Here is a 57,671-nt window from a genome sequence, read left to right as displayed (position 1 = left end):
TCGAGATACTCTTTTCATTAATTCGCGTGACCATTACACCGCTTCTGTCTTTGGGTCCGGCGGTAAAAGGGTAATTGCGGACAAGCAGGAAATCGCTGCTCTCTGCTGCCGGAGGAGAGGCATTCCATTTGCCGGTCTTGCCGCTGTCGGTGAAGGACTTGATCCAGCCCATGGAAGGCGCTGATTCCAGCGGGTAATAGTCGGAAGCAGAGAGGAGCTTGCCGCTTTTCTCCGAATACAGATAGATCGCCTTCATATTAAAATTGGCTGCGAGATTGTTGCCCAGCTGATCCTGGAGCATAGAGAGGCCCAGCAAATGCTGTGCGGAATCCGGACCGGAGTCCTCAAAAAAAGACCGGGTATCATTACTCCGCAGCAGATTGATGGTGGTCAAATCGATTTCCTGAAGTGTGCTGTCTACCCGTTTGCTGATCTGGCTCAGCACATTCTGATTCGAACCAATCACCTGCCTTTCTAACTGGCGGATAGAGCTAATATAGCTGATCGCCACTGTCATCAGGATAATCAGGATGAATAATGCGGTATACATGAGCTGTACTTTGGCTGAAATTCTTCTCTTCACTTGCTATCGCTCCTTAACCGGCGGATGTTCACTTCATTATATGACATAATGCAGCGGTAAGCGGGTGTCACTTTCCATTATGATGTAGCGTTATCTACAAATATCCGCCGCATAGCGGGAGATGAGAGTTCATTGTAGGTTCTGCAACTATTCAGTCTGCCGGATAGCCCGCTATAGTTAGGTGGAGGCCAGGCGCCAGGCTTCACCGTCTAAGCAAACATGATCTGCCCAACATCACAAGTCCATTGGAGGTCAAAAGAATGTACAGAAACAGAAAGCTCACCCCCGCGCTTCTCGCGGTGCTGCTGCTAGGAACGGCGGCGTTGTCCGCATGCGGTAACGGTAATGGAAACGCCGGCACGTCCGCAGGGCCATCCCCAGCCGCTGCCTCACAGGCGCCAAGCGCAGATCCCTATGCATCGCTGCCCAAGGAAATATCCGGCTCCATTTATGACAGGGGGCAGGTGGCAACGGGAGAAGGTTCTTATGAAGAGAACCGCTGGACAAAGTATATCAATGAGAATTCCGGAGTGAAGGTCAATTGGGTGCCGATTCCGCGCAATCAGGAGGCGGATAAATTCAATGTTCTGATTGCTTCCGATCAGGCGCCAGATATGATGACTACCTTCAACCGCGATTTTATTGTCCGCTGGGCCGATGAAGGAGCCATTCAGCCGCTGGATGAGTATATCGACAAGTACAGCACCAGCTACAAAAAATATCTGCAGGAGCATCCCGAGCTGAAGCCGTACCTGACGCTGGATGACGGTAAAATCTATGCCATCGCCAGCATGCGGCCTGCCCGTGCCAATACCGCTATCTTCATCCGGCAGGACTGGCTGGATAAACTCGGACTGGCTATGCCGACTTCGGTGGATGAGCTGGTGGAGGTCGCCAAAGCCTTCCGTGACAATGACCCTGACGGCAACGGTGCGGCTGATACCATTCCAATGGCGATGTCAACGGCCTATACGGCGATTACCGACGACTGGTATATGGCGCGCAGTGCGGCCTGGTTCGTGGAGGACGGAAAGCTCACCCAGAGCTTCTTCACCGAACGGTATAAAGATGCGCTTGCTTTCCGCCAGCTTGCTTACCATGAGAGTCTCGTTGACAAGGAATTTGCGACAGATAAGGAATTTTCGCGGCAGAAGCAGCTGTGGACCACGGGTCGCTCCGGCATCTATTTCAGTAACCTGAACATGGACAATACCATTACCGAGCTGCGGAAAAATAATCCGGAGGCCACACTGGCCGCAGTTCCGCCTCTGTCCACGAAATACGGAACGAATGGCTATGAGGTCGAAGTCCCTAACCATCTGCTGACCGCTTTTAACAAAAACATGAAAAATCCGCAGGCCGCGATGGAATTTATCGACTGGATGCTGGATTCAGGCTGGGAGCCGCTGACCTATGGAACTGAAGGCGTACATTATCAGCTGAAGGACAGCATTCCGGTCACAACCGATTTTGACAAATGGAAGACGGAGGTCGGCTATGCTTCGGAATACCGGCTGGTTCAGCAGGAGCAGCAGACACCGGATTATTTGGTCACCCGGGCAGGGGACAGCAAGGATGATCAGGATATGGCTGCCCTCAAAAGTACGATTATTAAGAACAGTGAGACCTATACCTTCCGCAAGGATCTGCCATATATCCCGCCAGTTGCGGAATACGCCTCCATCGCCGGCCAGTTTGAAACCAAATGGAAGGAAATCAACACCCGTATGGCGATGAGCAATCAGACACCGGATGAAGCGGTCGAAGAGCTGCGCCAAGCCTGGAACAGCCTGGACGGAGACAGTGTAACCGCCAAGGTTCAGGCCTGGTACGACGCGAACAAAGATAAGCTGAAGTAAACCATACGGTTCTTGGATATAAGGGAGCTGCGGAATGTACCCTATTCCAGGCTCCCGAAATTTATAGAGGAGTGAGAAAGAGCTATATGCCAAAAACACTGCACCAGCCCTCCGGTCCGGCGGCCATACGCTCCAAAGGCCTGAAAAAGCCGGGGCGGGGCCTGTTATTTTATCTCTACCGGGACCGTTATCTGTACTTATTCCTTATTCCGGCCATGTCCTATTTCTTCCTGTTCAAATTTGTCACCCTGTACGGCGAGCTGATCGCCTTCAAGGATTTCCGTCTGCTGGACGGGGTTTGGGGCAGTCCCTGGGTGGGGCTTAAGCATTTCCATACTTTGTTTGGAAGCGCTGATTTCTGGAATGTGCTGCGCAATACCCTGCTGCTGAATTTGTACAATCTTGTTTTTGCCTTCCCGGCTCCGATCCTGCTGGCCCTGCTGCTGAATGAGCTGCGGGTGAACTGGTTCAAGCGGGCTGTGCAGAACATGCTGTATTTGCCATTTTTCATCTCATGGGTAGTTCTGGCGGGGATCATTGTCTCTTTGCTGTCACCTTCCACCGGAGTAGTGAACGCGGCCCTGCGCCTGTTCGGGATCGATCCGGTTTACTTCATGACCAGCACCTTATGGTGGCCTGTGGTGTTCATTGTCTCCACCATCTGGCAAAGCGCGGGCTGGGGTACGATTATCTATATGGCCGCCATCTCATCTATTGACCCCGGCTTATATGAAGCGGCCAAAATCGACGGAGCCACCAAGCTGCGCCAGATCTGGCATATTACGCTGCCGGGTATCCGCGGGACCATTGGTGTCCTGCTGGTTCTGCAGATGGGGAAGATGATGGATGTGGGCTTCGAGCATATCTTTAATCTGCAGAATGCCGCTGTCTTCAGTGTATCCGATGTCATCAGCACGTTCGTGTACCGCACAGGGCTGCAGAACGCGCAATACAGTCTGGCAACGGCTGTGGGATTATTTCAGGCGCTGATTGGGCTGATTCTGGTGCTGACGGTCAACAAAATTGTGAAAAAGCTGGGAGAAGGCGGATTATGGTAAACCGACTGAAAAGTATGCCGCTGTATTTGTTTCTGGCCCTGTGTGCGTTCATAACGGTGTTTCCGATTCTGAATATTCTGGCGATGTCGCTGAGCAGCAGCCGGGCGATCATCTCGGGCGAAGTGGTATTGTGGCCGGTGGAAATTACCGTTCAGGCCTATAAACAGCTGTTTATCGACGGGCAGCTGCTCATCGCCCTCAAGAATACAGTGATCATCACAGCCGTAGGTACTGTACTCCAGATGATTGCAACCACGCTGGCCGCATACACGCTTTCGAAGCGGAGATTGAAAGGACGGCAGATTTTTACGTTTATGGTGATGTTCAGCATGCTGTTCGGCACCGGGCTGATCCCGCTGTTCCTGCTGGTTAAGCAACTGCACCTGATCAATACCTTCTGGGCGATCTGGCTGCCCGGGCTGGTAAGTGCTTACAATCTGTTTGTGATGAAATCATTTTTTGAAGGCCTGCCGGCCGAGCTGGAAGAATCAGCGACGATTGACGGCGCAACGGATCTGACGGTGTTCTTCAAGCTGACGCTGCCTTTATCCAAGCCTATCTTGGCTGCGATTTCGCTGTTCTATGCGGTTGCTCTGTGGAACACCTATTCCAATGCCTTGTATTTCATCAGCAAATCGCAGCTGCTGCCTGTAACAGTCAAGCTGTACCAGATGCTGCAGACGCCGATTGATTCCCTGCTTGCAGGCGGGGATTCCTCCCAATACATCCAGCCGGAGGGGCTGAAGGCCGCGGCGATCATCATAACGGTGCTGCCAATCCTCTGCGTTTATCCTTTTTTGCAAAAGCATTTTATCAAAGGGGTTCTGCTGGGCTCGGTGAAGGGCTGAAGTGCAGAATTCAATTTCCGGAGGGAACACATGAAGGTGACTACAAACTATACACTCGGTTCATTTGCGTTTGATTTACGGAAAAGTCTGGCCCCACCGGAACATCTATGGGTGTGCAGCGGCTATAGTACAGTTGCGCCTTCCGCGCGAACGGTCTGCGGCGTTCAAGGCTGCTATTCACCGCCTTTTGCCGCTAAGGATCTGGGCGTAAAACTTCATATAACAGCGGACGGACATCCTGTCCGGGATAACGGAGACTTAGGCAAGGGGGACTGTGGCGTACTGTATGCGAAGGGCGTATGGCAGCCCGATCAGATCAAAAGACAAGGAACATACCATCATCTGGTGGACGGAAACCTGTTATCACTGGCGGTGTCCAGTGAATTGACGCCTCTGACGGATACCCATGGCTTCCTCCTGACTCAGCGGATCAAGAACCGCAGTCTTAAAACGGTAACGGTTGCTGTTCTACCGGAGCTGGTGCCGGGAAGCCCGGCCATGGTTCCGCTGGACGATTGGGACTATGGAGCACCGCTGACCTCTGCCGGTCCTGCGCTGCAGATTGAGGAAGGAATCTGGGAGAACGAACAGATCCGTATTACCCTGCTTCGGGAAGGGGATCAGGAGCTGAGCCTTGGAGAAGGGGAGGAGGCCGTGTTCCGGATGGCTGCGGTTCTGACTCCTGCCGGACAAGAGTTCCGTTGGGAAGAAGGGCAGACCCTGAAAGAGCTGGGGGGGCGGACAACCGTAGTCTGGGAACGCCGGCTTGAGGAAGCCTGCCGTGAATTGCCGGTGCTGCAATCGGATATTCCGGGTCTGGAAGACTATTACCGCCGCTCATTGATCAGCGGGATGGTCTGTCTGTGGGAGAACCCGGAATTCGCCATTCAGCCTTTTCCCGCCGTCTCCGGCCTGGAAGGTGCAGGAATCTGCTGTTATCCATGGGATGCGGGGGGATACGGTGCAAGAACGCTGGCGCTGATGCTGGGGAAGGACAAAGCAGCAGGGCTCGCGGGACTAATGGCGGCCAGCGGTATTGAACGGCACTCCCGGTTTGCTCCCAGCGGACAAGGGGCCCATGTGCCCTACTCGTATAGCTTATGGTCCTTTCTGAACTTTGCCTGGTCTATCTTTGTACTGCACGGAGAAGGGGCAGAACTGTTCCCGACCATGCGGACACTGGCCTTATATGACGATAGCCGGTTGCCGGAGTGGAATGAGCTGCTGGATTACGGCCTTCAGCCGAACCTGCTGGAAATGCGGGGTGCAGGCTATGAACATATCGTAGCCAGTCCGAATGCCGAGCGGGCCTGGAGTTATGACCGCTTAGCCGATCTGGCGCAGCATCTGGATCTGGCGGCGGATCAGCCCGCACAGGAATGGCGGGACAAGGCGGAGCGTATCCGCCAGTCGATCCGCACCCATCTGTGGGATGAGGACAAGGCCTGGTTCAAGGCCATTTATCCCGAAGGCCATGCGGAATGGATCTATTCGATTCAATATTATGACGCGCTGCGCTTCGGTGCCTGCACCGAGGAGATGAAGCAGGGAATGTTCGCACAGGTTAGGGATGGGGCATTTCTCGGCAAATACGGCGTAAGCAGTATCTCGGCCGAAGATGAGCTGCATTATGAGCAGAATGATCCGGACTGGTCGGGAGGCGGGGCGTATACCGGGGATGGGCCGATGCTGGCGCTGACATTGTGGGAATCCGGACGCGATGAGCTGGCCTGGGATACACTGAAGCGCCACTTCTGGATGGGGCAGCATCTGCCGTATTATCCGCAGGAGCATTACTGTGACCGCCCGGCTGTACCCGTGCATAAGCGGGCGAATGTGGTCGCAGGCTTGGCCGGCGCGGAAGCAATACTGTTTGGCCTGGCCGGTCTCGATCCCCGCCTGGACGGCAGCTTATGGATTCATCCCCGCCCGCCCGCTGAAGGAAAGGTCTCTCTTTCCGGTTTCGCTTTCCGGGGGCATATCATTGATGTGCGGATGAGCCCGGAATGGTGCGAAATCATCTGCAATGACAAGGTAATCTACAGCGGTGTCCCCAGCCTCCGTGAGGTTGTTCAGTCCCCCGGAAGCCTGAGGAATTGAAGAGAGAGAAGGGAGCGGACGCTATGAAGGGAAACTGGAATTTCGAGCTTGTGGTGGTAGGAGCAGGAGTCGGCGGGATCAGCGCAGCCCTGGCTGCTGCGAGGTTGTTCCGGCGGGTGCTGCTGATTGAGGCGGGCCCTGAAGTCGGCGGCACCGGCGTCTTCTCCAGCGTCTCGCTGATCTGCAATTTCCGCGACAGTATGGGACGCCCGGTTACAAGCGGCATTCACCGCGAGCTGTTCCCGGCGGCGTATACCCATTACAACGAACAGCGGGTGCCGACCTATGATGAGCAGTCTCTGAAGTCCACCTATCAGCAGCTCCTGGAAGCTGAGCCAACGCTAACTGTGTGGACCGGGTGCTCGGTGAATGAGGTTGATGTGGAGAAGGGTCGGATTCAGCGACTTCACCTTCAGGGCAATCAGGCTGGAACGGTTGCCGCAGAGGTATTTCTGGATGCCACGGCGGACGGTAATCTGTCCGCAATGGCAGGGATGCAGTACGAAATCGGCCGTGAAGGTGACGGCAAGCTGCAATCAGCCACCGCCACCTTTCGTGTGAGCGGCTTCGATCCCTTGAAGCTGAAGAATCCGGATATCCAGACCTGGCCGGCGATCCATTCCCTGCGGCTTGAGCTGCTGCCGTATTATCAGGAGCTTAAGGACAAGGGGGAGACCGCTAATCCAAGGCAGAGCATCACCTGCTTTCCTTATCCGGACGGCAAGTCGCTGCTCTTCAACTCCACCTCTGTGCTGGGAGTGGACCCTACCCGTCCCGATTCAGTAAGCCGGGGCATGGAGGAGGGTACCCGGCAAGCCAATGAACTGTTCGGGGCCATCTGCAGACATCCGGCATTCCGGCAAGCCAAGCTGGATTATATCGCGCCGCGACTCGGTGTCAGGGAAGGCCGGCGGATCACTGGTGAGTATGTCCTGACAGCCGACGATTGTCTGAACACCCGGCATTTCGGGGATATGATTGCAGCATGCGCTTATTCACTGGACATACACAATCCGGATGGGGGAGCAACCAGACTCGAGAGCATTCCCGGGGACGGTTATTACCATATTCCCTATCGTTCCCTGATCCCTGTGGGCTGCTCCAATCTCCTGCTCGCCTCCCGCTGCATCAGCGGAACCCATGAGGCGCACAGCTCTTACCGGATCATGGCGTCGGTCAGCGCCATCGGTGAAGCGGCGGGGGTTGCTGCCTCGCTGGCCGTGATTCAGGGGAAGGCGGATGTAAGGGAGGTGATGCCTGCACATATCCGTTATGTGCTGCAGCTGCGGGGGCAATTCACAGAAGGTGAAGTGGAGCGGATTCCGCTTCCGGCCAGTCCGCAGCAGGAACAGCCTGGATCATTGGAACCGAACTTCAAGTCAAGTCATGACTGACCATCCAGAAGGGAGGAATAAGCAACGATGAATAGGAGAAGCAGCAAGCAAGCCGTATGGGCGTTGATCATCCTGCTGGTATTCTCCATGGCGGCAGAGGGGTTCCCCTCTGCTGTCTACGGAGAACAATTGAGAGCGAATGCATCACCTGGGGGAATCATACCGCCGGATGCTCCGGGCACTCGCGCCAGCGTAACTGAGTCCGTCTATGAAGAACCGGCTTCCCCGGTCATTACAGACTGGGAAGACTTCCGCAGCAGCTTCGGTAAACATACGCACGCTTTGGCTCTGGAAGCGGAGGACATCGTCATTGACGGGGCAGTGGACGAATGGGATCGCTACGCAGAGATCCGGCTTCCGGAGGCTGCCGGGCAGGTGCTGGTCGAAGGCTGGGGAGGACCTGCAGATGTATCCGCCAGCGTCTATCTCGCTTATGACCAGAGCTACTTCTACTGGGCGGCGAAGGTGACGGATAATGTGCATGCTCCTGTCTCCGACAGCACCATGTGGAGAGGGGACAGCATCCAGTTCGCCTTCAGTCCCGGCGGCAGCTACGGGCCGGAATACGCCATCAATTATATGGACGGGCAGGCGCATGTCTGGCAGTTCAGCGAAGGCGGAGCCGCAGCAGGAGCGGAAGTGATCACAGCTGCAGCCAGACGGACCGGACAGGAGACCTTCTATGAGGTACGAATGCCGTGGTCTGCTATCTCCACGGGTATGCCGGAGAACGGGGAGCTTCCGTTCACGCTGCTGTTCAACGACAATGACGGCGTGGGCCGCCGGGGCTGGCTGGAATGGACACCGGGTATCGGCAAAGCCAAAAGTCCGGCCGACCATGCAGTGGTTCATCTGGTCCCTTCCGCCGACCCTTGGAGCTTCTGGGTGGAAGGTCCCCGGGAGATCAATGTGAATACGACTGTTTCTTATTCGGTGTACGCTGTGAACACGACCAGTGAACCGCATAACCTCCATCTGTCATCCAGCCTGCCGGGTGTTGAAGCGGATTTCACGCTGCCTGCCGGCTCGGCCGCCGGATGGAGCCTGCCGTTCACCACGGCGGACCCCGGAGAGCAGCTGCTTGAATTCACGCTTGCGCAGCAAGGGAGTACTGCCGGCAAGCGGCAGGAGCTGAAGGTGACTGCGGTGCTCGATCCCGCAGAGATTGAGGCCATGCTGGATAGTGTGAATGCACAACTGCCCGGTCTGGAGCAGTTGCTGCTGCAATGTGATGCACAAGGACTGTCCACAGATTATGAGCGGATTGATTATACCGTAATCAAGGACTTCATTGGTTACGGCAAGGAGGATATCGTGCAGGGGCGGCTCGGCAGAGCGCAGTATGTCGCGGCTGAGCTGGAGACGATGCTTGCAGGCAGCAAGCAGCAGCTGGAAGGGTATCTGGATGGCAGCCTGACCCCGCAGTCCGCACCCCGGTATGTCTCCGGACGCCCGGAGATTTCCGGATATTCCTTCGTAGGTGACACCATCGTGAGGAGTACGGGCGTCACCGAAGAACGGCCAATCTTCTTCACGGGCTACGGTCACTTCAACCAGGTGAAGCGGGATATTCCGAAGCTTCAGGATCTCGGAGCTAACGTAATCCAGATTGAGCTGGGGCCAAGGGATGTCATTCTGGACAAACAAGATTTCGTAAACCGCTACACCGTCAACCGCTCCGGTGCGGTGTCTGCTACAGCAGCAATTACAGAAGGGATAAGCCATTCCGGCAATCATTCCCTGAAGATTGCCAATGCATCGCCACGGCAGTCGAATGTATTCATCAATGTCGCCCAGACCATAGCAGTAGAGCCGGAGACTACCTATGAATTCAAGGTATGGGTGAAGGGTGACAATGCCAGGAACGTCTGGTTCCCGGGCGGAACGGGCTGGAAGCAGCGTCAGCCGTTGCCTGGCGGAACCTATGACTGGACAGAAGTAACATTCGAATATACCACAGCGAAGGGGGAGGTATCCTACCCGCTGGTTATTTTATCCGAGAATACAGGTACGGTCTGGGTGGATGACTTAAGCGTCGTCAAGGCTGGGAGCACGGTGAATCTGATTCAGAATCCCGGCTTTGAGGATCTGGGCGGTTATTCCCCAGACAAGGAGTACGTTGTCTCCACCCGCAAAATCCAATCGGAGCTGTTACCGGCGCTGCAGCGGGCTGAGGATTATGATGTTGCGGTCAATCTCCTGATTTCCCCGCATTATTTTCCGGACTGGGTGCTCGCAAAGTGGCCGGAGCTGAAGGTGGAGAATAACGGCTCTATCAAATTCTCCCTGTTTCAGCCGATGGCCCAATCCATTATAGAGGATTATCTGCGGGCCTTGATTCCTGCTATCAAGGATTATGATTCGCTGCAGAGTCTTACGCTCACCAACGAATCGGTCTATACGGCCAATAAGGATGCCTATGCACTGCCTGCCTGGCACGAGTATCTTGAAGGAATCTATAACGGCGATATCGGGCAGCTGAACGGCGTCTATCAAACGGCCTATAGCTCTTTTACCGGTGTGCCTATGCCTGAGAATATTACAGCTTCTCCGGCGTCTTATGACTATGTGCTGTTCAACCAGGATTACTTCGCCGGCTGGCATGAATGGATGGCCGGAATTATCCATGAGCTTGCTCCAGAGTTGCCTGTGCAGGCGAAAATTATGGGTGATCCCCGGGGCAGCCTGTCCTGGGGCGTGGATATCGAGCGCTTCTCGGAGTTCAGCCAGATCAACGGCAATGACAACTGGAATTATATCAACGAAGGCCCGAAGGGCTTCATGGAAGAACTCAGCTTCTATGATTTGCAGGCCTCCTTCAAAGAAGCCCCGGTCTTTAATTCGGAGCATCATCTAATCGCAGACGGGGACAAAATGTATACGCCGGAACAGGCAAAGCATGTCCGCTCCGTACTGTGGCAGAGTGCGATTCACGGCCGGGGCGGATCGGCCATCTGGGTCTGGGAGCGGACATACAATGAAACGGCCAGTACCGAGGGCAGCATTCTGCACCGGCCGGATGTTATAGCACAGGCGGGGCGGACCAATCTGGACCTGAACCGTCTGGCCGGGCAGGTAACCGCCTTCCAGAATGAACAACCGCAGGCGGCGATTCTGTATTCTACCGCTTCTGGTGTCTTCTCGGGTGAATACTCGGCAGTCTCGCTCCGAGCTTATGAAGCATTGTCTTACAGCGGCTACAAGGCCGGATATGTATCTGAAAAGCAGGTGGATAATGGCGGGCTGGACGATTATAAGCTGCTGATTGTGCCAAACGCTTCAAGAGTCAATCCGGAGACGCTGAGCGGGATTAGACAATTTATGGAGCAGGGCGGACGGGTGCTGCTGATCGGCTCCCACGCTTTGGAGCTTACGCCGCACGGCGCGGCGCTCTCTGCCGCAGACAGAAGTTATGTGTTCGCCCATGCGGACAAAATATCCGCAACGGACTGGACCGCAGGCCAAATCAGAGATTACTTGTTACCGGTCCTGCAGACTGTAAATCCGGGACAGCTGCTGCTGCTTGATCCGGCAGACAATGCTCCCGTATACAATGTCGAGTGGAGAACCGTTGAATATGGGGGACATACACTCATGAATGTGGTTAACTATGGCCCGGAACCCGTGGTGGTCAAAGCAGTCCGCAATGGATTAACGGCAAACGGCTTCATGGATCTGATTACAGATCAAAGCACTGCGGGCCAGACTATAGAGCTTCAGCCGCTGACCCCCTATTTGTTCAGTCTGGACTTTCCGGCTGAGACAGATAACTGAGGGTAGTGCACGGCTGCGCTGCAAAAACTGAAACTCAATATAAGAACTAACTTTAGGAGGCACACGTAATTGGATAAGAAGCGTTATGTACAGGTAGGCATTGGCGGCAGGGCGCAATTTTTCTATGAAGCTATTGCGAAAGAGTACAGGGATTCAGCAGAGCTTACCGCTTTTTGCGATGTGAATCAGACACGTATGGATTACGCCAACAAGCTGCTGTCGGAGACACACGGGTATCCGCAGGTGAACACCTACCTGGCTGAGCAGTTTGACACCATGATCGAGACAGAGAAACCGGATATTGTCATTGTCACCAGTGTCGACCGGACCCATCACAGATATATTATCCGCGCGCTTGAGCTTGGCTGTGATGTGATCACAGAGAAGCCCATGACCGTTGATGTGGAGAAATGCAAGGAGATTTACGAAGCGGTGGAGCGTACCGGACGCAAGGTCAGGGTCACCTTCAATTACCGCTATGCCCCCCATCATACGAAAGCCCGCGAGCTGATTGCCTCCGGGGTTATCGGGGAGGTGCATTCTATTCATTTCGAATGGCTGCTGAATACTGAGCATGGGGCGGATTATTTCCGCCGCTGGCACCGGGACAAGCGCAACAGCGGGGGACTGCTTGTACACAAATCTACCCATCACTTCGATCTGGTCAACTTCTGGATCGGTGCGGAGCCGGAAACGGTGTTTGCCTTCGGCGACCTGCGATTCTATGGCCGGGAGAATGCCGAGAACCGCGGCGTAACTTCATTCTATCAGCGTGCCACCGGAAATCCGGCTGCCAAGGATGATCCCTTTGCCCTGCAGATGGATGAGAATCCCTTTCTGAAGGAGATGTACCTGGATGCGGAGGCAGAGGACGGCTATCAGCGGGATCAAAGCGTGTTCGGCGACGGAATCAGTATTGAGGACACCATGGGGGTAATGGTCCGGTACAGCAATAAGGCGATTCTTACGTATTCATTGAACGCCTACATGCCTTGGGAGGGTTACCGGATAGCTTTTAACGGCTCCAAGGGCCGAATCGAAATGAGCATCGTGGAAAAATCCTATGTCAATGCCGGCGGCGACCGTGCCCTGGAGGGAGCTGTGGAGGGCAAGCATATTGTGGTGCATCCTATGTTTGGAGCGCCCTATGAAGTCCAGGTGGATGAAGGAACGGGAGGACACGGCGGCGGCGATCCTGTGCTGCTGAACGATCTGTTCGGAACCCCGGACGAGGATATTTACCACCGTGCAGCCGACCACCGGGACGGAGCCCGCTCCATCATGACCGGAATCGCCGCCAATCAGGCCATGCGGACCGGACTACCGGTCCGGATCAAGGATCTGATTACCATCTAATTTGTTGAAGTAGGCTGGCGTAGGCTGCTTCGTTGGGAAGGGCAGGTTTTGAATACAGTTGTGTGTTTACAAGAGGCATCCCCATCAGTTAATGATGTATGGGGATGCCTCTACTTATGACAGCAGCTTCCCTAAGCAGAATATAAATTACCTTTTCCATAAAATCCTGCACATAATACAACATTCCCCTCATCCTATCTGTCCAAATTCAAAATTGTTGTATAAAAAGCAGGATTTCACCCTTTTCAAGCGGATTAGCAGGTTTATTCTTGTATTTCATACAACAATCTTCCCGAATACCAGGCTATTAATAACTCAAAGTTGCAAAACGTACAACAATGATGCCTAAAGGGCTTACTACCGATGGGGACAGCTATTCATTCTGGAAAAAGAAGCAGAAACAGTCTATCATAAAAACATAGATTTCAGAAATGACAGCCAATTAAGGAAATACAAGGAGATACGATGAATAATTCGATACATATTCTTGTAGCCGAGGATGATAGCGATATCAGCCGGCTGCTGTGCAGTATTATACGGAAAAGCGGTTATGTACCCCAGCCAGCCTTCTCCGGAACCGAAGCGTTACTCTATCTGCAGCAACGGGAATGGAGTATGGTATTGCTGGATTTAATGCTGCCCGGAATGACCGGGGAGGAGCTGCTGGATTGGATCCGTTCACGGGGAGATGTGCCGGTCCTTATCATTTCGGCTAAAGGTGAACAGCATACCAAAGTATCCGCGCTGCGCGGAGGTGCAGACGACTTCATTACGAAGCCCTTTGATCTCGAGGAGGTGTCCGCACGAATCGATTTGCATCTGCGCAGGTATGCACAAATTGCGGCTCCGCCTGTATCGCGCATCATGCAGCATAAAGGACTCCTGCTTGAATCCGACTCTAGAACGGTGACTGCAGAAGGGATGAAGGTTGCACTGACCGCCAGGGAATACAAAATTCTAAGCTTGCTCCTGTCGGCACCCCAAAAAGTATTCACCAAAGCAAATCTATACGAAAGCGTATGGGATGAGCCCTACCATGGTGATGACAATACGGTCAACGTACATATGAGCAATTTGCGGAACAAACTTGTGAAGGCTGCACCGGGAAGCGAATATATCGAGACCGTATGGGGCATGGGCTATCGGCTAAAGCCTTAAGACATTCTTAAGATTCGGCTTTAGAATCTTTTAAGTTATTGTTTCTATACTTGGTCTAAGACAGAAGGAGGCCAAGAGATTATGAATGAAGTTATTTTGCAAACGAATCAACTCTCTAAGAAGTTCCAAGGCGGTGTAGCACTGGATAAAGTAAATTTAACGATCCGCAAAGGTGCTATCTATGGCTTTATCGGGCAGAATGGAGCAGGAAAATCAACACTGATGCGCATTATAACCGGTCTTGCTTTTCCAACCGGAGGAACGGTTGAATTATTCGGCGCAGGCGATGAGAAGTCGTTGACCCGGGCGCGCAAGCGAATGGGGTTAATTATTGAGAGCCCCGCATTGTTCCCGCACATGACTGCCGGAGAGAATCTGGAGGTGAACCGGCTCCTCCGGGGCATTCCCGGTAAAGATAGCGTCGTACGTATGCTGGAGCTGGTCGGGCTACAGGATACAGGCAGGAAGAAAGTAAAGAATTTCTCGCTTGGCATGAAGCAGCGGCTGGGCCTGGCAATCGCCATGCTGAGCGATCCCGAATTTCTGATTCTGGATGAGCCCACCAACGGGCTGGATCCGATGAGCGTCATCGAAATGCGCGAGCTGCTCAAACAGCTTAACCATGAACGGGGATTAACGATTCTGATCTCCAGCCACGTTCTGAGTGAACTGCATCTGCTCGCCAGCCACTATGGCATCATTCATCAGGGAAAGCTGCTGGAACAGCTTACCGCCCGGGAATTAAATGATAAATGCCAGCAATATTTGTTCATTAAATCGGATAATCCGGACAAAGCGGTAACGGTCATTCAGAACGAGCTGAATACCCATGATTTCGAAGTGATGCCGGATGGGGCCATTAAGCTGTTCGGCCGTTTCGGGCAACCCGCGGAAATATCTTCGGCGTTATTCTCTGCAGGTGTACAGATTGAGCAGTTCATGCCCATGGGAGAAGATCTGGAGAGCTACTTCATGAAGCGGATCGGAGGTGCCGGCAATGTATAATCTGATTAGATCCGAGTTGTTCAAGCTGCGCAAGGACCGATCCTTCCGCGTGTTGCTGCTTATAACCGCCGCACTTTCACTGGCCTACCCGCTGCTCTACTATTTTGATAATAAGTCCAGTGGAGCGCCGCAGTTCACGGGAGCAGAATTCCTGATTACATTTATTGCAAGCAATGCATATGTGATCAAATTGGGCGTAGCAGCCCTGGCAGGATTCTTCATCGCCAATGAATATTCAACAGGTGTAATGAAGTCGATCGCATCATCAGGCCACACCAGAGGCAGGCTATTCGCTGCCAAGCTGATTGGATTCTCTATCGGAACCATGGCTATTTCTCTGGTATTCCCGGTCATAAGCACAGCAGAGGTCTCGCTGCTTGCAGGTTTCGGCCACCTGCCGGAGGGTGTAGATTCGTCCTTCATATTACGGGTTCTTGGACTAACGCTGCTGTATACTTCAGGCTACGCGGCAATCGGAGCCCTGTTCACTGCCCTATTCACCGACAGCGGCAAATCAATCGGCTTCTCGATTATTTTCTTTCTATTGATTGATTCCGTTCTGGGCGGCCTGGTTGAATACATTCCTTCCTTAACCAAGGTATATGAATATTCGATCTTCAAGCTTATGGGGGATATCGGCAAGCCCAGAATGGATAGCCATGATCTGCCGGCGCTCCTGCTTGTGCCCATACTGACGATCGCCGTATCCGGGCTGCTCGGTATTCTTGTGTACCGCAGAAAGGAAATCAAATAGATATGAAAGGGGCGGAAGAGTCTTGCTTATCCTGACGCTTATACTGGCTGCGGCGGCAGCTCTTCTGCTTGCCTATCTGCTGCTGCTCAGGCGGGAGCTAAAGCGTATGACACAGCAATTGTACCTTTACAACAAGGGAACTACCGGTAAAAAAATTGAAGTCACCTTATTCGACAACCGGCTGGAAGCGCTAGCGAGTCAAATTAACCGCCAGTCCGGACTTGTCGTCGAGGCAGAAGCACGCAGAAGACGGAGCGAGCAGGAGCTGCGGCAGGCAGTTGCGAACATTTCCCATGACATCCGTACTCCGCTGACCTCCATATCAGGTTATGTTCAACTGCTTGGAGCGGAGCCGGTTACGGATGAGGAGAAGCAGGAATACCTCTCGATCATTCATAACCGGACGAAGCGTCTGCAGGCGTTGTTGAATGATTTCTTCGAGCTGTCCCTCATTGAGTCCCCCGATTATCAGCTCAAGACGGAGCGAATCGGAATGACTGTACTCCTTTCAGAAATACTGGTTGGTTTCTACGACCGTTTCAATGAACAGAACATTATACCGGATATCCGGCTGCCAGAGGAAGACGTGGTTATCTATGCCGATGAATCAGCTATACGCAGGGTGGTTGAGAATTTACTCATCAATACTGTCAAACATGCAAGCGGAGAGGTGAATATTTGCCTCCAAAAGAGGGACGGGTTTGCCGAGTTGAGGATCGTTAACGAGGCGAAGGCATTATCAAGTGACGAGGTAAGGTTGATATTCGACCGTTTCTACACAGTCGACCGCACACGTTCTGCCCAAGGATCCGGACTAGGACTCTCGATTGCCAAAAGTCTTATGGACAAGATGGACGGAACGCTGACAGCCGAGATGCACCAGGATCATTTGATGATGACTTGCCGTTGGAAGATCAAATAGCTCTCATGCAGTGCTTGATATACGAAGCCCCGAACCCTGTCAGTTATCTGCGGCAATGGAATTCCTTGCCTGAATGTTAACTGTAACTTTTACAGCGCTCTGATATTAAGCGAATAAAAGCTCTGTAACATAGGGGGTAGGACCAGCAGGAAGACAAGCTGGCAGCTGCAAGCTATAAGTGAAGGGAGGATGCTTACTTGAAGCATAACCCCATTATTGCTTCGATCACCGAGGAGTCACAGATTGATCAGGCGGTTGTCTGCGGTGTGAAGCGTGTGAATCTGATGACCGGGAACATCAACAACCTGGGGCAGATTGTGAAGCCGCTGCAGCATGCAGGCAAGCAGGTATTCGTCCATGTGGAGATGGTCGGCGGAATTGGCAGAGATGCGGCGGCGATTCAGTATTTGGCCGAAGCCTTCCGGATCGACGGGATCATTACCACCAAGAGCAATGCCATCGCCACAGCCAGAGCGCACGGGCTCGCCAGTATCCAGCGGTTCTTCGCCATTGATACGGCAGCGATAGAAACCGCGCTTCGGATGATCAAGACCTGTAATCCCGATGAGGTCGAGCTCATGCCCGGACTGATGCCGAGAATCATCAAGGATATGAAGCAGCGCATTAAGCAGCCGCTGATCGTAGGCGGACTGATCCGGGAAAAGCAGGAAATCAGCAGTGCGCTGGACAGCGGCGCCGATTATGTCTCCATTGGGGACGCGGCCCTGTGGCAGTGGAAGCGTGAAATAAGTGAATAACGTACCCCGGGGTGGAGACGATGAGAAAACCCAGCGGTCAGTTATTAGCATTCGATGGAGCCTTACGAGGCTGTAATCGGAGGCTTAATTTCTGGAGCTGGTTTTTTTGTGCGGAAATTCCGGCGCGGAGAACCAGTGAACCTGAATGAAAAGGAGCAAGCGCTGATGGACATCGCTTCATATGAAGCCTACTGCTTTGATTTGGATGGGACCGTGCTGATTGGCGATCAGCTGCTTGCGGGTGTGGTGGACACGGTTGCGGAGCTGCGGCGAAGAGGCCGGAGAGTTCTTTTTCTGACCAACAGCTCGGTCCATACTCCCCGGGATTGCCAGCGCAGACTGGAGCAAATGGGGCTGGCCTGCGGGGAAGAGGAAATCTTGACTGCACTCTATGTCAGCGGCAGCTACTTCGCACGGGAAGAGCCGGAAGCCAGGGTGTATCTGGTTGGAGAAGCGGTGATGCGAAGGCAAATGGAGGAGTTCGGAGTGGCCGTAACCGGGGACCCTGAGGCAGCAACCCATGTGCTGGTAGGCATGGACCGCGAATTCAATTATGAGAAGCTGGTGCTCGGAATGAGAGCGGCAAGAGGGGGCGCCAGGCTGGTGGCGGTCAATCCCGATCCGGCCTGCCCGGTGCCCGGAGGTTATATCCCGGATACCTGGGCGATTGTCAAAGCGCTGGAAACTGCGGCAGGGACAGAGGCTGAGCTGATTATTGGCAAGCCTTCTCCCTATTATGCGCAGGAGGCGCTTCGCCTGCTGGCTTGTCCCCCGGAGCAATGCCTGATGGTGGGTGACCGGCTGGAGACAGACATTCTAATGGGTAACGGCAGCGGCATGCAGACGGCCCTAGTCCTTACCGGAGTTAGTACAAGAGCAGATATCACGCGACAGCAGATTCTTCCGGGTTATGTTCTGAACTCCCTGGCTGATCTGTTCAACAAGCAAGCCGAACCCCAATAACAGGAGGATGAGAAACTATGCAGGATTGTAAAATACTCGCCCACCGCGGCGCAAGCGCCTATGCCCCGGAGAATACACTGGAAGCCTTCAGGCTCGCGGTGCAGCAGCATGCCGACGGTCTGGAAATCGACATTCACCTGACCAAAGACGGGGAGATCGTGGTGATTCATGATGATACGATCGACCGCACCTCTAATGGCAAAGGAGATATTATGTCCTACACGCTGGCTGAGCTGAAGGCCTTCCGCTTCAATAAGGGCTTCGAGGAGCAATACCCGGAAGCGCAGATTCCTTCCCTCCGTGAAGTGCTGGAATTGGTGAAGGGACATGACTTATATCTGAATATTGAAGTGAAGGATATCCTCTCGAAGTCGGAGCTGTATAACGGACTCGGGACAGAGGCGGCGAAGCTGGTGGAGGAGTATGGCCTCAGTGGACAAGTGATCTTCTCTTCCTTCAATCATACCTCTATGGTAAGGCTCAAGGAATCTTGCCCGGAGATGCGGACAGCGCTGCTCTATATTGCAGGATTGTACGAGGGCGGGAAATATGCGCAAATGACCGGAGCCGATGCTCTGCATCCCTTGTACATCGGGGTTAACCGCGAACTGGTAGAAGAAGCGCACGCAGCAGGTGTTCAGGTCAACGCCTGGACAGTAAATGATCCGGAGCATATCCGCATGATGCTGGAGGCCGGTGTAGACGCGATCATCACTGACCGTCCGGATGTCTGCTATCAGCTTAGAGAGGTACGCGCATGAAGCAGACCCAGATACTGGCTCACCGGGGAGCAAGCGCCTATGCACCGGAGAATACGATGGCCTCATTCGGGCTGGCTCTCGACATGGGGGCGCACGGCATTGAACTGGACGTGCAGCTGACCCGGGACGGGAAGCTGGTGGTGATCCACGATCTGTCCATTGACCGGACTTCGGACGGGACCGGTCTGGTCGGAGAACTGACGCTCGAAGAGCTGCGGCAGTATGATTTCTCGTATGCTTTTGCCGGGAAATACGGAACGGACGGAAGCCGCCTGCCGGAGCTTGGCGAGGTGATGGAGTTCGCCATGAAGCACGGGCTGTACATCAACATCGAGACCAAGGATTATTCCCGGCCTTACGGTGAAGTGAATATGCGGACAGCGGAGCTGGTGCGCCGTTATGGCTACACAGAGAATACGCTGATCTCTTCGATTAATCACAATGCCGTGGCCCGGCTGAAGCGCGATTACCCGGAGCTCAAGACGGCGATTGCGTTCATGGAGAGCTTCTACCGGCTGGAGGAATATGCGGCGAATTGCCGGGCGGATGTACTGCATCCGTATTACCCTGGCGTAGATGAAGCCTTCATGGAGCTGGCGGACCGCAGCCGGTTCGAGGTTAATCCCTGGACGGTGGACGATGAGGCGGAGATGATCCGCTTGCGGAATCTGGGGGTTACGCGGATTATGACCAATAAACCGGACCTTGCGCGGGAGTGCCTGAAGAACTGATAGACGAATGGAAGCAGGCGGAAGAATCCGGCTGGAGGAGGAGAATATGAGCGGCATCGTTCTGGAGAAGGTAACCAAGAAATACGGAGACAAGCTGATTATTGAGGATTTGAATCTGACGATTGAGAGCGGCAGCTTCACGGTGCTGGTCGGCCCTTCCGGGTGCGGCAAGTCTACGACGCTAAGGATGATTGCCGGACTGGAGAATTCCACGGAGGGCTCGATTCACATCGGCGGGGTAAGCATGAACCAGGTAGAGCCGGGCAAACGGAATCTGGCGATGGTATTTCAGAATTATGCCTTGTACCCGACCATGACGGTCGAGAAGAACATTGAATACGGGCTGAAGAATAACAAAGTGCCGAAGGAGGAACGCAAGCGGCTAATTACTGAAATTGCGGAGACCGTCGGACTGACCAGGCATTTGCACAAAAAGCCGGAGTTTCTCTCCGGCGGTGAACGCCAGCGGGTCGCTTTAGCCCGGGCTATGGTGAAGAAGCCTGCTGTGTTCCTGATGGACGAGCCGCTGTCCAATCTGGATGCCAAGCTGAGGCAGCAGATGCGCGCGGAGCTGATCGAGCTGCATAAGAAGCTGGGTGCGACCTTTGTCTACGTAACCCATGATCAGGTGGAGGCAATGAGCATGGGCACCCGGATCGTGCTGATGGATGGAGGGAAGGTCATGCAGGAGGATAACCCGCACAACCTGTATTACGATCCGGCCAACCTGTTCTCCAGCCGTTTCATTGGCACCCCTCCGATGAATATTCTCGCACTCGACCGCTGCGGGGATGAGATCCGTAAGCTGGCTCCGCAGCAGGCCCGGTATCTCGGCTTCCGGCCGGAGAAGGCGAAGTTTGCCCTGGAGCCGGGAATGGAGCCGGACAATACCGTTAGCCTGACGGGCACGCTCAGCGGCCGGGAGCTGCTCGGGTCGGAGATTATCTACAAAGTGCAGCTGGAGAACGGGCTGATCATTTCGGTGAAATGCTTCGACCGTCCGGAACGCGAGCTGGAAGCCGTGAAGCTCTACGTGAAGAAGGAGCATCTGGCATTCTTCGACGCGCAGGAGCAGCGGGTCCGGGGAGCTGCACAGTCCGGAAATAGCACTGCCGGAAGCATTGGTGATTCGGCATGAAGCGGCTGCGCCCGTCCGTGAAGGTGCTTCCCTATCTGCTGGTTGCTCCGGCGGTGATCATCCTGACCGTATTTTATCTCTATCCGATTCTGTACAACATCTATTTGAGCTTCTTCACCTGGAATATGCGCGGGCCGATGAAGTTCGCCGGACTCAGCAACTACGCAGAGCTGTTCAGCGGCCGGGATTTCCTCCATACCCTGCTCAATACGCTGCTGTACATGGTGATGGACGTTGGGCTGGTGATGGTGCTGGCGATGGGGCTGGCGCTCTTTTTACAGAAAAACACGCCGCTGAACCACTTCATCCAGACGCTGAGCTTCACGCCCAATATCATCTCGCTGGTATCCGTATCGCTGATCTGGATGTGGCTGATGAACACGGATACGGGGCTGTTCAATTATCTGCTGTCTGTGCTGGGAGCAGCGCCGGTGGGCTGGCTGACCGATAAGGATGTGGCCCTGTTCTCGCTGGTGCTGGTCTCGGTCTGGAAATCCGTCGGGTTCAATGCACTGATCATTTGCTCCGCCTTGGGCTCCATTCCGGGGTATCTCTATGAGGCTGCGGCTCTGGACAATGCGTCCAAGCGTTCCGTTTTCTTTCAAATTACGCTCAAGATGATCTCACCGACCTTGTTCTTCCTGATCCTGATGAATATCATTGGCTCCTTCCAGGTGTTCGAGACGATCAATATCATGACACAGGGTGGTCCATCCAACGCAACGAACACGCTGATCTTCAGCATTTATAAGCAGAGCTTCGAATATTACCGGGTCGGTTATGCTTCCGCGATGGCGGTCGTGCTGATGGGTATCGTGGGGCTGATTACGATTTTCTACTTCAAAGCACTGAATAATCGGGTTCATTACCGCTAAAGGGGTGAAACAATGAGAGTTTGGCTCCGGCTGCCGGGCGCAGGACTACGGATCATAACATCGGTGCTGCTGATCGTGATCTTCCTGATGCCGTTCTATTGGATGATCCTCACCGCGTTCAAGACGCTGGGCGAGGTGCTTCGGATGCCGCCGAAATTCTGGGTGGATTCTCTGCAATGGCAGAATTTCCGGGATGCTTTTACGAGGATTAACTTTCTGCATTATACCCGGAATTCCCTGATCATTACGCTCGGGACGATGCTCGGCCAGCTGGTCGTTGTTGTGCCGGCAGCCTATGCATTCGCAAGATATCAATTCAAGGGTAAAAATGCGCTGTTCGGCATCGTGCTCGTCACCATGATGATTCCGGGCCAGCTGATCTTTCTGCCAATCTTCGTGATGTTTGCGAAGTCCGGGCTGCTGAACACGTATGTATCACTCATCGTGCCCTTCATTGCCAGCGGTACAGCCATCTTCATGCTGCGGCAGACCTTCATGCAGGTGCCGGATTCCCAGTTGGAGGCAGCCCGTCTGGATAATGCCAGTGAGTTCAAAATCATCTACACGATCATGATGCCTGCCGCTGTGCCCACCTTGTCCACACTCGCGCTGCTGACGTTCATCGGGACGTGGAACAGTTACTTTTTCCCGCTCGTATGGACCACAACGGATGCTGTCCGGACCTTGCCGCTTGGAATTCAGAAGCTTCAGGATGTGGAGGGGCTCAGCCCGCAGATCGTGATGGCCGGGAATATGATGCTGATCGTGCCGATTCTGCTCGTCTTCCTGATTGCACGCAAGCAAATTATCAAAGCGTTCACCTACATGGGAGTGAAGTAGCGGGAGTAAACCTGCGGCCTTGCATGTTGAATACCAAATACAGCAGTTCATGGAGGAGAAACGAATAATGAAGGTATGGGGAAAAAGAGTAACTCCGCTGCTCGCCACTGTTGCACTGACCGCCGTTCTTGCAGGCTGTGCCACCACCGAAGCTGAATCCAGTGTAGCGGCCTATGAGAAAGGTGATTCCGTCCTCGAGCTGAATTTCTGGACTTCTGCCGTGGAGGATGTGAACCAGAATCTGGTGGACCAGTTCAACGAGACCAAGGGAGCCGAGCTGAATATCCATGTGAATGCTGAATATCAGGGGGATTACTGGGAAATGCAGCAGAAGATCAACGCTGCAGCCATAGCGGGTACGCTGCCGAATGTTTTTATTGATGAAGTGGCGATGACTAAGGGCTTTGCCGACAGTGACATTATTGCCAATCTCGAACCGTTCATGGAAACGGACAAGTTCGACACCTCGGATTTCAAAATCGGCGACCTCGGCAACCTGTATCTGGGCGAGGATCTGTATGCCTTTCCCCATATGCGGAGTGTTCCCGTGATGTATGTAAACAAGACGCTCGCCGCTAAAGAAGGGCTGGATCCGAACGGACCGGCGACCTTTGCCGAACTGGAGGCCTATCTGCAGACCGCATATGATGCTACCGGCCAGCCGCCGATGTACCTGTTCAACTATGACTTCTGGGTGATGGAGGCGCTGCTGCATTCGTACTCGGATACCAATGTGGTCAATGAGGATGAGACGAAATCCAACATCAACAGCGAAGGCGCAGTGAAGCTGATCACCTTCATTGAAGATCTGGAATCCAAGGGTCTGATCAAAGTACTTGGGGTCACGGATAAGGATGCCTACTATGCCTCCATTGCCAATCCGGGCACTGCGCTGATCTTCTCCAGTGTCGGCGGCTACAAAACGTTCGCCGGCATGGCCGCAGAGAGTGGAATTGATCTCGGCGTATCCATGATTCCTGCCGGAGAAGACGGCAAACGGGGCGTCCCGGTCGGCGGATCGAATACGTATCTGGCGAATACGGGAACGGATAATGAGAAGGCAGCCGCTTTCGAATTCATGAAATGGCTGTCGGATACCGAGCAGGCGGCGTATGCTTCTGCCAATACCGGATATCTTCCGACCCGTCTTACTTCCCTGGACACAGACTTGATGAAAGAGACCATAGCTGCTTTCCCTGGCTACAAGGTCGCTTCCGAAGAGCTGGAATTCAGCAAAATGCGACCGATGACCGGTACGTACCATGAGATTGAAGATCTGATGGGCACACGCATCAACGATATCTGGCTGGAGAACCTGCCAATACAGGAAAGCCTGGACACCCTCGCTAAAGAGGTGGATGACATCCTGAACCGCTGATTATAGATGATGTTTAAAGCAAGCAGAGCAGTGAGTCTCCGGTAACGGGAGAATCGCTGCTCTGCTTTTTGGGCTCACTGCGGCTGGTTTCTGCGCGTGTTGGGCAAATTCACCTAAGCTATTCATTCATAGACGAATATGGGCTATACTGAAGTTTCTGTTAATCTATATCCGCAAAAATATATGTAATCGCTGAGTTCCGTAATGGAAGCGGGGAAACCAAGTTTTCTGGGGTGAATCTCGAGGAATCGAGTAGGGCTACTCTTCAAGCCCGAATCCGGCAGCTAACTCCGTAAGCGACATGAGAGGATGCACAGGTAATGCCGTATATTGACGTCAATGGAACTACCCTCTATTACGAGGTGTCGGGCAGTGGTCTGCCCATTGTTTTTATTCATGATTATTCGACTTCACATCATCTGTTCGAGCCTCAGGCGGAGTATTTCAGCAAGCGGGCGAAAGTGATCTTGTTTGACCTAAGAGGGAATGGGCAATCCGGTAAAATGGATGTGGAGATCAGCCGGATTGTAGACACGCAGTGTGAAGATCTGAAGGGATTATTGGATGGACTGTCCGTAGAACGGGCCGTCATCGTAGCTTGTTCCAGCGGTGCTGTGCTTGCCCAGAAATTCGCCTATCTGAATCCTGAACGGGTAATTAATCTGGTGTTGGTGGACAATTACATCCTAGGAGATTGTACGTCTAAAGGCAGCAAAGTGCTGGAGCTCTTTCAAATCTGCGCATGGGCCGCCCATTATCTTCCGGCTGAAATGTTCATCCGTTCTTTGCGCATTACATATAACAAATGGCTGTCTGCGTATCATATTCTGAGAAGAGAGCTTGTCCATGAACGGACAACAGAATTGATTAAACAGCGTCTGGCACTAAGACATACGGACAGCTACGGGTTTGCACTAAGGCTGCAGGTTCCCGTTCTTTGTGTATCAGGCAATCAGAATGAGCGGGTTCTGGAGCAGGTGAGACAAACAGCGGCCAAATATCCGCTCGCCACGCTGGCAATACTGGAAGATGCCATGTATCCCAGCCATTTATGTCAGCCGCAGCACTTCAACCGGCTACTGCTTGATTACCTGAAAGACCAGCAATGCTTCCAGCGGAAAATTTATTAACGGCACCTGTAGAAAATCTTTGACAAGTATAACAGGTACCGTTATAATAAATTCAACAGGTACCGTTACATTGATTGACAGGTACCGTAAATATATCCCTGGGAGGATTCATAATGAATATGAATGCTGAATTGTACGACAAGCTCGCCAAGCTGCAATGGCTGTTGCAGAGACAGCATCTGAAGAACCACGCCGCTGTTGGCCCTATGGCAGATACGTCACGGGGACAAGGCAGGATCATGGCGTTTCTCCGGATGAAGGACGGAATCAGCACGAAGGATTTATCCTATATGCTGGACATTCGTGTATCCTCGCTCAATGAATTGCTGGCCAAACTGGAGAAGGCCGAATATATCACCCGTCAGCCTTCCGAGACAGATAAACGCATCATGCTGATTTATCTGACGGCGAAAGGGCGGGAGGAAGAGGGCCAGGAGGTTGAGGGCGGCAGCATATTTTCAGTCCTGTCTCCAGAAGAACAGGCAGCCTTCGGTGAATACCTGGTCCGCGTCATTACAGCCTTAGAAGAAGAACTAGGAACAGATGCAGACCGTGATGTAATGGCTATGTGGATGGAGGCCGCTAAGGAGCGCATAGGATCAGAGGAATTCGACAAGCTGATGGCTATGCGCGGACAAATGAGCAGTATGTGGGGAAATATGGATGACGGACGCTTTAGCGGAAGATTCCCCGGATTTGGCCGGGAAGGTCAAGGCGGCGGCATGAACGGCTTCGGCTGGCCTTCCAGAGATGGTAGAGACGGCTCGAAGGACAACTCCAGTGATTCGGATGACAAGTAAGTAAAGCATTTCCTATTAGCAGCAGCGGCGCTGTCTTTCCCGAAGAACTGAAGGCAAAGGCAGCGCAATAAAGATTTTACCAAATACAGTCTGAAACTGACGATTAGTCAACACCCGCTCACGAGACCCGTATTGTCATTTGTTACGGGTTTGTTTGGTGCGGCGCAAAGTTCGTAATCAATTTATAGTTAGAATTCTAACTAATGTAGAGACTAACATACACGAAGAAAGTGGTGAATCGCATGGATACAGAAAACCTCCATTACTTTGAGAAAGCACCGGTTGCAAAAGCCGTAGCGCACTTCGCAATACCCATGATGCTTGGAACGTCAATGAGTGTCATCTATTCCATTTTAAACGCCTTTTTCATAGGCACCCTTAATAATACTGCCATGTTAACTGCACTTGCCTTAACCTTACCGTTATTCGCGGTCATTATGGCGCTGGGTAACCTGATTGGAGTCGGCAGCAGTGCCTTCATTTCCCGTCTGTTGGGAGAGAAAAATACGGCTGATGTTAAGCATGTGTCTGCATTCGCCTTTTACAGCAGCCTGGTTCTCGGTCTTATCGCGATGGCCGTCGGCCTGCCGCTCATTAATTCTATCGTACATGGCCTGGGGGCAACGCCTGACTCCTTCGGATTTACCAAGGACTACGTTACCATTATGCTTATTGGCTCACCCTTCGTCGTATTGTTCTTCACACTGGAGAATATTGTGCGCTCGGAGGGAGCCGCGATAACATCTATGATTGGTATGCTGCTTAGTGTGGCCGTGAATATAATTCTCGATGCGCTGGTCATCTTCGTCTTCCACTGGGATGTAATCGGTGTTGCGTCTGCCACGGTCATTTCTAACATAGTTGCGAGTGCTTATTACGCCTATCATATAGGATTTAAGAGTCAATTCTTAACGGTCTCACTGAAACAATTCAAGGCTACCAAGGTCATTCTGGGCAATGTATTCAAAATCGGAGTTCCCGTCTTTGTGATGAGTCTCTTCATGGGTGCCATGTCACTCATCTTTAACCGTTATCTGGTCGAATATGGGGAGCAGGCTATTGCGGGCTTCGGAATTTCCTCACGACTGCTGCAATTCCCCGAGTTAATCCTGATGGGCTTAAGCGAGGGCGTCGTGCCGCTTATTGCCTTCTCTTTTACAGCCAACCGGTTGCGCATGAAGCATACCATTCAATTCACCATTAAAACAATTCTGGCGTTAGCCATCTTGTTCGGCGTTATCGTCTACCTGGTCTCTGACCACTTAATTGGTCTATTCACCAATGATCCGCAATTAATTGAAATGGGCAGCTACATTCTGCATGTCACGTTCTTGTCCTTGTTCATTACAGGTATGACGACGCTATTCACGGGGATCTTCCAGGCAACAGCACAAGGGACCGCCGCCTTCATTATGTCAGTGATTCAAGGCGCCACTCTGATACCTGTGCTCTACATCGCCAACCGGATGAACGGATTCCATGGGGTGGTCTGGTCGCTGGTCATTTCCGATGTCGTGGCGTTCCTGGTCGGGGCCATCATGCTGTATGTTCTGCGGAACAAATTGCAGCCGGACTTGGTGAGTTTAGCACAGTAGGATCTGGATTCAGCGCTTGATAAGACAGCCAAGGATAGATACTCTATATAGATTGAACTTAAAAATATACGGACAGGGAAAAGTGGCGGAGGAGAATTTTGGAACTGTAGGAGCGATAGCGTCCGCCTTTGTCTGCGGATTTCCACCGCGAATAGCGGTACAAATCAAGAAATCTGCAGACAACAGCGGCCGGAGGGCCAAACATTCTTTGGAGTCACGGCAATCCCATGTTAGAAAAATACAAGTTCAATCTCTATAGAGGGAGCCGCAAATATACCGAAGTCTTCAATGAAGGAGCGAGATTCATGAATGTGGTGGAAAAAGTGCCTTCCATAGCAGCTGGTTATCGTCATACGGTCCTGCTTAGGCCGGATGGGGCGGTAATGGCAGTGGGCGACAATAAATATGGTCAATGTGACGTAAGCGGCTGGCAGGATATGGTGGCAATTGCTGCAGCTAATGCCCATACGGGTAATTCACATACCCTCGGACTCAGATTAGACGGTACGGTGGCCGCTGTGGGCTGGAATAAGCATAATCAATGCGAGGTAAACGGCTGGCAGGGTATCGTGGCGGTTGCTGCGGGTTGGCGCCGTTCGGTTGGCATTCAATCGGGTGGCAAGGTAGTGGCCGTGGGCCGGAATAATGAAGGTCAATGCGATGTACACAGCTGGCGTGACATTATAGCGGTTGCAGCTGGCGATTGGCATACCGCCGGACTTACAAGGGACGGTACGGTGACAATCACGGGGAATAACCGGTATGGCCAATCCAATGTAAGCAGCTGGCGCAATATAGTGGCGGTTGCGGCAGGTTATCTCCATACCGTCGGACTTCGAGCAGATGGCACGGTAGTTGCAGCAGGCCGGAATCACGAAGGCCAATGTAACGTAAACACCTGGCAGGACATAGTGGCGATAGCATCCGGGAGTCATCATACTATCGGGCTGAAAGCAGACGGTACTGTGGAAGTTCAAGGCTGGAATAAACACGGCGAATGCAATATAAGTGACTGGCGCGGTATCGTGGCGGTTGCGGCAGGCTGTGCTCACAGTGTCGGGCTTAAGTCAGATGGCACGGTGGTGGCGGCAGGTGATGATACATATGGTCAATGCGAGGTAAGCAGCTGGCCTTTCGGACAGCTGGAGGACTGTTGAGAGCAGGACGAAATACGAATAAATCATACGAATCAGGGCATTGTAATCAATGGAAAAGTTGATAAAAGATGATCGTAAATCGCGGCATTTTGAATTCCCCGGGAGGTTAAGACAATGACAAATCAGGATTCGAAGGAGCTTCTTCGTCTAAAGCACGAGCAAGATGAGCACAAAAAGCAGTTCACCAATTTTGCCCGAAGTGTCAGCGCCCATGGCGAGGCAGAAGCCGGCCAGGAATTTAGTGTTGACCGTGTGCCTGACGATCAGAACCGTATGAAATCTGTAGAGAACAAACGGGATTAATCTTAAAAAGTTAAATGAAGCCGGTCCCTTTCGGGACCGGCTTACTTATTATTTGCTTTGCAGATAATAATCAATGATCACCTTGGCGGTTTCCCGGGCATGCTCCGCAGGCTTGGGATCGGTCTGCAGCATGGCTGCAGTAATCGCGCCTTCCACTAACAGAGACAGACCGCTGGATAAGGCTTCGCGATTCACAGACGGACATTCATTCAGAACAGAATCGATGTATTTTTTCATAAAAGCTTTGTAATTACGGGCTGCTTCATAGTAAGGATGGGAGTGATCCATGAATTCCGCTGCCGTCTTAATATAGACGCAGCCATTAAATTCCGGCTCCCCGAACCATTCTCCAAGCATATCGAATACAGCTAATAATTTATCCCTGGGTGTTTTTGCGCTCTTGTTGACTGAGTCTTCGAACCGTTTTCTCCATTCGTCATCGTACTTCATGAGATAAGCAAGGACAAGCTCATCCTTGGAACGGAAATGATTGTAGAGCGTCATTTTGGCTATGTTCGATTCAGAAACAACCTGGTCTACACCGGTAGCCCGGATTCCCTGTTTATTAAATAAGTCGGAGGCGACAGTTAGGATATGTTCTTTTTTACTTTTATTAGCCACAGGATTCCCTCCGGTTCACAGTATTTCAAAAGTATACAGATCAGTCTATCTATTATAAATGGCCCACGGTTACTACGCAAATGATAAATCTAAAAAAATAACTTGAAACTATACAGACCTGTATGTATACTATTGAGTATCGGAACAGGTAAGCTGGTTACCGGTAATAATGGGGAGGTTGGTTCAATGACTATACAATACAGCTATGCACAAGTTGAAGGTTTGAATATTTTTTACCGCGAGGCAGGGAGCAGGGAGAAGCCTACACTTCTTCTGCTGCATGGATTTCCTTCTTCATCGCACATGTACAGAAACCTTATTCGTGAACTCGAAGTCGATTACCATATCGTAGCTCCGGACTATCCCGGTTTCGGGAACAGCGATCAGCCGTCAACTTCAGAATTCACGTATACCTTCGACAATCTGGCCTTGCTGATCAATGCATTCGTTGAACAATTGAACCTGAATCAATATATCCTGTATGTTCATGATTATGGTGCTCCGGTAGGCTTCCGTTTGGCCCATATGCATCCGGAACGCGTTCAAGCCATTATTTCACAGAACGGAAATGCTTATGAAGAGGGAATCGGAGAGTCATGGGCACCGATGCGTGCCTTTTGGAATGATCCCGGGAATCCGGCCAGTCTTGAAGGTATGCTCAATCTGCTGACACCGGAACTGACGAAGTTTCAGTATGTGAATGGAACCCGTAATCCTGAGGCCATAAGCCCTGATAACTGGAATATGGACCAAATTGCCCTGGATCGTCCGGGGAATCAAGACATTCAACTGGCTCTCTCTTACGATTATCAGAATAATTTGAAACAATATCCGGTCTGGCAGGAATACTTCCGGAACTCTCAGCCGCCTTTACTCGCTGCGTGGGGTAAAAACGACTTTTTCTTTGGACCGGAGGGAGCCTTAGCCTTTCAAAAGGATTTAAAAGATGTGGAGGTTCATTTGTTAGATACAGGGCATTTCCCGCTCGAAGAAGATCTGGAACTCAGTGTGAGCCTCATCCGCAGTTTTCTGGCTGAACGTGTAAAATAAATTGAACTGCACCAAGTATTTGAACCGTACGAGGGCTAAAATCAATGCTGTCAGATTAATTTCAGCAATTTGTAAACCATTCGTTTAAAACTTACGAATGGTTTTTCGTCTAAGGGTGAACCATTATTCTAGATCGCCCCGATAAGCATTTATTACACGTCTGTAAAAAAATGATGATTTCGTGCTAGCCAAAGCGATCCCAACTCCATCAAAATATTAATGATTCTTTGTGGTACGTATCTTTCTGACACTGACAAAGCTCTATGAGAATATTGCAAAGGTATTTATACCATATAATTACTATATAAAGGGAAACTATACCATATATTATGCGTCTATAATATATGTATATCCCATTTTTACCATTTGAAGATATACATAAATTCTACTGGGAGGTAATTGAATGTCGAAGAAACAGTTTAGAAAACATTTTGTTCTGGCAGGTTCGTTGATTTTATTAGTGAGCAGTTCAGGTACATCATTCGCTGCGTACCAGCATGATATTCTATCTAGGATTTGGTCTCAGGGAAAATCAAGCGTCACATACTATGCTCAATCCACATTTGATGCTGCTACAAAAACACAAATTCAAACTGCTATGAGTGAATGGAATAATGCTTTGCCTTCAGGTAATTTTATGTATAAGTCAGCTGCAGATACGAATGATACTCAACCCAGCCAGAATAGCATCTTTACCATTACAAAGTATCCTTATGGAGCTACCTCATATACAATTGAGAATAATTTTTATCTTTCTTCAAATATAGTTATTGAATCAGATCTTAGGGTGAATTCCAGTTTAAATTGGGCGAATTCACCAAAACCGGACTATTATGATATCCAAAGTTCATTCACTCATGAATTCGGTCATACCCTTCGTGTTGATCATTCCCCAGTTTATGAAGATACAATGTTCGGATCGAGTTCGACTAATACTGACTACAAGAGAACGTTGACAGCTGCTGATCGAGAAGCGGCACAGTACTCCGTGTCGAGATGGAAAAGCAATCTATTTAAAACAACAGATAATGATGAAAGCTCCGATTCAACTAATAAGGGTAAGATTATCATTCATTCTGAACCCGAAGTTATTCAATATGACAAAAATCAGCTTGTAAATGAAGCAGATGTTATTGTTTCAGGCAAGGTAATATCCCAAGAAGTAGTAAAAGACTTCGAGGGATTTCCCGTGACTGATACTTTGATTAGGGTTCAAACGGTTTTCAAAGGAGAACCGGGCGAGACAGTTGAAATACGGGTAAACGGTGGGGAAACAGATGATATTTTATATACTCTTGATGAATCAGCTGCTCCGACATTTAAAGTTGGAGAAGAAGCTGTTGTATTCCTTAGTAGTAATAAAGGATTGAGACCCGATAAAGACGATTTTGGCTATTACTTAGTAGGACAAGCTCAAGGAAAGTTTATTCTTGGAGGTATTCAACCAAAAGACATAATCGAAAATAATACCGATACCCAAAGTTTTGATTTCAACAATTTTCAAAATGAAATAAATAATCTCGAACAGTATAATAATGAATACGAAATTCCAAGGTCATATCTTCCTGAAGGCGAAGAAAGCAAAATCTAACGGAAAAGGCATAAAAAGCAGCCGGCTGGCTGCTTTTTATGCTGTTAGCGCAACTTCTTGTATTTAATTGCGTTAATTTAGTAGTTTTACAAAAAGGAGGAATTGTAATTAAAATGAAATTTTTTTCATTGATTTTAAGCATCTTTCTGATTCTCCTAACATCAGCTTGCGCTAGAGATGTTACTAGCACAGATTCGCCAAATGAACTTGCGGAACCTTTTCGTGTTGCGTTAGATGAATTAATTTCAACCGATACTGCCCTTAATGCAAATATGGAGTATATTTCTCTGGTTTTAAATGAGGGGATTTCTTTAGAAAATTCTGAAAAGCAAGGTATTGAAGAATACCTACAAAAAAAATATAAAGTGAAAATTTATAACTACAGCTATGAGCAATTGATGGAAAAGAAACTATATAAGAAGGATGAAAATATGCTTAAAGGCATACTTTTGACCATTGAAAAGCAGAAGCAGCCGGACAACAAGAATGAGATGACTATTGAAATAAGTAAATATCGTTCAAATGAAGGGGCAATCGCTTTGGAAATGATATTAGTTTATCAAGAAGGACAATGGAAAGTCGCTGAATATAGTCAGATTAGACAAAGTTAGGGGCTGGCTAATCTCCAAAGTAAAGTTACCCGCCAGCGGTTAATCAAGGGAAGAAATCATTAACGAACCGCATGAAGAGCCTACTCCGTAAAGATCTGATTAACAGCTTTTGCACCTAATAAACAGCCATATGACCCTCCAAGTGGGTCATATGGCTATTTTTGCGTGTACGGAAATGCAGGGAGCAGCACTTTACCGTTTTTAAATTGGCAGGTGTGCATGAATTATCCAGCTTCGGCCAAAATAAGGGTTACGATCAGAGGGGGTGTTTGTGTTGTGGAAGAGCATTACGGGTTACATTCCCGGCTGGAGTGTGTGCATGCAGGCACTTATTATTTTTATTGTTCCGGTCATTTTGACAAGATGCATGCTGTGGCTTCGCGCTAAGGAAGGCAAGGCAAGTACCCGGGGAAGACGGGCTGAAGGGCAGAAGGGCGGAGGCGTGCCAAGCTCCGAGGATACCGGTGAAGCGGAGCAAACCAGTGAAGCCGTGAAGAATCATAAGATCGTTCCTTCAAAGGTTTCGCAGAAAAATCAGCAGCCAACGTTAACCTATACCGGACAATTTCAGCAGGATCTACAGACCTTTAGGGAGATCAGTGCGGATATGTCGGATGTTAATGTACGGGAGCTACGTGTAGGGACCCTGAAATTGAAGGCAGCGCTGTTCTTTCTGGACGGCCTCACCGACAAGGATGGGATGGACCGCAATATCCTAAGGCCGCTGATGAACGCAGCACGTCCATTTGAAGGGATGGACACTCCGCCTGATCCGGCGAGCCTGAAAGAAATCATTGTCCATCAGGTGGTGCTGGTCTCGGAAGTTGAATTCACCAATCAGCTGGACATGTCGCTCAAAAAGGTGTTATTCGGCTCTGCGGTGCTGCTGATCGAAGGATTGAACGAGGTCTTCATCCTGGGGACGTCTAAAGGGAATACAAGAAGTGTAGAGGAACCGATCTCGGAAGCGCTGCTGCGCGGCCCGCGGATCGGCTTCACGGAAGCGCTGAGCGACAATACGGCCATGCTGCGCAGGCACGGACAGAACACCGATCTTGCGATGATTTCTTTTACTGTCGGGGAAAGAGTCGAGAAAGAGCTGATACTAACCTACATTAAAGGGATAGCTAATGATGAACTGATTGCAGAAATCACCCGGAGAATTCATACGATTAATATCGATGATGTGCAGGAATCCGGTTATATCGAACAGCTGGTAGAGGACAATTATCTCAGCCCTTTCCAGCAGATTCAGAATACGGAACGGCCGGACCGGGTGATGGCCGCACTGCTGGAGGGAAGGGCTGCCATTTTGCTTGACGGCACGCCGTTTGCTTTGATCATGCCGGTGACGTTCGGGATGCTGCTGCAATCCCCCGAGGATTATTATGACCGCTGGTTCTCCGGCTCCCTGCTGCGGATGCTGCGCTTCTTCGCCGCCTCCGTATCACTGTTTGCTCCAGCGCTCTATATTTCCTTCCTCTCCTTCCATCCCGGTCTGGTTCCGACCAAGCTGGCGATTTCGATCATGAGCTCACGCCAGGGAGTTCCATTCCCGACCTTAATCGAAGCGCTCATTATGGAGATTTCGATCGAAATCCTGCGTGAGGCGGGCCTGCGTCTGCCTAAGCCGATTGGCCCGGCCATGGGTATCGTCGGCGGTCTGATTATCGGCCAAGCGGCGGTAGAAGCGGGGATTGTCAGCCCGATTCTGGTCATTGTCGTTGCCGTTACGGCGATCTCTTCCTTCTCGGTGCCGATGTACAGTGCAGGGATCACCCTGCGGTTTCTCCGCTTCTTCGCGATGTTCTTCGCCGCTACCTTCGGGCTGTACGGTGTAGTACTGTTCTTCCTCCTGCTGAGCAGTCATCTGATTAAGCTGAAGAGCTTCGGTGTGCCTTATCTGAGCATGATCACCCCTAACCGGATGAGTGACCTTCGCGACTTTATTATCCGGGTACCGCTGCAGTTGATGAAGCGCCGTCCTTCACTATTGGAGCCCAAGGATAAGCTGCGTAAAAGATAAGCCTAAGTGAAAGGGAGGTGAGCCAATGATCACTAAAGCCCATGACAAAATTACAACGAGTCAGGCGACCATTATTATGGTAAATTACATTCTCGTAGCCGGGATATTCAGCCTTCCCCGGACAACCGTACAGGCTGCAGGCACGCCCGATGTGTGGATTTCAGTAATACTGGGGGCGCTCTGTTCGATGATAACAGGTATTATTATTGTCAGACTCAGCCAGAGGTTTCCGGGCCAGACCTTTTTTCAATACAGCACCCAAATTACCGGTAAACCGGTCGCCGTATTGCTCGGGCTGGTGATCATCGGGTATTTCCTCGCGGTGTCCGGCTATGAGCTGCGTACTATGCAGGAGGTAACTATGTTTTTCCTCCTGGAAGGTACCCCTGCATGGGCAGTAGCCGGCCTGTTCCTGTGGGTCGCCCTTTATCTGTGCAGAGGGGGAATCAATGCCTTATCACGGCTAAGCAGACTGGTAGCTCCTTTGGCCGGTGCCATATTCTTCGGCGTCTGCCTGCTCAGCCTGAAGGTGTTCGATCTGGACAATCTGCGGCCTTTACTTGGAGAAGGCCTCGCTCCGGTCTGGAGAGGAATTAAGCCAACGGCCCTAACCTATACAGCGGGCGAAGCACTGCTGTTTCTTGTTGCTTTTATGGACAAGCCCAAACGGGCCGGCAGAGTTCTCGTAATCGGAACCCTGATCTCAATGGTTTTTTATTTGCTGGCGGTTATACTGACGATCGGGGCATTTTCTGTAGAAGGAGTGGTTACCCGGACTTGGCCGTTCATTGACCTGATCCGCAGCTTTGAAGTGAATCTTCTGTTCGAACGGTTTGAGTCGCTGCTGCTGGTAATCTGGATTATGCAGATTTTCTGTACGTTCTGTATCTCTTTTTACGGCGCTGCACTGGGAGTCTCGCATATCTTCAACCTCAAGCTGGATCATTGCCTGTTCCTGCTGCTGCCGGTTGCGTATATCATCACGGAAGTGCCGCACAACATTAATAATTTATTTGCCTTTGGTACTGGGCTTGGCAATTGGGCAATTGTGCTCTTCGGACTGATCCCGCTGCCGCTGCTGCTCATTGCTTATTTCCGGAGAGCCGGTTCATGAAGCGCTGCATTCTGCTGATTGTGTCGATTGCTCAGATTATGCTGTTAACGGCCTGCTGGAGCAGTGCACCGATTGAGAATTTGAATATGGAAGTGGCGGTAGCACTGGATGCGGCTGATGAGAGTATGATTGAGAAGAAGTTCGAGGCTGAGGGCGGAGATTATTCCAAGCGTGAGCGGATATCAGCGACCTATCAATTTATTGTGCCGCAAGGCGCTGTAGGCTCCAAAAAAGAAGGGGCTGCTTCAAGAAATTTCTACAATATGACCGAGACCGGCGATTCTATCTTTGAGGCCATCCGCGAGCTCTCGCTGCGCACCAACCGCCAGCCGATCGGGCACCACTTAAAGGTGATTGTTATTGGCGAGAAGCTGGCCCGTTCCACGAAGCTGTCGGAGCTGATTGATTTCTTCAGCCGGGATAATGATATCCGCCCGAGCGTGCTGGTCCTGGTCAGCAAGGGGAAAGCCAAGGATGTACTGAACAATGTGCTGCCCGGCCAGACACCGGCCTTTGTGCTCGAAGGCATCTTCGGCAACCGTGACCGGAGCCTGCGCATCTGGGACCCGGTTACCATTACCAAGATTGTTGGACCTTTGCACAGCAAGAAGAGCTTTCTGCTGCAGAATGTTATTGCTGCGGAGAATGAAATGAAGTTTGCCGGAGCCGGAATCATTGATGGTGAGTCAGGCAAGCTCAGCGGTTTTTTGAGCGAGAAAGAGCTGGAGGGTGTAGTCTGGCTGACAGGCAAGGGTAAAGGCGGTGTACTCAAAACCCACAAGGATGACACCGGCCGGCTGATTACCTATGAGGTGAAAGCGATGAGCAGCAAGATCAAGGCGGTTGTGGAGGAGGGGCAGATTTCGTTCCATGTAAAGATCGAATCGAAAGGCCGGTACGCCGAAACCTTCTCAACAGACGGGGACCGATTGGATGCGGCTTTTATGAGACGGGATGCCATGGAGCTGGAGAAGGAGGTAAAGGAGCTGGTAAAGACTGTAATTGACAAAATGCAGCATGAGCTGCATGCCGACGTCGGCGGATTCGGTAAAACCCTGAGAATTCAGCATCCTGAGGTATGGCGGAAAGTGAAGGAGCATTGGGATCAGACGTTCACCGGGCTTCCGGTACACCTTGAGGTTAAGCTTCAAATTGAAGAGTATGGTGCTTCCGGTACAGCGACAGACTGACCTGAAATACATTGGAGGATTCGGAGCCTGGAATCTCCCAAGTCCGGAACTCAGGCAAGCCATGACACAGTACAATGAGGAATTAGTTAGGGCAGGTGTGCGGGTTGCAGCAAAAGGACTTCATCCAAGCTCAAACGGGATTCGCCTTTCGTATCCGGCAGCAGGGGGAGACAACCAAATCCTTCAACCGTGAATATTTGGACTCTTGGGCTCCGGGCTGCTGCAGTTGCCGCAGGAATTTCCCGGTTCATCAGCTTTCTGGGGATTAAGACGAAGTTCTGTAGCTTCTCATAAAATCCTGCACATAATACAACATTCCCCTCTCCATATCGGCTCAAATCCAATATTGTTGTAAAAAATGCAACATTTATGTCTACCTCTACAGCGATCTATGCAGATGTCTCTCGAATTGTACGCACACAGATCCTATCCGGGTCTGTTTTTTGCTATATAGCCCTTTTACATAGAATACGACTCTCTTGGTTTGTCTTGATTAGGGTAATCAATTATGATAATCAATGGAATGAATTACCGCAATTATAGAAGTGCAGTTGAGAGGACGGCGAATATGCTCAGAAACTTCCAGCGATCCGCCATTTTACTTTGTTTGCTTATGATCTGGGGATGTTCCGGCAGCCAGAATCCACCGCTGCCGGATACAACCTCCCCAATCTCTTCCATTCCGCCCATCTCACCAGCTTCGCCAACTGTAAATACAGATCCGGAGGATGCCGCTAATACCTACTACGTATCTATAGCTGGAGATAACACTAACCCGGGAACAATAGATTCGCCCTGGAAGACACTTCAGTATGCTGCCGATCATGCCGGTCCGGGGAGTTACGTCTATATTCGCGGAGGCGTGTATCATCAGAAGCTGCGCATCTCAAGAGGAGGCTCAGCGGCGGCGGGACCTATCGTGTTCGCCGGTTATCCCAATGAGACAGCAGTCCTTGACGGGGAAGGTCTGCCGGTTAACGGGCTGGAAGGACTTATCGAGATTGGTCAGGCGGGCTATGTAACCATAAGGGAACTGGAAATTCGCAATTATAAGACGTCAACCAGAGGTGAAGTGCCTGCAGGCATCTATATTCACGGCTCAGGGAAGGACATCTCGTTACTAAATAACCGCATTCATTCCATCGCCAATACCGCCATTCCTGAGGGGGACGAGCTTTCCGGCAGAGATGCCCACGGGATAGCGGTGTACGGTACTGAAACAGACACAGCCCTGGTTGGCCTGACCATTGACGGCAATGAAGTGTATGATTTGATCCTCGGTTCCAGTGAAGCGCTGGCTGTGAATGGCAATGTGGATGCTTTTGCGATTACGAACAATATTATTCATGACAATGACAACATCGGGATTGACCTGATCGGCTTTGAAGGTACGGCCGAAGACATGGCGGTAGATCAGGCTAGGAACGGAACGGTACGAGGTAATGTAGTCTACGGGATTTCATCCAATACTAATCCGTCATACGGCGCTTCTGTGCCGAACGGCAGCAATGCAGCGGGCGGGATATACATTGACGGGGGCAGGTCAATCCTTGTCGCGGAGAACCGCCTATACGACAATGACATTGGGATTGAGCTTGCTTCCGAGCATAAGGGACGACTAACCAGCGGCATCACGGTACAAGACAACCTGATCTACCGCAATCGCCTGACCGGCATTGCAATGGGCGGTTATGACGGAGAGCGCGGTGGCACCAGCGATAGTACGGTTGTATCCAATACGCTGTACAAGAATGACCTCTTGGGCGACGGCAATGGACAATTGTATCTGCAAGCGAACTTAAGCGGCAATACGATTAGTAAGAATATTATTGTAGCTGGAGATTCCAGCGTCTTCATCAGCAACGAATACACGAGCAACCGGAATAACACGGTGGATGGTAATCTTTATTACGCTGAGGCTGGAGCGGATGAGGCGTTCTGGGTCTGGAAAAAGAAACCTTACACCGGTTTCACCGCTTACCAGCGCGGCACAGGAAACGATTCCGGCTCACGATTTGCCGAGCCGTTATTCAAGGATGCCGCCCGTGATGACTTCCGGCTGGAGCCGGGTTCTCCGGGAGCGGATGGCGGAGCTACAGAGGAAGGAGCACAGCCATGATTTATTTGCGGAGCTTTAAACTGTCTGATGAAATTGAGCGCAATCCCAACATCTACCCTGACCATGTTTTTAAACATATCGCCGGAGAGGTGCTGTTGTTTGACCGGATCACGGTGCTCTATGGCAATAACGGCAGCGGCAAATCCACGTTACTTAATGTAATTTCGGGCAAGCTGGGGATTCCGGGAGCCGAAAGAATGACGAGCTATGGGCAAAGTATTTATGCTCAGCGGTTTGTGGAGAGGAGCAGCTATCAGCTCGGGCAGGATGAGCAAGAGCGTGCAATCTGGCGGCTCCCAGAAGGAAGCCGGTATCTGAAATCAGAGGATATTTTATATGAGGTCAAGAAGATTCAACAAGCCTCCGTCCTGCGTGAGGGACTGCTATATGAGCAGATGAACAAAGGAATGAGCAAAGAACAGGCAGCAGAATATGAAGCAACGTATGCGTTTAAGAAGAAGCTGGACGACATTCAGTTCTCGCAAGAGAAATACTCGAATGGCGAAACATCCATGCAATTTTTCGAGGAACATCTGCTGCCCGGGCAATTGTACTTACTGGACGAGCCGGAAACATCACTGTCTCCAGCCAATCAGATAAAACTGGCCGAGCAAATCAATGAGCTGGCGCGTTATTTGGACAGCCAATTCATCATTGCTACTCATTCACCCTATGTTCTAGGCACACTGCAGGCAAAAATATACAACCTCGATGCAAAACCTCTTCAGACAGCAGAATGGTTTGAGCTGGACAATGTCCAATTCTTTTATCAGTTTTTCAATAAGCATAAGCAGTTGTTTGAATGAGAGTGGAATTTGTAATGATGGTCTGCTTCACCTGAACAGCCGCTCATGCGTCTTGCATCTTCAGTCCAGCCATAACAAGTGTTTGCTCCAGCCGGTCCAAATCCACCGTGAAGTCTGCAAGTCCCGGAAAACGGTCCTGTGCAGTACCGTCATCTTGTCCGTACATCATGTAGTAGTCAAGTTTGTTGTGGTTGCTGATCATCCAGTAAGTAGGCACTACATGCCGGATATGAAAAATTTCGATAACAACGGTTCCCTTCATGCAGAAAGCAAGATTGGCCAGTCCCGCACCATGCGGGGAAACTATCGCTTTGGCACAAGCAAAGAGCTGAACCTGCTGGGCCACGGTCCAATCCTCCAGGCAAACAGGAACGAATCCGTACGCCTCCAAATGCCGGATGACTTCGTTCTCGTTAGTGAACCGGCGGGCAGAAGCTTGGCCCCGGGAAATGAAAATACGGCTTGGTGAATGGTGGGGTGTGACGTGTCCGGGCAGCATAAACCTCTGGAGGGTAGCAGTGGTCCAAGGCGGATAATGGGAATTCATCATCAGGGAAGGAACTACCAGCCGCTCGGTCTGAATTTCCCGGTCATCGGCGGTGTGAATTACGGACGATTCCGGTACGTCAAACATAGCTAAGGTCTCTTCCACGAAAGCCCCATAAGGATTCGGATTCATGATGAGGGTTTGAAAAGATATATTTAGAGTCCTGAGCATCCCCAGCCGCGGCAGCACATCATATAACCAGTGAAAATAGTTATGACTCCCGCAAAAAGTCAATGCAGCAGCCGTTCCAGGGACCTCCTGAAGCTCCCTGGCCTCCCGCCGGTGCAAAGCCGGATGTTCTTCCGGTTTCAGCATTCTGTGTAGTTGTCCATCGTATTCCGGGGACAGGTCGTAGATCAGTTGGCTGTCCCATGTCAGAATAGAACCAGATGGTCCCCAAACACACCCATTTCGAATATATGCCACATATCCGCCTCCGGGTTGAAGGGTATAGGATTGCAGGTAAGGGTGAACTTCCGGTTCAAGTGTGTTGGGGGCCCTATATTCAGCGGCTCCTCCAAAGTCAAAAGGTACAACCCTTTCCCCGGCTCCGGGGGAAACGGAAGCTTCCCATTCCCACACATCCCGATAGAAACCGGACTCCCTCAGGTTTGTGCCTGCCGGTTTAACCCTTCCGCATATTTCATCCACTGACCATCCCGCCATTCCTTTTAATCTCATGAATTTATTTTATGCGGGCCTAGCTTAACGGGCACGAAGACAAGAAAAAAAGGCGGACATTCCCTAAGAAATGTGGGGTGATATTTGCGTAAACGTTTTTACAAATATACGCTTTCGAATGTCATCCGCGTGAAATTTAAATTTCACAAATTCCGTTCAAACCCATCCATTCGAAATCGAAGGCCTCAAAACTTATAAACCAGATACCTAACGCAAACAGGTTATGAATAACATTTGTAATTCAATGTACAGCTAGAACAGCGCCTTCCGTAACCGGAGGATGCTGTTCTTTTTTATATTACTTTTAGCCTTTTAAGTTATTACCAAATTCATTTAAGGGAGTACATTTTCTTATTGGCCCCGGAAGCTATAATGAAGGACATGAGAGCTCCTTAATACAGCCGGAGGGATGAGAGAAATGAAAGCGGTTTTATACAAACAGCGAAATCATGTCGGAATAAACAAGAGAAATACTTTTTGGTTCAGAATAAAAAGAGATGCCATCCTCTATGCCCTTTTGCTGGTGCCTCTGTCGTACATTGCCATTTTTAAATATGCTCCCATCTATGGCTTGATTATGGCATTCCAGGATTACAACATCTTCGCAGGAATAAGGGGGAGCGACTGGGTTGGACTCGATGTGTTCCGGTTTATTTTCCAGCAGGACAGCTTCTATCGTGCACTGAAGAATACGCTGGTGCTGAATGTTCTGGATTTGATCGCGGGATTCCCGGCACCGATTCTGCTGGCCATTCTTCTGAATGAAGTAAGGCAGGCCAGATTCAAGAAATTAACCCAGACGGTCCTGTATCTGCCGCACTTTATGTCCTGGGTGATCATTGGGGGGATTGTATACCTGATGTTCTCGAACAGCGGGATGGTCAATCATTTCATCGCTGCCCTCGGGCTAGAGAAGATTGAGTTCCTGTCGCAGAAAATCCCCTGGCTGATCACCTACATCTTCGTTGGCGTCTGGCAGAATATCGGCTGGGGGACGATCATTTATCTGGCGGCGATCACCGGAATCAATAAGGAATTGTATGAGGCGTCCGATATGGACGGGTGCAGCAGGCTTCGCAAAATGTGGCATATTACCCTGCCCGGCATTAAGCCGACCATCAATATTCTGCTGATCCTTCAGATTGGCCGTATGGTGTCCATCGGGTTCGACCGCCCCTTCGTAATGGGGAATTCACTGGTCAGTGAATATTCCGATGTAATCAGTACCTTCGTGTATAGAGTGGGCATCAGCTCGGGAGACTTCTCCCAGGCAACAGCGGTAGGCTTGTTCCAATCCGTGGTCGGTCTGACCCTGCTCATAGGCGCCAACTATATCGCGAAGAAATTAGGTGAGGATGGAATATGGTGAAGCTGATGAAGAACGTGCGTCTAGGGAAAAAAATGAGTGTAGCCGATGTTGCGATTATAGTATTCATTGTGGCCTTGTCCTTCACATGTATTGTTCCGTTCTTATATATGATTGCGCTTTCGCTAAGCTCTAACGAAGCGATTGTAGCTCAGAAGGTAGGCTTGTGGCCGGTAGATTTCACCATTGAAACGTACAAAACCATTCTGAGCGATATGGATATGCTGTACACGCTGGGATATAGTATTGTGCTTACCATTTTCTTCACCGTCGTGTGCATGTTCCTGACCATTTGCGCGGCGTATCCGTTAACGAAGAAGCGGCTGTGGGGAAGAAATTTCATTCTGTCAGCCCTCGTCTTCACGATGTATTTCAGCGGCGGACTGATTCCTTCCTATATTCTGGTTAAAAACCTCGGTATGATGAACACGGTATGGAGTCTGATTCTGCCGGGCGCCATGAGTGTCTTCAACCTGATCATACTGAAAACGTTCTTCACCTCGCTTCCTGAGAGTCTGGAGGAATCAGCGTCAATAGACGGGTGTTCGGATCTGGGCATTCTCATCCGGATTGTGCTTCCGCTCTCGCTGCCTTCCATTGCCACATTAAGCCTTTTCTATGCTGTGGACCGGTGGAATGGCTTCCAGGATGCCTTGTTCTATATTACGAAGAAGGAGCTGTACCCTATGCAGCTCAAGCTGTACCAGATCATTTCGGCCAATCAGCAGCTGGATAGCCAGCAGGGGGGAGAAGGAAGTATAGGCTCCTTCATTGTGCCTGAATCCCTGAAAGCAGCCAGTGTCATGTTTACAACGATCCCGATTCTACTGATCTATCCCAAACTGCAGAAGTATTTCGTAGACGGTGTGATGACAGGGGCGATCAAGGGCTGATAGAACAACATATTAGATCAAAGGAGGGGATTCCAGGACAGTTGAATGATAAATGTAAAGCTAAGGGTTTACAGCATGAACGATTTCAATAAACAGGGGCATGAAAGGGTGGTTTATAGTGAAGACGGACATGAAGAAAATAGCAGCAGTTCTGTGTAGTACAGCTCTTCTGGCCAGTGTTGCGGCAGGCTGTGGAGGCAATGGCAACAAGAGCGGGGAGACATCATCGTCAGAGGCATCAACGACTGCATCTGGCGCCCCTTCCGGTGCTCCGGTAACCTTGACGGTAGAAGTGTTCGACCGCGGGGTTCAGGGACAGCCGGATTTGAACAACAACAAATGGACCCAATACGTTAATGAGAAATTCGGCAAGCCCAATAACGCCATTGTAGAATTTGTTCCTGTCCCCCGCTCCCAGGAAGTCGACAAGCTGAATGTGTTAATGGCCGCGAACCAGGCTCCTGATATTTCCTTCACCTACGACGGGACCCTGGTCACCCGCTTCGCCAAAAGTAAGGGACTCTATACGCTGGACGAATTGCTGGAACAGCACGGCCAGCAATTGAAGTCGTACCTGGGTGAGAAGGTGCTCTCCTACGGCAAATATGACGGCAAACAGGTCTCCATCCCGGGCAAGCGGACTCTGCTGGCCTGGAACGGAATGTTCATCCGCAAGGATTGGCTGGATAAGCTGGGCCTGCCGGTTCCGACGAACCGGGACGAATTGTATGAGACGCTGGTAGCCTTCCGTGACGAAAACCCCGGTAATGTTGACGGCGTCATTCCTTGGGCTACAGCGGCTGCCGGGATGAACTACACCTTCGGCAACCTGGTGCAATCGTTCTGGAAGTCCATGCCGGAGGAGGAATTCATCACCACGTCGAACTGGCTGAAGCCCGGTAACAAGGAGGCTTACCAATGGCTGAACAAGCTGTACAATGAGAAGCTGATCAGCCCCGATTTTGCCCTGGACAAAACAACCAAGCAGGCGGATGCTGATGTAACCAACGGCAAGGTAGGCTTCTATGCCGCCAACTGGGATTATCCGATGACACAAAAAATCCGTGTTCCGCTGAAGCAAAATTCGCCGGAGGCCAACTATGTTCCGATTGATACCTTCAAGAATGACGAAGGCAAATACCTCAAAGAGGTATATAATGAGAATGGTATATTCTCCTTCATTCCCAAGAGCAGCAAGAACGCGGAGCTGGCGATTAAATATCTGAACTGGATGGCTGATCCGGAAGTGATGTTCTTCCTGCAGTTCGGTGATGAAGGCGTTAACCACAAGATGGTAGACGGCATCCCTCACGGGATTGCACAGACCGGCGAGAAAATGCAAATGAGCAATTTGAATATGGATTATACGATGATTGTAAACGGCGCTGAGCTGGGCGATACCGAAAAGAATGTCAGAACCTATGCGGCAGCGCTGGCAGCCGGGGACAAGAGTTATGAGAAGCTGGCGATTGACTCCTATGCAATCAATACAACGGACGGCTATAGCAGCTACAACTATGGCATACCGAACGAAGCCAATATCAAGTACGGCAAAACGCTGGGCGACATGAACAAGCAAATGATTGACAGGCTGATCGTTGCCAAGCCGGCAGAGTTCGACGCCCTGTACGAGAAGCTGGTGAAAGAATATATGGACGCCGGCGGTAAAGCTGTTCAAGAGGAGAATGTGAAGAATTACAGAGAGAGCCAAGCCGCCAAAAAATAATCTCATCATATTCGGATAAGCCATTGAGAGTTCATCATCATGGTTTATCCGAATTTCGGTTGCTATTCCCGGACAATTTCACTATTATTCAGAGGAATCCATAGGTTCAGGAGGCTACCCATGTACAAGGTCATGATTGTAGATGATGAGTCGTGGGCGATAAGAGGAATACAGAACGCCTTCGACTGGGAGAAGTATGGCTTTGAAATTACAGGTCAATATACAAGCGCTTACAAAGCGTGGGAGGCCATACGCACACAGCAGCCGGATTTGGTGTTTACGGATATCCGGATGCCGGATATCTCCGGGCTGGAACTGATGAAGCGGGCCAAAGCTCAAGGGCTGAACACCGAGTTTGTCATCGTAAGCGGATATGGGGAATTTGAATACGCCCAGGAAGCGATACGCCACGGGGCGCTCGATTATTTCCTGAAGCCTCTGGATGTCGATATGGCGGATACATTCATTGCGACGCTGGCCGCTCACTTCTCCCGGAGAAGCGCAACGCGCAATCACCTTCTTCTGGATGCGCTGACCTCGGGGGATGAGACCGAGATCAGGCGATTCCTGCCGCTTCCGGCCAGCATGGCTGTATGCTATTACCAAGTGTTTGCGGTCTATTTGCGGAGTGATATTAAGGGTATCAGGAAGCTGTTGTCTCCGGAGGGCAGGAACATAACTGCCGTGGAGGTTGAAGCCGGGTCCCGGAAGCTGCTGGTCGTGCGGATGGCTGAGCATCTGAGCAGCTTGGAGTGGACCCCGGATGAAGGGGTGCTGACAGAGACTGGAATCCAAAGTGTGGGCATCAGCAGCAGCAGCAGCCAGCTTCAGCAGGTGAGCAAACTGATCAAAGAAGCTGACCTGTCCGCCTCGCATATTTTTCTGGAGCAGACTTCAGCAGCCGTTCACTATGAGCCGAAGCTTCATCTCATGAAACCTTGTATTGATGGACTCTATACGATCATTCACGGGAATTCGCTTGACGATATGGATGTGTACATTACAGGACTGCAGAAATACTTCAGGAACCATCTTCTGGGCATGGGTGAGGTGGTCTACTTATGGAATCAGGCTGTCGGGATGCTTATAAACACATATGCTGAGGAACTGAGGGACATGGAGCTGGAATTCCTCAATTATTCCGAGATCAAGGAACGGTTCGAAGACTTTGCGTCTCTGTGCAGCTTCTTGCATGACGTCCTTACGGTCATCCGGCAAGGCAGCAGCCGTTCCTTGCAGGAAGGGGATATCCTATCCTGCTTCAACCGGATGGTCGCCTATATCGACCGGAACTTTGAGCAGAAGCTGTACCTGAAGGATTTGTCTGTCCAGTTCTTCATTAATCAGGTGTATTGCTGCCAGTTGTTCAAGAACAATCTGGGCAGAACCTTCTCCGAATATGTGGCAGAGCTGAGGATCAGGAAAGCCCGGGAGCTGCTGAAGCATACGGACCTGTCCATTGAGCAAATTGCCGTTAAGTCGGGGTATGTGGATTATTATTATTTCAATAAAGTGTTCAAAAAGCATTGCGGGATGACGCCCACCAAATTCAGAAAAAGCTAATCGGATCGGAGCGGTAAGCCATGAAGACCAGTAAAGTGAAATTAAAACATCAGATATGGCTTATCTTTTTTTTCTCGATCGTTATATTTACCGTCATGGAGATCTATTTCTTCCATAGCTTCTCTAATTTAACCCAGAAGCGGGCTGCCACTTACGGCAACCAGATGATTGAACAGACCCGCCACAAGATTGATACGGTGTTCAATGATATCCGGGTCAGCACCGGAATTGCAGTCAACAGCAAGCTAATTCAGGAATTCTCCGTGGAGGTTGATGACTACAAAAGAGCGTTCGACAGCGGTCCGTATGCACTGGATCTTATGGAATACATGAGATCCTTCAATTCCTATGTGAACGGCATCATCATTAACGACATCAAGGGAAGGCGGCTGCACAGTCTGGACTCGGCAAGCGGCGATATTTTTTTCATCAACCCCTATGATACTTTTATTCAGAAATATAAGGATGACCCTATGCTGCGGGAGCAGGGGATGTTCACCACGATTCTGAAAGACGAACGGACAGGTACGGAACAGTTCTTCTATATCGCGCCGATTGTGGAGAATATTGGGGGAGTCTATTTCTCCCAGATTACAGGTTACTGCACCGTGATGGTCAATATGGACAAGCTGCAGGGGCTGGTGGAAAATACAGAATTAACAGCCAATTCCACCTTGTACATACTGAATAACCGGGACGAAGTAATCGCCTCCACGAATTCTAATGCCCGCGGTACCTTGTTCAGGGATGTGCTGTCTATGGATAAGGATATCCTGCTTAATGGTGTAAAAGAAACCATCGACGGGGAGGAGATTCTCGTTCAGGTCAAGGGTCTGGAGGAGGCTGACGGATGGCGGGTTGTTAGTATGATTCCGGTGCGTGAACTGACTGCGGACATGGCCCCGATGCGGAAGGTCAGTATTATCGTCGGCATTGGCATTATTCTAACCATGCTCTTAACCGGCAGCTTCTTCATGAACAATCTGATGCGTCCGTTAATGGGACTTGTTATGGATATGAAGAGGGTCGGGCGGCGGGACATGGGCTTCCGCATTAAAGTCCGGTTCACCAATGAGGTGGGCTTGCTGGCCCGCGACATTAACCGGATGATGGATGAAATGGAGGAAATGGCCAGAGACATGTTTGGTACCCAGGCCAGACTCTATGAATCCGAGCTGAGCCAGAAGCAGGCGGAATTCTCTGCCCTGCAGAGCCAGATTAATCCTCACTTCCTCTATAATACGCTTAATTGTATCAGCAGCATCGGATTGGAATACGGAAGCAGGGAGATTGCGCAAATTACCTACTGTATGTCCAAGATTTTCCGGTATAGCATCAAGAAGGATAATCTTGTACAGATCCGGGAAGAAGTGGACTGTATTCAGGCCTATATGAAGATTATCTTAATCCGCTACGAGAATAAATTCTCCATGGAGCTTGATGTGGAGGAGAGGCTGCTATCTATGAAGACGCCCAAGATGATCCTCCAGCCTATTGTGGAGAATTCTGTCTACCACGGGCTGGAGCGGATGGACGAAGGCGGCCGGCTTCTGGTTACCGGAAGGATGGATGAGCATGGAGATGTGTGCTTCTGTATTACAGATACAGGGAAAGGAATGGAACCGGAAGTACTAGCCGCCCTCAAGGCCAAGCTGGGTATGGAGTACCCGGCGCGGGCATCAGACGGACAACCGGTACAAGGTATTGGGATCACCAATATCCATAACAGGCTCCGGCTGCTGTTCGGAGAAGGTTACGGGATCACCATAGAAAGCCGGTTCGGGCATGGAACGACAGTGACCGTGAAGATTCCGCAGCTGGCGTACGACCGCGATACGATTGAAGAGTTTAGACAATCTGAGGGAATGTGAGCTATGACGACGCCGATCCTGCGGACAGAATAATCCCGTCCGTAATTCGTAAGATCCGGCTGGATTCCCAAGGTTCTACTGGAGCTCATCAGACAGATCGTTGCCGGGAAGGCCAGATAGGCTAATCGAATGTGCAACCAGGACACTTCCTATAATCGGGAGGTGTCTTTTTGGATTGCATAGCTTCAGAAGCTGGCAAAAGTATGGACAAGGATGTGGTAGCGCCTGTCGCCGGAAATAGCAGTTGGATTAACTACACTTGCTCATGAACAGAGGTGTCCTTCACAGGGAACAGTTGGAAAAATAGCACTTAATAGGCGGCAAATCGAGCAGAGTAGAGGAAATCCATGAAATTAAATGACGTTTTTCCAACTAATTCTCTCAGACGCTGCAAAGCATTCAAATTAAGATACGTTTATCCAACTAATCATTTATTCCATATAAGAGGCCCTAAAGAAATTAATAAAAAGCAAAAGAAACGGAGGGGAAATTTGGAACTGTAGGAGCGGTAGCGACCGCCTGAAAGCTTTCCGCAGGAAAGCTAGCATCGGAAGCAGCAGCAGTCACCGGATTTCCACCGCGAAGAGCCGTATTAATCAAGAAATCTGGTGACAACAGCGGCGGAAGTCCAAATGTTCACCGCAGTGACGACGAAGCTTCAAGTTCAATACTTAAGTGCCTCTTATATAACCTCAGATTCACCCTCCGGTTGATTTTATGGTTTCCTGCCACAGGTAAAGCACTTTTTCTAAAACGGTTACAAAAACCATTTAAGATAGTACATTTTTTAAAAGTTCTCCAGAAGGTAGAATGAGGACGCTAACCTGAAAAATCTAAACAAGAGGGAGATGAAAAAATGAAAGCGTTTTTATCTGTCAAAGGAGGGCTGCACATGCCTGGCAAAAAATCCAGAGTGCTGCTGCTGTGTCTCGCACTGCTGCTGATGCTGCCACAATGGGGCGGGGTGGCTGCTGCGGAAGAGTCAACGTCAGCTTCACCGGGGCCGGCCGCTGTACAAGGAGGGAATAATGTGTCCAATTTCTACAATGTTATTATGCAGACGGGAGCCGATCCCTGGGTATACCAGCACACCGACGGCTATTATTACAATGTATTCGTCAATGCCAGCGGGATCATGATCCGCAGGTCGAAGACCATCACCGGCATTGAAGCGGGTGAGCGGAGCCTGGCCTGGACACCGGTTAAGGGGACCCAGTATAGCTCCAATGTGTGGGCGCCGGAAATGCACTATCTCAAAGATACGGACGGAGTGTACAAATGGTACATCTACTTCGCGGCCGACAACGGAACCAACGCCAACCACCGTATGTACGTGCTGGAGAACGCCAGTGCAGATCCGCTAAGCGGAACCTGGGAGTTCAAAGGTAAAATCACCGATCCCACCGACCGCTGGGCGATCGACGGAACGGTGCTGACGGTGGGTGAGCAACACTATTTCATCTGGTCCGGCTGGGAAGATACGGACGGAAGCTTCCAGAATCTATACATCGCCCGGATGAGCGATCCGCGAACCATAAGCTCGCAGCGGGTACTGATATCTACGCCTGAATATGATTGGGAGACGTCCCCGGGCAGAATCAATGAAGGCCCGCAGATCACTATAAAGGGCGACACCATTAATCTGATCTATTCTGCCAACGGAAGCTGGACAGACAGCTACTGCCTCGGGCTGATTACCGCCAAGCTCAGTGATGATCCGCTGAATCCGGGCTCCTGGATTAAGCGCGATCAGCCGGTCTTCTCCAGTGCGAATGGCGTGTACGGCCCGGGCCACCACAGTATCGTCACCTCTCCAGACGGTACAGAGGACTGGATTATCTACCATACCGCCCGCTGGCCGGGCTCAGGCTGGACCCGCAATGTCCGTGCGCAGAAGTTCACCTGGAATGCAGACCATACGCCGAACCTGGGAGAACCCGCCAATCCAAACAGTCCGCTTGCAGTGCCTTCGGGTGAGCCGGTGCGGACGCGTTATGAAGCGGAAGCAGCTCTATTGGTGCAAGATCCGGCTGGTGAATCTTCCCCGGCAGTCCGTCGGGAAGCCTCCGCATCCGGCGGGATGAAGGTCGCGAGCATCAGCAACACCAATGATTATGCCCGGTTTACAGTTAACGTGCCGGAGGCGGGCTTTTATATGCTGTCTGTACGTAATGCCAATGGCTCACCGGATGCGGGAGAGGCCTCCCATATCTTGTCGGTCAACGGCGGCTCCGGTGCCAATCTGAACATTGTCTATTCGGGCTTGAACCGCTGGGGGGCTTCCACGGCGAAGGTCTATCTTGAACAAGGCAGCAACACCATCAGCTTCTACAAGGGGAAAAATGTTGCCGAAATCGACAGTATGGATGTGTTCCGGCTGAATACGTCAGAGCTTCTATTTGAAGCTCCAGGGTTCACGCTGGGCTTGGGGGAAACCCGCAGTTTGCCCCTGTATTCGGTAACAGGCACTACTTATTCCACTGTTAATACAGGAGCGGTCTTCAGTTCTTCTGATACGAAGGTGGCCGTTATTACAGGGAATCAGATTGAGGCTCTAAAGGCAGGCAGTGCCACTATCACCGCTGTCTACAACGGGAAAACAACTACGGCCGCGATTACCGTAACTGCGGAGCCTAAATCGGTGCAGTCTGTTGTAATGAAGGGGTTGTCCCCTATCCTGACCAGCGGGCAGACCAGCTTGCCCCTTCAGCTAACAGCACATTATAACAATTATGAAGTTCAGAAGGTGACAGGCAGTGCCCAGTATACCAGCAGCGATCCCGGAGTGGCCCGGATAGATTCTGATCCAGTCACCCGTTCAGTATACGCGGTTAAACCGGGCACAGCCTTCATTACAGCCGCATATAGCGGCAAGCAGGTCACCTTCCGCTTGAAGGTAATTGCAGCATCGGATGCGATTCAAGTAGCTTCTGTAGTGAAGACTCCTTCCGGAATCCCTCCCAAACTGCCCGGCATTGTGGATGTCGTCTACAAAAATAAGCCGAAGCAGGCCGCTGTCGTCAGCTGGGACCTGGCAGGACTTAATTTCAGTTCGATTGGCACAGTTCAGGTGCCTGTTACCCTGAAGCTTGCCGGACGTGAGTTCTTCTCCACCGTTTCCGTAGAAGTTGTTCCGGGTTATGGTCTGGATGAGATTGTGAACCAGCTCCGCGGCAAGCTGGTCAATTTCTCCTATCCTCTGGGAGACGGGCTAGGTAACTATAGTCAATCCAAATATAACGCCTTCGTGGCCGAAGTGGATCACGCGGAGGACCTGGCCGGGAACGCGAATTTGACCAAAGAGCAGTTTGACGGGGAGCTTAATAAACTTGCTGAAGCAGAAGCCGCCCTGTTAGGTTCGCTTAATACCACGCAGGGTGGCGTGTTCTATAACGCTTACCGGGATTTCTCCGGCGACACGGAAGGCAAATACCCTTACGGTATTGTCAGCGAAGCTCTCACTGGCGGTGCTGCCGCCACTGTGCAGGAGGAGGATGGGAATAAATTCCTGCGACTGACAACTGCAGCTACAGCGGGTAAGGCCAACCTGTTCCTGCCGTATACAGGTGAGGTCAAAGCTGAGGCGGATGAACGTATCGTCATCGAATATCGCGTCAGATTGAACAGTAGCTTCCCGTACGCCAATGGCGCCATGGTGAGGAACGACAGCGGAACCGGCAATTATTCCATGGTCACGGCGTTTGATACGGGTAAAATCATCGTGCAGAATGGAGCCTCCAATAAGGTTAAGGTTAAAGACTTCAGTCTGAGCACATGGTACAAAATCAAAATTGTCGCTAACTGGGACGCCAAGACTTATACCGTCTATATTAACGATGCTCCGGTTCCGGTGGCCATGGACTTCAGCTTCCGCCATACCGGCGGCAGCAAGCTGACCGGCCAGCTGTTCGGCATCGACGGCTACGCTAATGCCTCCATTGACTTCGACGATTTTAAGGTTAGCATGATTAATATTAATACTGATGCCGATACTGCCCAGCCGGAAACATATGATACACCTGCTGAAGCAGCGGGAGCCCTGGAGGGATAGTTATGTCAACTCCGACGTATGAGAAATTTGAGCCTTTACGAAATGCGCAGCTTGTTCTGGGGTATCTGACATCCATGGTGGATGAGAAGGCGGATAACCTTCCGTATTGGCTTGTGCTCCCTCATAAGAAGCCTGCGGAAGCTGCTCATTGCCGGGTAGACGACGCGGAGCTGGTTGGCTCCTGGTACGAAGCCATTGACGCCGTCCGGAAAATGCTGAAGACCGAAGAGGGAGCTGAGGTTCAGTTATCCTTTTACCGCCATCTTATGAAGTCTTGGGGAGAGCACGGGCTGCGCTTTCATGAGCCATACTCCTGGACGCATACGAATCACAGCTCCTTTCACGAAATGGGCTATATTCTTCCGGCACTGAACAGGATGGTGGAGAATAACCCTTTGGACCCGGAACCGGAAAAGAGGGCTTCCGAGCTTGTAAGAGGGCTACGCTCCCTTGTCATCGAAAGGAAGGTCAGAACCTTCTGGTCAGGTGATTATGAGGAAAAGGAGCCGGTGTATGAATTCCCCAATGACGTATATTTGAAAGACGGCGGATTCGATCTGTCCAGGCACACCGGACGGGGGGAGCAGGGAATTCGCAATGCGATTGTGCTTCACTCCCTGGTGCGCAGATATGAGATCACCGGAGACGGGGTGGCGCTTGATCTGGCTGTTGGCATTGCCAACCACCTCCTGGGACCCTCGCGTTATTTTAATTACAAAATGGAGTTTTTCGGCCATATCCATTCGGCAGGCTGGGTTGCCTCCGGACTCGTCCGTCTTGGACGCATCACAGGCGCCGGGCGGTATATTACCGCGGGTAAAGGGATCTATGATTATATCCGTTCCTTGTCCTCCTCCTTCGGCTGGGTACCGGAATATGCCCAGTGGCATCCGCAGCATGAGGAGCACTGTGAAACCTGCTGCATTAAGGATATGATCGAATGCGCGAATGAGTTAATTCTGGCCGGGTACGAGGAATATTGGAACGATATGACCCTGTTTGCACGGAACCAGCTGGTGGAGAATCAGCTCAAGGTGGCATCTTATGTAGTGACAGACAATACCTTACCTGATGGGCAGGGGGTCACCTACAGGGAGATTGACAAGAGAATGATTGGCGGCTTCACCGGCGGCTCCCTCGTCAACTCCATCTCATTGTCCAAGTTCCGCTCCATTGCGGGCTGCTGCGTCGGCATGGCTCCGGTGGCCCTGGAGATCATATGGAACCGGGCGGTGGAATACCGCGGTGGAATGGTTCTCGTTAATATCCCTGTCGATAAAGAAACAGAGGAAGCCAAGGTGAGCATGAATTACCCCGATACAGGCTATATTTCCATCAAGCTCAAGCAGACATATGATGTTGCAGTACGGGTGTACGACTGGATGGGGCAGGACCTCGAAGGGAGGATTAATGGAATAGCCTGTGCACCCTCAAGAGAGGGCAATCTGGTGGTATTCCGCAATGTTAAGGCAGGGGATATAGTGGAGCTGGAGCATCCAGTGGAGACGGCGGTGCTGAAAGAAACGGTGCGCGGCGAACAATATTCGGTATCCTGGAGAGGCTGTGATGTCGTCGATATTGTTCCGCGCGGAGAGCACTTAAGACTGTACCAGCGGGATTTACAGATCCCGAAATACTATCCGTCGGCGGACGATGTTCACTTCACCGGAGCCGCCAATTATGGTCCTACCCAGCAGGCACAGGGGAAAAAGTAACGGCAGATACGGATACAGACCCTTCAAATACAGACCCAAACAGAAACCATAACCCGCAAAAGTAACTTTGCGGGTTGTGGTTTTTCAGCTTCGGTACATTGTTATAATAGAAGACACAGGAGTGAAGCGCTCTCAGTAGCAGGGTGGCTTTTTCTTTTATATAAGATGGTTAAGATTGAGGAATCTGAAGAGATGAGGAGCGATAGAGCTTGAACAGAACAGCCATACTGGAGCGCCTTCAATCACAACTGCATGAGGGTAATCATGTCATTGGTGTCTCGACAGGTACGGGGATTACAGCCAAGGTTGCCGCCCAGAGCGGAGCGGACTTTATATTAATGCTGAACTCCGGCAAGTTCCGCCAGATGGGGAGAAGCTCTCTGGCAGGGTTTTTACCGTTCTGCAACAGCAATGATATGGTGATGGACTTCGGGTCAAGGGAAATCGTGCCGCTGGTGAGGCATACTCCCGTGCTCTTCGGGCTGAATGCGAATGATCCCACCAGAGAAATAGCCGATTATATAATGGATATCAAGGAAAAAGGCTTTGCGGGAGTCAATAATTATCCGACAGTCGGCCTGATTGACGGATTGTTCAGAGAGGCACTGGAGGAAGACGGAATCAGCTATGACAAAGAGGTTGAGGCCATACGACTGGCCCACCTGCAGGAGCTGTTTACGGTGGCCTTCGTATTTGACGAGTCCCAAGCGGTCCAGATGCTCGAGGCAGGGGCAGATGTAATCTGTGCTCATCTCGGCCTGACCGAAGGCGGATTATTAGGGGCGCGGAAGGTTGTCTCCTTAGAGGCTGCCAAAGCAAAGGCACTGCGCATTTTTGCTGCCTGCGGGCAGCTTAAGCCGGGTGTAATCAAGATGATTTACGGCGGTCCGGTGAAGACACCCGTCGACGTCCAGTACATGTACAGCAATAACACAGACATTATGGGCTACATTGGCGGCTCTGCCTTCGAACGGATTCCATCCGAGCAGTCGATTACGGCAATTACCCGCGATTTCAAGCGACTGGGCAAGCTGAATGAGGATGATTTCATGGTCAAAATGCTCAGCGGCATCACGAGGCATTATGATTACGTTGAGTTTGTCAAAGAGTATGTCGCACATAACTACAGCGATGAAGTTATTTTTGCGGATCTGGCCAAGGTAGCTCATGTATCGCGCAGTTATTTAAGCAGCTTGTTTAAAAAAGAGGTGGGCTGCAGCTTTCAGAGCTACCTGGTGAGCTTCCGCATCAATAAAGCTGCAACGCTGCTCCAGGCACCGCAGCTTCAATTATCCGAGGTGGCCGCGATGGCAGGGTATCCGGATTATGCCCAATTCAGCAAAATGTTTAAAAAGCTGAAGGGCTGCTCTCCCAAGCAGTACAGATCTAACCTAAACACAAAAATATAGTACATAAAAGCGTTTTCATTCTTAAGCAAGCCCCGTATGATTACTCTATAGCGCTCGGCTACCGGGATTGAGCACTGTTCTAGATGATCCATATGAGGAGGCAGCAGAATGAAGACCATCGCAATAGCTGGAACGTTTGATACGAAAGGTGAGGAGTACCTGTACATCAAGAGGATTGCAGAGGAGCTTGGGCTGGGGACCCTGATGATCCATACGGGCGTGTTCGAGCCGGCCTTTGTTCCGGATGTGTCTAACCGGGAGGTCGCGTACGCTGCTGGTAAGGACATAGAGGAGCTTGCAGCAAGGAAGGACCGGGCTTTGGCTACAGAGCTGCTATCCCAAGGATTGGAGAAGCTGATCCCCCAGTTGTACAAGCAGGGGAAATTCGACGGTATCATATCCTTTGGGGGTACCGGCGGAACCTCTCTGGTCGCTCCGGCTATGAGAGCCCTGCCAATTGGCGTTCCGAAGGTATTGGTATCAACCGTTGCATCCGGAAATACAGCTCCATACGTAGGCACAAGCGATATTATCATGATTCCCTCTGTGGTGGATGTCGCAGGCTTGAATTCGATTTCCACGGCAATATTCACAAACGCATTATTTGCGATGGCGGGAATGCTCAAATTTGAGCATACGCATACACCGGAGAAGAAACCGCTAGTGGCAGCCACGATGTTCGGAGTAACAACGCCCTGTGTGACAGCGGCAAGAAAATACCTGGAGGAACGGGGCTACGAGGTGCTTGTGTTCCACGCCACAGGTATCGGGGGACAATCAATGGAGGCGCTCATCGAGGCGGGTTTCATTGAAGGGGTACTCGACTTGACGACGACCGAGTGGGCGGATGAGATCATCGGCGGTGTCTTGAATGCGGGGCCGCACCGGTTGGAGGCTGCAGGACGCAAGCGCATTCCGCAGGTCATTTCGGTGGGCGCTTTGGATATGTGCAATTTTGGACCGGCAGATACGGTGCCGGAGAAATTCAAGGATCATACCTTTTACCAGCATAATCCGACCGTTACCCTGATGAGAACGACAGTGGCGGAGAATGAACAGATCGGAAGGAAGCTGGCAGAGAAGCTGAACATGGCCGAAGAGAGCACCGTGCTGATACTGCCGCTTAGGGGCATTTCCGCAATTGATGTGGAGGGGCAGCCCTTCTACGGGCCGGAGGAGGACCGGATGTTATTCGATACCCTGCGCCAGCATGTTGACCGCACAAGGGTTGAAGTCATTGAGATGGATTGCGCCATCAACGATCCGGCCTTTGCAGAGGCTGCAGCACTCAAGCTGATCGAACTCATGCATGTATCAATTCCTGAATAACAATAAGGAGGATATACGAATGAACAAGCTAAGCAGAACAGAAATTATGGCAAAATTCAAGAAAGAGGTGGAGTTGGGCAAGATTCTCCTCGGTGTCGGGGCCGGTACAGGGATTACGGCCAAGAGCAGTGAAGCAGGCGGAGCGGATATGC

The 57,671-nt window shown here is 51.0% G+C and carries 45 protein-coding genes and 1 riboswitch (2 of these 46 running past the window's edge); of the genes, 42 read left to right on the top strand and 3 right to left on the bottom strand.

Translation table 11 applies throughout. The annotated features are described in order from the left end of the window. Positions 1 to 583 carry the 5' end (the start) of a helix-turn-helix domain-containing protein gene (locus NSQ73_RS15160; protein ID WP_340987095.1) on the bottom strand. Its footprint begins 1,727 nt before the window's first position, so 583 of the gene's 2,310 nt are visible here — the first part of the coding sequence; it begins with the start codon at positions 581 to 583; its stop codon lies beyond the left edge, outside the window. Between the two features lie 260 nt (positions 584 to 843). On the opposite strand from NSQ73_RS15160, the gene NSQ73_RS15155 reads away from it, so the two are divergent. The 24 genes from NSQ73_RS15155 (at position 844) to NSQ73_RS15040 (ending at position 29,240) form a co-directional block, all read left to right on the top strand. Continuing rightward, a complete protein-coding gene (locus NSQ73_RS15155; RefSeq protein WP_340987094.1) occupies positions 844 to 2,442 on the top strand; it encodes an extracellular solute-binding protein in 1,599 nt (532 codons plus the stop codon). Positions 2,443 to 2,528: 86 nt separating this feature from the next. Further along, positions 2,529 to 3,500: an ABC transporter permease gene (locus NSQ73_RS15150; protein WP_340987093.1), complete on the top strand. Its 972-nt coding sequence runs from the start codon at positions 2,529 to 2,531 to the stop codon at positions 3,498 to 3,500. After that, positions 3,494 to 4,348, top strand: coding sequence for a carbohydrate ABC transporter permease (locus tag NSQ73_RS15145; protein ID WP_039292182.1), 855 nt, complete (start codon positions 3,494 to 3,496; stop codon positions 4,346 to 4,348). Before NSQ73_RS15150 ends, NSQ73_RS15145 begins: the two co-directional genes overlap by 7 nt. A 30-nt stretch (positions 4,349 to 4,378) precedes the next feature. Further along, positions 4,379 to 6,448 (top strand): MGH1-like glycoside hydrolase domain-containing protein, encoded by a 2,070-nt coding sequence (locus tag NSQ73_RS15140; RefSeq protein ID WP_340987092.1) that lies wholly within the window; start codon positions 4,379 to 4,381, stop codon positions 6,446 to 6,448. Between the two features lie 23 nt (positions 6,449 to 6,471). Beyond that, on the top strand, positions 6,472 to 7,842 hold the full coding sequence (locus tag NSQ73_RS15135) for an FAD-dependent oxidoreductase (RefSeq protein WP_340987091.1): 1,371 nt from the start codon (positions 6,472 to 6,474) through the stop codon (positions 7,840 to 7,842). A gap of 27 nt (positions 7,843 to 7,869) precedes the next feature. Next, a complete protein-coding gene (locus tag NSQ73_RS15130; RefSeq protein WP_340987090.1) occupies positions 7,870 to 11,616 on the top strand; it encodes a sugar-binding protein in 3,747 nt (1,248 codons plus the stop codon). Between the two features lie 69 nt (positions 11,617 to 11,685). Further along, positions 11,686 to 12,972 carry a Gfo/Idh/MocA family oxidoreductase gene (locus tag NSQ73_RS15125; RefSeq protein WP_340987089.1) on the top strand — a complete coding sequence of 429 codons (1,287 nt, stop codon included), beginning with the start codon at positions 11,686 to 11,688 and terminating at the stop codon, positions 12,970 to 12,972. A 465-nt stretch (positions 12,973 to 13,437) separates the two neighbouring features. After that, positions 13,438 to 14,130: a response regulator transcription factor gene (locus NSQ73_RS15120; protein ID WP_340987088.1), complete on the top strand. Its 693-nt coding sequence runs from the start codon at positions 13,438 to 13,440 to the stop codon at positions 14,128 to 14,130. 81 nt (positions 14,131 to 14,211) lie between these two features. Beyond that, the gene (locus tag NSQ73_RS15115) at positions 14,212 to 15,135 is read left to right on the top strand and encodes an ATP-binding cassette domain-containing protein (protein ID WP_340987086.1); all 924 of its coding nucleotides are present in this window, start codon (positions 14,212 to 14,214) and stop codon (positions 15,133 to 15,135) included. Then, entirely contained in the window at positions 15,128 to 15,889 is a 762-nt protein-coding gene (locus NSQ73_RS15110) for an ABC transporter permease (protein ID WP_042137438.1), read from the top strand. The genes NSQ73_RS15115 and NSQ73_RS15110 overlap by 8 nt, the downstream gene beginning before the upstream one ends. 22 nt (positions 15,890 to 15,911) lie before the next feature. Further along, positions 15,912 to 16,811, top strand: a complete 900-nt coding sequence (locus tag NSQ73_RS15105) for a sensor histidine kinase (RefSeq protein WP_076243167.1) — start codon at positions 15,912 to 15,914, stop codon at positions 16,809 to 16,811. Between the two features lie 197 nt (positions 16,812 to 17,008). Beyond that, entirely contained in the window at positions 17,009 to 17,569 is a 561-nt protein-coding gene (locus tag NSQ73_RS15100) for a glycerol-3-phosphate responsive antiterminator (RefSeq protein ID WP_042137442.1), read from the top strand. Positions 17,570 to 17,734: 165 nt separating this feature from the next. After that, complete coding sequence (locus NSQ73_RS15095; protein ID WP_340987084.1) at positions 17,735 to 18,532, top strand: HAD-IIA family hydrolase; 798 nt, start codon at positions 17,735 to 17,737, stop codon at positions 18,530 to 18,532. A 17-nt stretch (positions 18,533 to 18,549) separates the two neighbouring features. Then, on the top strand, positions 18,550 to 19,293 hold the full coding sequence (locus tag NSQ73_RS15090) for a glycerophosphodiester phosphodiesterase (RefSeq protein WP_340987083.1): 744 nt from the start codon (positions 18,550 to 18,552) through the stop codon (positions 19,291 to 19,293). Then, positions 19,290 to 20,024, top strand: coding sequence for a glycerophosphodiester phosphodiesterase (locus NSQ73_RS15085; protein WP_340987082.1), 735 nt, complete (start codon positions 19,290 to 19,292; stop codon positions 20,022 to 20,024). The genes NSQ73_RS15090 and NSQ73_RS15085 overlap by 4 nt, the downstream gene beginning before the upstream one ends. Before the next feature lie 46 nt (positions 20,025 to 20,070). Continuing rightward, positions 20,071 to 21,162: an ABC transporter ATP-binding protein gene (locus NSQ73_RS15080; protein ID WP_340987081.1), complete on the top strand. Its 1,092-nt coding sequence runs from the start codon at positions 20,071 to 20,073 to the stop codon at positions 21,160 to 21,162. Beyond that, positions 21,159 to 22,037 (top strand): carbohydrate ABC transporter permease, encoded by an 879-nt coding sequence (locus NSQ73_RS15075; protein WP_340987080.1) that lies wholly within the window; start codon positions 21,159 to 21,161, stop codon positions 22,035 to 22,037. Before NSQ73_RS15080 ends, NSQ73_RS15075 begins: the two co-directional genes overlap by 4 nt. Before the next feature lie 12 nt (positions 22,038 to 22,049). Beyond that, positions 22,050 to 22,877: a carbohydrate ABC transporter permease gene (locus tag NSQ73_RS15070; protein WP_340987079.1), complete on the top strand. Its 828-nt coding sequence runs from the start codon at positions 22,050 to 22,052 to the stop codon at positions 22,875 to 22,877. A 67-nt stretch (positions 22,878 to 22,944) separates the two neighbouring features. Next, entirely contained in the window at positions 22,945 to 24,255 is a 1,311-nt protein-coding gene (locus tag NSQ73_RS15065) for an ABC transporter substrate-binding protein (protein ID WP_340987078.1), read from the top strand. 180 nt (positions 24,256 to 24,435) lie between these two features. Then, positions 24,436 to 24,568: riboswitch (cyclic di-AMP (ydaO/yuaA leader) on the top strand. Positions 24,569 to 24,575: 7 nt separating this feature from the next. Then, positions 24,576 to 25,385, top strand: coding sequence for an alpha/beta fold hydrolase (locus tag NSQ73_RS15060; protein ID WP_042137456.1), 810 nt, complete (start codon positions 24,576 to 24,578; stop codon positions 25,383 to 25,385). Between the two features lie 113 nt (positions 25,386 to 25,498). Then, on the top strand, positions 25,499 to 26,185 hold the full coding sequence (locus tag NSQ73_RS15055; protein WP_340987077.1) for a MarR family winged helix-turn-helix transcriptional regulator: 687 nt from the start codon (positions 25,499 to 25,501) through the stop codon (positions 26,183 to 26,185). A 242-nt stretch (positions 26,186 to 26,427) separates the two neighbouring features. Then, positions 26,428 to 27,780, top strand: coding sequence for an MATE family efflux transporter (locus NSQ73_RS15050; RefSeq protein WP_340987076.1), 1,353 nt, complete (start codon positions 26,428 to 26,430; stop codon positions 27,778 to 27,780). Positions 27,781 to 28,085: 305 nt separating this feature from the next. Next, complete coding sequence (locus NSQ73_RS15045; RefSeq protein ID WP_340987075.1) at positions 28,086 to 28,937, top strand: RCC1 domain-containing protein; 852 nt, start codon at positions 28,086 to 28,088, stop codon at positions 28,935 to 28,937. 114 nt (positions 28,938 to 29,051) lie between these two features. Further along, complete coding sequence (locus tag NSQ73_RS15040; protein WP_340987074.1) at positions 29,052 to 29,240, top strand: hypothetical protein; 189 nt, start codon at positions 29,052 to 29,054, stop codon at positions 29,238 to 29,240. A 48-nt stretch (positions 29,241 to 29,288) separates the two neighbouring features. Here the strand turns inward: NSQ73_RS15040 and NSQ73_RS15035 are convergent, their stop codons facing one another. Then, positions 29,289 to 29,861: a TetR/AcrR family transcriptional regulator gene (locus tag NSQ73_RS15035; protein WP_340987073.1), complete on the bottom strand. Its 573-nt coding sequence runs from the start codon at positions 29,859 to 29,861 to the stop codon at positions 29,289 to 29,291. Between the two features lie 186 nt (positions 29,862 to 30,047). Between NSQ73_RS15035 and NSQ73_RS15030 the strand changes: the two genes are divergently transcribed. The 8 genes from NSQ73_RS15030 to NSQ73_RS14990 all read left to right on the top strand — a co-directional run bounded on the left by NSQ73_RS15030 (position 30,048) and on the right by NSQ73_RS14990 (position 40,368). Beyond that, entirely contained in the window at positions 30,048 to 30,911 is an 864-nt protein-coding gene (locus NSQ73_RS15030) for an alpha/beta fold hydrolase (protein WP_340987072.1), read from the top strand. Positions 30,912 to 31,314: 403 nt separating this feature from the next. Then, the gene (locus tag NSQ73_RS15025; RefSeq protein WP_340987071.1) at positions 31,315 to 32,502 is read left to right on the top strand and encodes a matrixin family metalloprotease; all 1,188 of its coding nucleotides are present in this window, start codon (positions 31,315 to 31,317) and stop codon (positions 32,500 to 32,502) included. Positions 32,503 to 32,615: 113 nt separating this feature from the next. Next, entirely contained in the window at positions 32,616 to 33,113 is a 498-nt protein-coding gene (locus NSQ73_RS15020) for a hypothetical protein (protein ID WP_340987070.1), read from the top strand. A gap of 274 nt (positions 33,114 to 33,387) precedes the next feature. Then, a complete protein-coding gene (locus tag NSQ73_RS15015) occupies positions 33,388 to 35,139 on the top strand; it encodes a spore germination protein (RefSeq protein WP_340987069.1) in 1,752 nt (583 codons plus the stop codon). A 25-nt stretch (positions 35,140 to 35,164) separates the two neighbouring features. After that, positions 35,165 to 36,253 carry a GerAB/ArcD/ProY family transporter gene (locus tag NSQ73_RS15010; protein WP_340987068.1) on the top strand — a complete coding sequence of 363 codons (1,089 nt, stop codon included), beginning with the start codon at positions 35,165 to 35,167 and terminating at the stop codon, positions 36,251 to 36,253. Beyond that, positions 36,250 to 37,443 carry a Ger(x)C family spore germination protein gene (locus NSQ73_RS15005; RefSeq protein WP_340987067.1) on the top strand — a complete coding sequence of 398 codons (1,194 nt, stop codon included), beginning with the start codon at positions 36,250 to 36,252 and terminating at the stop codon, positions 37,441 to 37,443. The genes NSQ73_RS15010 and NSQ73_RS15005 overlap by 4 nt, the downstream gene beginning before the upstream one ends. Positions 37,444 to 38,011: 568 nt before the next feature. After that, positions 38,012 to 39,562 carry a DUF5123 domain-containing protein gene (locus NSQ73_RS14995; protein WP_340987065.1) on the top strand — a complete coding sequence of 517 codons (1,551 nt, stop codon included), beginning with the start codon at positions 38,012 to 38,014 and terminating at the stop codon, positions 39,560 to 39,562. Beyond that, complete coding sequence (locus tag NSQ73_RS14990; protein WP_340987064.1) at positions 39,559 to 40,368, top strand: AAA family ATPase; 810 nt, start codon at positions 39,559 to 39,561, stop codon at positions 40,366 to 40,368. Before NSQ73_RS14995 ends, NSQ73_RS14990 begins: the two co-directional genes overlap by 4 nt. A 43-nt stretch (positions 40,369 to 40,411) precedes the next feature. Here the strand turns inward: NSQ73_RS14990 and NSQ73_RS14985 are convergent, their stop codons facing one another. Continuing rightward, positions 40,412 to 41,341: a glycosyltransferase family 61 protein gene (locus tag NSQ73_RS14985; RefSeq protein ID WP_340987063.1), complete on the bottom strand. Its 930-nt coding sequence runs from the start codon at positions 41,339 to 41,341 to the stop codon at positions 40,412 to 40,414. A gap of 673 nt (positions 41,342 to 42,014) precedes the next feature. Between NSQ73_RS14985 and NSQ73_RS14980 the strand changes: the two genes are divergently transcribed. The 10 genes from NSQ73_RS14980 to NSQ73_RS14935 form a co-directional block, all read left to right on the top strand. Continuing rightward, on the top strand, positions 42,015 to 42,965 hold the full coding sequence (locus tag NSQ73_RS14980; protein ID WP_340987062.1) for an ABC transporter permease: 951 nt from the start codon (positions 42,015 to 42,017) through the stop codon (positions 42,963 to 42,965). After that, a complete protein-coding gene (locus NSQ73_RS14975) occupies positions 42,959 to 43,855 on the top strand; it encodes a carbohydrate ABC transporter permease (RefSeq protein ID WP_340987061.1) in 897 nt (298 codons plus the stop codon). The genes NSQ73_RS14980 and NSQ73_RS14975 overlap by 7 nt, the downstream gene beginning before the upstream one ends. Positions 43,856 to 43,973: 118 nt before the next feature. Continuing rightward, entirely contained in the window at positions 43,974 to 45,581 is a 1,608-nt protein-coding gene (locus tag NSQ73_RS14970) for an extracellular solute-binding protein (RefSeq protein ID WP_340987060.1), read from the top strand. A gap of 120 nt (positions 45,582 to 45,701) precedes the next feature. Continuing rightward, positions 45,702 to 47,144, top strand: a complete 1,443-nt coding sequence (locus NSQ73_RS14965; RefSeq protein WP_340987059.1) for a response regulator — start codon at positions 45,702 to 45,704, stop codon at positions 47,142 to 47,144. A 20-nt stretch (positions 47,145 to 47,164) separates the two neighbouring features. Continuing rightward, positions 47,165 to 49,015, top strand: coding sequence for a sensor histidine kinase (locus NSQ73_RS14960; RefSeq protein ID WP_340987058.1), 1,851 nt, complete (start codon positions 47,165 to 47,167; stop codon positions 49,013 to 49,015). A gap of 892 nt (positions 49,016 to 49,907) precedes the next feature. Further along, positions 49,908 to 53,066: a family 43 glycosylhydrolase gene (locus NSQ73_RS14955; RefSeq protein ID WP_340987056.1), complete on the top strand. Its 3,159-nt coding sequence runs from the start codon at positions 49,908 to 49,910 to the stop codon at positions 53,064 to 53,066. 2 nt (positions 53,067 to 53,068) lie between these two features. After that, positions 53,069 to 54,781 carry a hypothetical protein gene (locus tag NSQ73_RS14950; protein WP_340987054.1) on the top strand — a complete coding sequence of 571 codons (1,713 nt, stop codon included), beginning with the start codon at positions 53,069 to 53,071 and terminating at the stop codon, positions 54,779 to 54,781. A 209-nt stretch (positions 54,782 to 54,990) separates the two neighbouring features. Beyond that, positions 54,991 to 56,190: a phosphoenolpyruvate hydrolase family protein gene (locus NSQ73_RS14945; RefSeq protein WP_340987053.1), complete on the top strand. Its 1,200-nt coding sequence runs from the start codon at positions 54,991 to 54,993 to the stop codon at positions 56,188 to 56,190. Positions 56,191 to 56,298: 108 nt separating this feature from the next. Beyond that, positions 56,299 to 57,519 carry a Tm-1-like ATP-binding domain-containing protein gene (locus tag NSQ73_RS14940; protein WP_340987052.1) on the top strand — a complete coding sequence of 407 codons (1,221 nt, stop codon included), beginning with the start codon at positions 56,299 to 56,301 and terminating at the stop codon, positions 57,517 to 57,519. Between the two features lie 46 nt (positions 57,520 to 57,565). Further along, on the top strand, positions 57,566 to 57,671 hold the beginning of the coding sequence (locus tag NSQ73_RS14935) for a phosphoenolpyruvate hydrolase family protein (protein ID WP_445669670.1). The gene runs 698 nt beyond the window's last position; the window shows 106 of its 804 coding nt (coding positions 1-106); its start codon is at positions 57,566 to 57,568; its stop codon lies beyond the right edge, outside the window.

The sequence above is a fragment of the Paenibacillus sp. FSL R10-2736 genome, from assembly GCF_038000245.1.
Classification (GTDB): Bacteria; Bacillota; Bacilli; order Paenibacillales; family Paenibacillaceae; genus Paenibacillus_AQ; species Paenibacillus_AQ phytohabitans.
The sequence above is the reverse complement of the archived record's forward strand: the minus strand, read 5'-3'. Positions and strand labels throughout refer to the sequence as shown.

Coding starts and splice junctions, on each gene's coding strand:
- NSQ73_RS15005 (WP_340987067.1), top strand. CDS start 36,250: ATGAAGCGCTGCATTCTGCTGATTGTGTCGATTGCTCAGATTATGCTG.
- NSQ73_RS15030 (WP_340987072.1), top strand. CDS start 30,048: ATGACTATACAATACAGCTATGCACAAGTTGAAGGTTTGAATATTTTT.
- NSQ73_RS15150 (WP_340987093.1), top strand. CDS start 2,529: ATGCCAAAAACACTGCACCAGCCCTCCGGTCCGGCGGCCATACGCTCC.
- NSQ73_RS15120 (WP_340987088.1), top strand. CDS start 13,438: ATGAATAATTCGATACATATTCTTGTAGCCGAGGATGATAGCGATATC.
- NSQ73_RS15045 (WP_340987075.1), top strand. CDS start 28,086: ATGAATGTGGTGGAAAAAGTGCCTTCCATAGCAGCTGGTTATCGTCAT.
- NSQ73_RS14975 (WP_340987061.1), top strand. CDS start 42,959: ATGGTGAAGCTGATGAAGAACGTGCGTCTAGGGAAAAAAATGAGTGTA.
- NSQ73_RS15020 (WP_340987070.1), top strand. CDS start 32,616: ATGAAATTTTTTTCATTGATTTTAAGCATCTTTCTGATTCTCCTAACA.
- NSQ73_RS15055 (WP_340987077.1), top strand. CDS start 25,499: ATGAATATGAATGCTGAATTGTACGACAAGCTCGCCAAGCTGCAATGG.
- NSQ73_RS15060 (WP_042137456.1), top strand. CDS start 24,576: ATGCCGTATATTGACGTCAATGGAACTACCCTCTATTACGAGGTGTCG.
- NSQ73_RS14990 (WP_340987064.1), top strand. CDS start 39,559: ATGATTTATTTGCGGAGCTTTAAACTGTCTGATGAAATTGAGCGCAAT.
- NSQ73_RS15075 (WP_340987080.1), top strand. CDS start 21,159: ATGAAGCGGCTGCGCCCGTCCGTGAAGGTGCTTCCCTATCTGCTGGTT.
- NSQ73_RS15145 (WP_039292182.1), top strand. CDS start 3,494: ATGGTAAACCGACTGAAAAGTATGCCGCTGTATTTGTTTCTGGCCCTG.
- NSQ73_RS14995 (WP_340987065.1), top strand. CDS start 38,012: ATGCTCAGAAACTTCCAGCGATCCGCCATTTTACTTTGTTTGCTTATG.
- NSQ73_RS15010 (WP_340987068.1), top strand. CDS start 35,165: ATGATCACTAAAGCCCATGACAAAATTACAACGAGTCAGGCGACCATT.
- NSQ73_RS15155 (WP_340987094.1), top strand. CDS start 844: ATGTACAGAAACAGAAAGCTCACCCCCGCGCTTCTCGCGGTGCTGCTG.
- NSQ73_RS15115 (WP_340987086.1), top strand. CDS start 14,212: ATGAATGAAGTTATTTTGCAAACGAATCAACTCTCTAAGAAGTTCCAA.
- NSQ73_RS15130 (WP_340987090.1), top strand. CDS start 7,870: ATGAATAGGAGAAGCAGCAAGCAAGCCGTATGGGCGTTGATCATCCTG.
- NSQ73_RS15070 (WP_340987079.1), top strand. CDS start 22,050: ATGAGAGTTTGGCTCCGGCTGCCGGGCGCAGGACTACGGATCATAACA.
- NSQ73_RS15110 (WP_042137438.1), top strand. CDS start 15,128: ATGTATAATCTGATTAGATCCGAGTTGTTCAAGCTGCGCAAGGACCGA.
- NSQ73_RS15095 (WP_340987084.1), top strand. CDS start 17,735: ATGGACATCGCTTCATATGAAGCCTACTGCTTTGATTTGGATGGGACC.
- NSQ73_RS14980 (WP_340987062.1), top strand. CDS start 42,015: ATGAAAGCGGTTTTATACAAACAGCGAAATCATGTCGGAATAAACAAG.
- NSQ73_RS15140 (WP_340987092.1), top strand. CDS start 4,379: ATGAAGGTGACTACAAACTATACACTCGGTTCATTTGCGTTTGATTTA.
- NSQ73_RS15040 (WP_340987074.1), top strand. CDS start 29,052: ATGACAAATCAGGATTCGAAGGAGCTTCTTCGTCTAAAGCACGAGCAA.
- NSQ73_RS15050 (WP_340987076.1), top strand. CDS start 26,428: ATGGATACAGAAAACCTCCATTACTTTGAGAAAGCACCGGTTGCAAAA.
- NSQ73_RS14965 (WP_340987059.1), top strand. CDS start 45,702: ATGTACAAGGTCATGATTGTAGATGATGAGTCGTGGGCGATAAGAGGA.
- NSQ73_RS14960 (WP_340987058.1), top strand. CDS start 47,165: ATGAAGACCAGTAAAGTGAAATTAAAACATCAGATATGGCTTATCTTT.
- NSQ73_RS15085 (WP_340987082.1), top strand. CDS start 19,290: ATGAAGCAGACCCAGATACTGGCTCACCGGGGAGCAAGCGCCTATGCA.
- NSQ73_RS15090 (WP_340987083.1), top strand. CDS start 18,550: ATGCAGGATTGTAAAATACTCGCCCACCGCGGCGCAAGCGCCTATGCC.
- NSQ73_RS15065 (WP_340987078.1), top strand. CDS start 22,945: ATGAAGGTATGGGGAAAAAGAGTAACTCCGCTGCTCGCCACTGTTGCA.
- NSQ73_RS15135 (WP_340987091.1), top strand. CDS start 6,472: ATGAAGGGAAACTGGAATTTCGAGCTTGTGGTGGTAGGAGCAGGAGTC.
- NSQ73_RS14955 (WP_340987056.1), top strand. CDS start 49,908: ATGCCTGGCAAAAAATCCAGAGTGCTGCTGCTGTGTCTCGCACTGCTG.
- NSQ73_RS15025 (WP_340987071.1), top strand. CDS start 31,315: ATGTCGAAGAAACAGTTTAGAAAACATTTTGTTCTGGCAGGTTCGTTG.
- NSQ73_RS14940 (WP_340987052.1), top strand. CDS start 56,299: ATGAAGACCATCGCAATAGCTGGAACGTTTGATACGAAAGGTGAGGAG.
- NSQ73_RS15080 (WP_340987081.1), top strand. CDS start 20,071: ATGAGCGGCATCGTTCTGGAGAAGGTAACCAAGAAATACGGAGACAAG.
- NSQ73_RS14950 (WP_340987054.1), top strand. CDS start 53,069: ATGTCAACTCCGACGTATGAGAAATTTGAGCCTTTACGAAATGCGCAG.